The organism is Planotetraspora phitsanulokensis (assembly GCF_016863295.1).
Lineage (GTDB): Bacteria > Actinomycetota > Actinomycetes > Streptosporangiales > Streptosporangiaceae > Planotetraspora > Planotetraspora phitsanulokensis.
Map to the genome: position 1 here is coordinate 1 of NZ_BOOP01000028.1, position 57,671 is coordinate 57,671.

General features: G+C 70.8%; 49 protein-coding genes (1 of these 49 running past the window's edge). 24 read left to right on the forward strand and 25 right to left on the reverse strand.

Annotation, left to right across the window (positions count from 1 at the left end; genetic code table 11):
• Positions 1-309: hypothetical protein (locus tag Pph01_RS28065; protein WP_204076170.1), on the forward strand; the 309-nt coding region annotated here is incomplete at its 5' end.
• A 427-nt stretch (positions 310-736) separates the two neighbouring features.
• Here Pph01_RS28065 and Pph01_RS28070 read toward each other — a convergent pair.
• On the reverse strand, positions 737-4,468 hold the full coding sequence (locus Pph01_RS28070) for a DUF4153 domain-containing protein (RefSeq protein ID WP_204076171.1): 3,732 nt from the start codon (positions 4,466-4,468) through the stop codon (positions 737-739).
• A gap of 25 nt (positions 4,469-4,493) precedes the next feature.
• On the reverse strand, positions 4,494-5,183 hold the full coding sequence (locus Pph01_RS28075) for a response regulator transcription factor (RefSeq protein ID WP_204076172.1): 690 nt from the start codon (positions 5,181-5,183) through the stop codon (positions 4,494-4,496).
• A gap of 143 nt (positions 5,184-5,326) precedes the next feature.
• Between Pph01_RS28075 and Pph01_RS28080 the strand changes: the two genes are divergently transcribed.
• The gene (locus Pph01_RS28080; protein ID WP_239117065.1) at positions 5,327-5,920 is read left to right on the forward strand and encodes a hemerythrin domain-containing protein; all 594 of its coding nucleotides are present in this window, start codon (positions 5,327-5,329) and stop codon (positions 5,918-5,920) included.
• Here the strand turns inward: Pph01_RS28080 and Pph01_RS28085 are convergent.
• A complete protein-coding gene (locus Pph01_RS28085; protein ID WP_204076173.1) occupies positions 5,856-6,863 on the reverse strand; it encodes a winged helix-turn-helix transcriptional regulator in 1,008 nt (335 codons plus the stop codon). The genes Pph01_RS28080 and Pph01_RS28085 overlap by 65 nt on opposite strands.
• 316 nt (positions 6,864-7,179) lie before the next feature.
• On the opposite strand from Pph01_RS28085, the gene Pph01_RS28090 reads away from it, so the two are divergent.
• Entirely contained in the window at positions 7,180-7,392 is a 213-nt protein-coding gene (locus Pph01_RS28090) for a tail-anchor membrane protein (RefSeq protein WP_204076327.1), read from the forward strand.
• 123 nt (positions 7,393-7,515) lie between these two features.
• Here the strand turns inward: Pph01_RS28090 and Pph01_RS28095 are convergent, their stop codons facing one another.
• Both Pph01_RS28095 and Pph01_RS28100 read right to left on the reverse strand, forming a co-directional pair.
• Complete coding sequence (locus tag Pph01_RS28095; RefSeq protein WP_239117066.1) at positions 7,516-7,836, reverse strand: DUF3817 domain-containing protein; 321 nt, start codon at positions 7,834-7,836, stop codon at positions 7,516-7,518.
• A 79-nt stretch (positions 7,837-7,915) separates the two neighbouring features.
• Complete coding sequence (locus Pph01_RS28100) at positions 7,916-8,704, reverse strand: SURF1 family protein (RefSeq protein WP_204076174.1); 789 nt, start codon at positions 8,702-8,704, stop codon at positions 7,916-7,918.
• Positions 8,705-8,900: 196 nt separating this feature from the next.
• On the opposite strand from Pph01_RS28100, the gene Pph01_RS28105 reads away from it, so the two are divergent.
• Both Pph01_RS28105 and Pph01_RS28110 read left to right on the forward strand, forming a co-directional pair.
• Positions 8,901-9,071: a hypothetical protein gene (locus Pph01_RS28105; RefSeq protein ID WP_204076175.1), complete on the forward strand. Its 171-nt coding sequence runs from the start codon at positions 8,901-8,903 to the stop codon at positions 9,069-9,071.
• 142 nt (positions 9,072-9,213) lie between these two features.
• Positions 9,214-10,686 (forward strand): flavin-containing monooxygenase, encoded by a 1,473-nt coding sequence (locus Pph01_RS28110; protein ID WP_204076176.1) that lies wholly within the window; start codon positions 9,214-9,216, stop codon positions 10,684-10,686.
• Here Pph01_RS28110 and ggt read toward each other — a convergent pair.
• A complete protein-coding gene (gene ggt / locus Pph01_RS28115; protein ID WP_204076177.1) occupies positions 10,658-12,475 on the reverse strand; it encodes a gamma-glutamyltransferase in 1,818 nt (605 codons plus the stop codon). The genes Pph01_RS28110 and ggt overlap by 29 nt on opposite strands.
• Positions 12,476-12,642: 167 nt before the next feature.
• On the opposite strand from ggt, the gene Pph01_RS28120 reads away from it, so the two are divergent.
• The 4 genes from Pph01_RS28120 to Pph01_RS28135 all read left to right on the forward strand — a co-directional run bounded on the left by Pph01_RS28120 (position 12,643) and on the right by Pph01_RS28135 (position 16,271).
• The gene (locus Pph01_RS28120; protein ID WP_204076178.1) at positions 12,643-13,797 is read left to right on the forward strand and encodes a sensor histidine kinase; all 1,155 of its coding nucleotides are present in this window, start codon (positions 12,643-12,645) and stop codon (positions 13,795-13,797) included.
• Positions 13,794-14,456 (forward strand): response regulator transcription factor, encoded by a 663-nt coding sequence (locus Pph01_RS28125; RefSeq protein WP_204076179.1) that lies wholly within the window; start codon positions 13,794-13,796, stop codon positions 14,454-14,456. The genes Pph01_RS28120 and Pph01_RS28125 overlap by 4 nt, the downstream gene beginning before the upstream one ends.
• 90 nt (positions 14,457-14,546) lie before the next feature.
• Entirely contained in the window at positions 14,547-14,747 is a 201-nt protein-coding gene (locus Pph01_RS28130) for a hypothetical protein (RefSeq protein ID WP_203885118.1), read from the forward strand.
• A 114-nt stretch (positions 14,748-14,861) separates the two neighbouring features.
• Complete coding sequence (locus tag Pph01_RS28135) at positions 14,862-16,271, forward strand: tetratricopeptide repeat protein (protein ID WP_204076180.1); 1,410 nt, start codon at positions 14,862-14,864, stop codon at positions 16,269-16,271.
• Between the two features lie 137 nt (positions 16,272-16,408).
• Here Pph01_RS28135 and ald read toward each other — a convergent pair whose 3' ends face one another.
• Both ald and Pph01_RS28145 read right to left on the reverse strand, forming a co-directional pair.
• Positions 16,409-17,524: an alanine dehydrogenase gene (gene ald, locus Pph01_RS28140; RefSeq protein ID WP_204076181.1), complete on the reverse strand. Its 1,116-nt coding sequence runs from the start codon at positions 17,522-17,524 to the stop codon at positions 16,409-16,411.
• Positions 17,525-17,589: 65 nt separating this feature from the next.
• Positions 17,590-18,972 carry an aspartate aminotransferase family protein gene (locus Pph01_RS28145; protein WP_204076182.1) on the reverse strand — a complete coding sequence of 461 codons (1,383 nt, stop codon included), beginning with the start codon at positions 18,970-18,972 and terminating at the stop codon, positions 17,590-17,592.
• Between the two features lie 254 nt (positions 18,973-19,226).
• Between Pph01_RS28145 and Pph01_RS28150 the strand changes: the two genes are divergently transcribed.
• From Pph01_RS28150 to Pph01_RS28175, 6 genes are all read left to right on the forward strand, one after another.
• Positions 19,227-20,567: a M20/M25/M40 family metallo-hydrolase gene (locus tag Pph01_RS28150; RefSeq protein WP_204076183.1), complete on the forward strand. Its 1,341-nt coding sequence runs from the start codon at positions 19,227-19,229 to the stop codon at positions 20,565-20,567.
• Positions 20,568-20,766: 199 nt separating this feature from the next.
• Positions 20,767-21,525: an ABC transporter ATP-binding protein gene (locus Pph01_RS28155; RefSeq protein WP_204076184.1), complete on the forward strand. Its 759-nt coding sequence runs from the start codon at positions 20,767-20,769 to the stop codon at positions 21,523-21,525.
• Positions 21,522-23,666 (forward strand): YhgE/Pip domain-containing protein, encoded by a 2,145-nt coding sequence (locus tag Pph01_RS28160; protein WP_239117067.1) that lies wholly within the window; start codon positions 21,522-21,524, stop codon positions 23,664-23,666. Before Pph01_RS28155 ends, Pph01_RS28160 begins: the two co-directional genes overlap by 4 nt.
• On the forward strand, positions 23,663-24,376 hold the full coding sequence (locus Pph01_RS28165; RefSeq protein ID WP_204076185.1) for a TetR/AcrR family transcriptional regulator: 714 nt from the start codon (positions 23,663-23,665) through the stop codon (positions 24,374-24,376). Before Pph01_RS28160 ends, Pph01_RS28165 begins: the two co-directional genes overlap by 4 nt.
• Before the next feature lie 104 nt (positions 24,377-24,480).
• Entirely contained in the window at positions 24,481-26,310 is a 1,830-nt protein-coding gene (locus Pph01_RS28170) for a substrate-binding and VWA domain-containing protein (RefSeq protein ID WP_204076186.1), read from the forward strand.
• Positions 26,311-26,325: 15 nt separating this feature from the next.
• Positions 26,326-27,081, forward strand: a complete 756-nt coding sequence (locus tag Pph01_RS28175; protein WP_204076187.1) for a hypothetical protein — start codon at positions 26,326-26,328, stop codon at positions 27,079-27,081.
• A gap of 10 nt (positions 27,082-27,091) precedes the next feature.
• On the opposite strand, the gene Pph01_RS28180 is transcribed toward Pph01_RS28175, so the two are convergent.
• Positions 27,092-28,036: a threonine ammonia-lyase gene (locus Pph01_RS28180; RefSeq protein WP_239117068.1), complete on the reverse strand. Its 945-nt coding sequence runs from the start codon at positions 28,034-28,036 to the stop codon at positions 27,092-27,094.
• Between the two features lie 85 nt (positions 28,037-28,121).
• Here Pph01_RS28180 and Pph01_RS28185 point away from each other — a divergent pair, with 85 nt between their 5' ends.
• Positions 28,122-28,994, forward strand: coding sequence for a LysR family transcriptional regulator (locus Pph01_RS28185; protein ID WP_204076189.1), 873 nt, complete (start codon positions 28,122-28,124; stop codon positions 28,992-28,994).
• A 45-nt stretch (positions 28,995-29,039) separates the two neighbouring features.
• Complete coding sequence (locus Pph01_RS28190; protein ID WP_204076190.1) at positions 29,040-29,672, forward strand: LysE family translocator; 633 nt, start codon at positions 29,040-29,042, stop codon at positions 29,670-29,672.
• A 78-nt stretch (positions 29,673-29,750) separates the two neighbouring features.
• Here the strand turns inward: Pph01_RS28190 and Pph01_RS28195 are convergent, their stop codons facing one another.
• The 5 genes from Pph01_RS28195 to Pph01_RS28215 form a co-directional block, all read right to left on the reverse strand.
• Entirely contained in the window at positions 29,751-31,343 is a 1,593-nt protein-coding gene (locus Pph01_RS28195; RefSeq protein WP_204076191.1) for an acyl-CoA synthetase, read from the reverse strand.
• 33 nt (positions 31,344-31,376) lie between these two features.
• The gene (locus Pph01_RS28200) at positions 31,377-32,525 is read right to left on the reverse strand and encodes a thiolase family protein (RefSeq protein ID WP_204076192.1); all 1,149 of its coding nucleotides are present in this window, start codon (positions 32,523-32,525) and stop codon (positions 31,377-31,379) included.
• A 162-nt stretch (positions 32,526-32,687) separates the two neighbouring features.
• Entirely contained in the window at positions 32,688-33,707 is a 1,020-nt protein-coding gene (locus Pph01_RS28205) for a thiolase family protein (protein WP_204076193.1), read from the reverse strand.
• Positions 33,708-33,720: 13 nt separating this feature from the next.
• Entirely contained in the window at positions 33,721-34,623 is a 903-nt protein-coding gene (locus Pph01_RS28210; protein WP_373315690.1) for a Zn-ribbon domain-containing OB-fold protein, read from the reverse strand.
• Complete coding sequence (locus Pph01_RS28215; protein WP_204076194.1) at positions 34,613-36,193, reverse strand: acyl-CoA synthetase; 1,581 nt, start codon at positions 36,191-36,193, stop codon at positions 34,613-34,615. The genes Pph01_RS28210 and Pph01_RS28215 overlap by 11 nt, the downstream gene beginning before the upstream one ends.
• 185 nt (positions 36,194-36,378) lie before the next feature.
• Between Pph01_RS28215 and Pph01_RS28220 the strand changes: the two genes are divergently transcribed.
• Positions 36,379-37,194: a crotonase/enoyl-CoA hydratase family protein gene (locus Pph01_RS28220; RefSeq protein ID WP_204076195.1), complete on the forward strand. Its 816-nt coding sequence runs from the start codon at positions 36,379-36,381 to the stop codon at positions 37,192-37,194.
• 25 nt (positions 37,195-37,219) lie between these two features.
• On the opposite strand, the gene Pph01_RS28225 is transcribed toward Pph01_RS28220, so the two are convergent.
• The 4 genes from Pph01_RS28225 to Pph01_RS28240 form a co-directional block, all read right to left on the reverse strand.
• Positions 37,220-38,431, reverse strand: coding sequence for a damage-control phosphatase ARMT1 family protein (locus tag Pph01_RS28225; protein WP_204076196.1), 1,212 nt, complete (start codon positions 38,429-38,431; stop codon positions 37,220-37,222).
• Between the two features lie 131 nt (positions 38,432-38,562).
• On the reverse strand, positions 38,563-40,392 hold the full coding sequence (locus Pph01_RS28230) for a hypothetical protein (RefSeq protein WP_204076197.1): 1,830 nt from the start codon (positions 40,390-40,392) through the stop codon (positions 38,563-38,565).
• 9 nt (positions 40,393-40,401) lie between these two features.
• Positions 40,402-42,231: a hypothetical protein gene (locus Pph01_RS28235; RefSeq protein ID WP_204076198.1), complete on the reverse strand. Its 1,830-nt coding sequence runs from the start codon at positions 42,229-42,231 to the stop codon at positions 40,402-40,404.
• 109 nt (positions 42,232-42,340) lie between these two features.
• Positions 42,341-43,453 (reverse strand): NAD(P)H-dependent flavin oxidoreductase, encoded by a 1,113-nt coding sequence (locus Pph01_RS28240; RefSeq protein ID WP_204076199.1) that lies wholly within the window; start codon positions 43,451-43,453, stop codon positions 42,341-42,343.
• A gap of 260 nt (positions 43,454-43,713) precedes the next feature.
• On the opposite strand from Pph01_RS28240, the gene Pph01_RS28245 reads away from it, so the two are divergent.
• The 3 genes from Pph01_RS28245 (at position 43,714) to Pph01_RS28255 (ending at position 47,579) form a co-directional block, all read left to right on the forward strand.
• Positions 43,714-44,673, forward strand: a complete 960-nt coding sequence (locus Pph01_RS28245) for a LysR family transcriptional regulator (protein WP_204076200.1) — start codon at positions 43,714-43,716, stop codon at positions 44,671-44,673.
• A gap of 87 nt (positions 44,674-44,760) precedes the next feature.
• Positions 44,761-46,257, forward strand: coding sequence for a S1 family peptidase (locus Pph01_RS28250; RefSeq protein WP_204076201.1), 1,497 nt, complete (start codon positions 44,761-44,763; stop codon positions 46,255-46,257).
• A gap of 167 nt (positions 46,258-46,424) precedes the next feature.
• Complete coding sequence (locus tag Pph01_RS28255) at positions 46,425-47,579, forward strand: S1 family peptidase (RefSeq protein ID WP_239117070.1); 1,155 nt, start codon at positions 46,425-46,427, stop codon at positions 47,577-47,579.
• A gap of 35 nt (positions 47,580-47,614) precedes the next feature.
• Here the strand turns inward: Pph01_RS28255 and dprE2 are convergent, their stop codons facing one another.
• The 4 genes from dprE2 to pgfA (Pph01_RS28275) are packed head-to-tail and all read right to left on the reverse strand — an operon-like array spanning position 47,615 to position 51,675.
• The gene (dprE2, locus tag Pph01_RS28260) at positions 47,615-48,364 is read right to left on the reverse strand and encodes a decaprenylphospho-beta-D-erythro-pentofuranosid-2-ulose 2-reductase (protein ID WP_204076202.1); all 750 of its coding nucleotides are present in this window, start codon (positions 48,362-48,364) and stop codon (positions 47,615-47,617) included.
• A gap of 10 nt (positions 48,365-48,374) precedes the next feature.
• Positions 48,375-49,724 (reverse strand): decaprenylphosphoryl-beta-D-ribose oxidase, encoded by a 1,350-nt coding sequence (gene dprE1, locus Pph01_RS28265; protein ID WP_204076203.1) that lies wholly within the window; start codon positions 49,722-49,724, stop codon positions 48,375-48,377.
• 10 nt (positions 49,725-49,734) lie between these two features.
• Positions 49,735-50,664: a decaprenyl-phosphate phosphoribosyltransferase gene (locus Pph01_RS28270; RefSeq protein ID WP_204076204.1), complete on the reverse strand. Its 930-nt coding sequence runs from the start codon at positions 50,662-50,664 to the stop codon at positions 49,735-49,737.
• Positions 50,665-50,715: 51 nt separating this feature from the next.
• Positions 50,716-51,675 (reverse strand): cell envelope lipid trafficking protein PgfA, encoded by a 960-nt coding sequence (gene pgfA / locus Pph01_RS28275; protein WP_204076205.1) that lies wholly within the window; start codon positions 51,673-51,675, stop codon positions 50,716-50,718.
• A 132-nt stretch (positions 51,676-51,807) separates the two neighbouring features.
• On the opposite strand from pgfA (Pph01_RS28275), the gene Pph01_RS28280 reads away from it, so the two are divergent.
• Entirely contained in the window at positions 51,808-53,091 is a 1,284-nt protein-coding gene (locus tag Pph01_RS28280) for an acyltransferase family protein (protein WP_239117071.1), read from the forward strand.
• Here Pph01_RS28280 and Pph01_RS28285 read toward each other — a convergent pair.
• Positions 53,088-53,792, reverse strand: a complete 705-nt coding sequence (locus Pph01_RS28285) for an SDR family oxidoreductase (protein WP_204076206.1) — start codon at positions 53,790-53,792, stop codon at positions 53,088-53,090. The genes Pph01_RS28280 and Pph01_RS28285 overlap by 4 nt on opposite strands.
• A 79-nt stretch (positions 53,793-53,871) precedes the next feature.
• On the opposite strand from Pph01_RS28285, the gene Pph01_RS28290 reads away from it, so the two are divergent.
• Positions 53,872-54,468 (forward strand): TetR/AcrR family transcriptional regulator, encoded by a 597-nt coding sequence (locus tag Pph01_RS28290; protein ID WP_204076207.1) that lies wholly within the window; start codon positions 53,872-53,874, stop codon positions 54,466-54,468.
• 7 nt (positions 54,469-54,475) lie between these two features.
• Here Pph01_RS28290 and Pph01_RS28295 read toward each other — a convergent pair whose 3' ends face one another.
• Complete coding sequence (locus Pph01_RS28295) at positions 54,476-56,320, reverse strand: hypothetical protein (protein WP_204076208.1); 1,845 nt, start codon at positions 56,318-56,320, stop codon at positions 54,476-54,478.
• A gap of 62 nt (positions 56,321-56,382) precedes the next feature.
• Here Pph01_RS28295 and Pph01_RS28300 point away from each other — a divergent pair, with 62 nt between their 5' ends.
• Positions 56,383-57,123: a class I SAM-dependent methyltransferase gene (locus Pph01_RS28300; RefSeq protein WP_204076209.1), complete on the forward strand. Its 741-nt coding sequence runs from the start codon at positions 56,383-56,385 to the stop codon at positions 57,121-57,123.
• Here Pph01_RS28300 and pgfA (Pph01_RS28305) read toward each other — a convergent pair.
• Positions 57,064-57,671, reverse strand: partial view of a cell envelope lipid trafficking protein PgfA gene (gene pgfA / locus Pph01_RS28305; RefSeq protein WP_204076210.1) — the 3' portion only. The gene runs 412 nt beyond the window's last position; 608 of the gene's 1,020 nt are visible here — the last part of the coding sequence; its start codon lies off the right edge, out of view; the stop codon is at positions 57,064-57,066. The genes Pph01_RS28300 and pgfA (Pph01_RS28305) overlap by 60 nt on opposite strands.

Here is a 57,671-nt window from a genome sequence, read left to right on the forward strand (position 1 = left end):
GCATCCCCACCGCCATCGGAACCCGCCTGGGCGTCAGCGTGGCCCGGAGCGTCCGACCCGGAGGAGGCCTCACGTGATGACTCGGCGTCCGAGGGTGACTCCCCCGACCCGGCGAAACGCAACACGGAAAACGGCAAACGGGCGGAGGCCCGGCGAGGGGTTCCCGATCCGGAAGGCGACATCCCTGAAGCGCCCGACGACTCCGAGCGCGCACTAGAGGAATCCTGGCGCGGAGAATTCAGGGGAGAAAACGGCACAGAGTCGTTCCGCGAAGAATCCGGCCGAGAAAACGACGAAGAATCCAGCTGATGGGAATCGAGCCCGAACAAGTCGAGGGCCGCGGTGCCATCGGACGGCCGTGACCCGCCCCTGGCCACCACCTCGGCCCACCACTCCGGGCCGCAGGGCCGCTGCACTGCCACACCCATACACCTCCTCGAACTGGTGTATGAATCATGGCATGCGGACCCGTCGATTCGCCATTATTTTCGAATCAGAATCTCACAGAATTGCGTCATAACATATCCGGACATTCGATCCATCTGTTTAGCGGTTTCCAACAAAGAAACCCAGGTGCCCCGCACTAGCCAATACAAATATCAATAAAAAGCCGGACATATAATCCGCGTCCCCACTGCCGGGCGACAACCGGAACGGCGCCTGCAGAGCTCAGCGAACTCCGGCAGGCGCCGTCCCTCAAGCTCCCTGAAGCCCGGCTCGCATGCGGACACGCGCCTCAGGAAGGCGCCAGCCGGGACACCCCTTCCGGACACGAGACGGCCGCCAGGGGCCGTTTGGCGAGCACGTCACGAGCCTGCGCCCTGGCCAGGTTCCACCCGTTCCAGGCGTCCGGCTCAGCCAGGTGGTTGACGGACACCACATCGCGAAGCACGCAGCTGCGAGTGGGCTCGGGCAAACGATCCAGAGTCGGTACGGCTTCCGCCCCCAGGTCACCCAGATAATCGTGGTCCAGCCGGTAGACGCCCCGGACCGTCAACTGGGTCTCGGCGACCCGGACGTCGGGATTCCAGACCGCGAACGCGAGCAAGCAGATCCCGGTGACCATGACGAGCGTGCGAGGCAACCACCGCAATCCCCGGTTCGAGAGCCATACGGCCCCCGCGACCAGAACCAGGACGAACACGGCGGCCAGCCACCAGATCGTCGCCCCGACCGAGGCGCGCAAGCGGGACCAGCCGTACGCGCCGGTGTAAAGACCGAGGCGGTGCAAGGCGGAGGCGAGGATGACAAGCGTGAACGCGCACAGCAGGCCCAGCAGCACAGCAAGCAGTCGCTGGTCCTTGCGGGCCTTCGGCCCGAACAGGCCCACCGCCGCCACGACGATCCCGAGCACGAAGACGCTGACGGTCACGAGCTCGAAGAAGCCCGATCTGGCGTACTCGGCATAGGTCAGCCCGGCCGTGGACAACACCCTGCGGTTGCCGCCGAACAACACGGTGATCTGTACCGCGACGAAGGACGCGAACAGCAGGTTGAGGCCCACGAGCGGGATGACCCAGACCGCACGGCTGACCGATATCCGCAGGTCGGGACCGTCGGTCTCGGCGGCCGGCCGGAGAGCCACGAGTACGGCCGCCGCCGCGCCCACCGCGAACACGAAGAACAGGAAGATCCGTGCCGGCAGACTCGACGCCCAGTCGGGGGCCTGGAGCACCTCGTCTGCGAACTTGGAGAAGACCGCGTCGGCGGAGACGAACAGCAGTCCGAAGACCAGAAGCAGCACGATCGTGATTCCGACGCTCGCCAGGAGCGGAACCACCCTCCTGTGCCTGACCAGCCGCTTCATCGGCGCTTCCAGGAACCAGGGCAGCGGAAAGACCGCGAGAACGACTGACAACCCCCCTCGCAGGGCACTGAGCCAGCCGGCTCCCGCGCCGGAGATTCCGAGTGCCGCGATGCAGAACGCCGCCAGCAGCAACGGCCAGACGAGCCAGTCCGCGTCGCGGAACAGTGCGACCGACACCAACGCGTACGCCATGATCCCGAATGCCACGGTCCACGGCGTGATGCGCTCACGATTCGTGCCGAGCAGCGCCGGGAACACGCCCGCTCCGAACGCGACCGCTGTGATCACCAGGCCCGACCCCGTCGCCGCGTACGGCAGGGCCAGAGCGGCTACGAGTCCGACGGCACCGGCTGCCAGGAGCAGCCACCGCGGCGCGTCAGGCAACGCCGGCCGCGGGAACAGCGGGGGTGGCACGTAAGCGGGCGGCGGCGCGTTACGAGCGCCACCCGGTGACGGCGGACCATAGCCGGGCGGCGGCGCGTTACGAACGCCACCCGGTGACTGCGGCCCTCCGCCAGGCGGCGGAACTTCACGTATGCCCGCCGGCGGACCGTATCCAGGAGGTGGTGGCCCGTGGTGGACTCCCCCGTACTGGTGCGGCCCGTAATGGGGCGGCGGGTAGGGCGCGCCTCCATACGGAGGCGGACCGTACGCGGCCGGCGTCGGGTGCGGGCCCTGTGCCGCCGCGGCCAGATCCGCGGACCTGTCGCCAACCGGCGCGGGTTCTCTCAGGTCAAGGCCCTTCGCCTTGGCATCCCCGCGCTGGGGACTTCCCGCCGCGGCGGCCCCACGCTCGACGCCTCCCGCCGTGGCGCCCCCACGCTGGGGACCTCCCGCCGCGGCATCCCCACGCTCGACGTTTCCTGCCTTGGAATCCGTCGTTCTAGGACCGGCCGACGCATCCGTCTGCTCGGCTGCTTCCGATCCGGCGTTCCTCTGCTCAGGACCGGCCGACGCATCCGACCGCTCGACTCTTTCCGGCTCGGCGCCCCTCGGCTCGGCGCCCCTCGGCTCGGCGCCCCTCGGCTCAGCGTCCTGCGGCTCAGCGCCACCCGACGGATCCGACCGCTCGATTCCCTCCGGCTCGGATACGCGCTCCGGCCCGGATCCGCCACCGGCGCCGATCGGCGCCGGAGCGGAGTCGGCCGCGTTCGCCTCCTTGCCCGCGGTGTCCCCTGCGACTTCCGCCGTACCCTTCTCCCCGCCCTGGACCTCGTCCGTCGATGCCCCCGGTATCCCATCCCTCATGTCTCCCCTTGCCCTTCCCGCGCGCCCGGTGGCTCCGGTCGCGTCCCGTCCCGCCGCCCCCGTCTCGGCAGTCGTCTGAAGCTCCCCCGTGAGCGCCCGTACCGTCAGACCGGTCTGCGCGACGGCCGCGACCGCGCGACCGCCGACGGGTGCTTGTGCCGGCCCCTCTGTCGGCGCAAGCGTCGGCCCAGGCCCGTGAACAGGTCCCGACACCGGTCCTGGCACAGGTCCCGGCACCGGTCTCGACACGGGTCCTGGCACAGGTCCCGGCACCTGTCTCGACACGGGTCCCCGGACAGATCCAGGTGCAGGGCCCGTCGATCCCTTCGTCCTGTTCGTGTCACCCGATTCCTGCACCCCCGAAGGCACGCCGACGAACCTCCCGGGAAGCGCGACGACCATGCGGCAACCCCAGCCGCCGCCCTGCCCGTCAGCTGCCGGATCCGCTGCCGAATCACCCGATTCCGGCTCGGCCGCGCGGATCGAACCCCCGTGAAGCTCGACGATCTCCCTGGTGATCGCGAGGCCCAGCCCCGCGCCTCCCGCGTCGGCCGCGCGTCCGGCGTCCAGCCGTGAGAACCGTTCGAAGATCCGCGTACGCTCCGCGTCCGGGATGCCCGGTCCCCGGTCGATGACGCTGATCTCCAGATCGGTCCCGGACGACCGCGCTTCGAGCCGTACCGTCTCGCCGGCTGGGCTGTGCCGTACGGCGTTGTCCAGCAGGTTCGCCAGAACCTGGGCGAGCAGCGCGGGGTCGGCGAGGACGGCAGTCCCGTGCGGCACGTCGCTGTCGACCCGCACCCCCTCCCGCGCGAGGGCGGCCTCGTTGGCGGCCTGCCGGCACAACGACGCGAGGTCGAGCACCTCGGCCTCCATCGGACGGGCTCCGGAGTCGAGCCGGGAGAGATCGAGCAACTGGGCGACCAGGCGCCCGAGACGCTGGGTCTGGGCCAGCGCCGTACCGAGCGTGTCGATGTCGGGCTCGGACACCCCGTCGACGACGTTCTCCAGGACGGCCTGCAACCCGGTGATCGGTGTCCGCAACTCGTGGCTGACGTTGGCCACCAGTTCGCGTCGCTGCCGGTCCACCTCGCCGAGGTCGGCGGCCATCGCGTTGAACGCCCTGGCGAGCTCTCCCACCTCGTCCCTCGACGTCGCCGACACCCGCATGCCGTACCTGCCCTTGGCGACCGTCTGCGCGGCGGCGGCCATCTCCCGCAGCGGCTTGGTCATCCCCATTGCGAGCAGCTGCACCATGATCAGCGCGAGCACGGCGGCGATCGCGATGCGCACCTCGCGCGACAGCCCGGCGTTGATCCCGACCTCGTTGACCACGAAGGCCGTCACCACGGCGAGCACGATCACGATGCCGAGCTTCACCTTGATCCGGCCGAGGAAATCGAGGGGCCGCATGCCCCACCTCCATCTCAGCGGGCGATCACGGACGCACGAGGGCGTAGCCGACGCCATGGACGGTACGGACGACGTCGGGGCCGAGCTTCCTCCGCAGCGCACGGACGTGGCTGTCCACGGTCCGCGTCGCGGCCCCCTCTGCGAACCCCCAGATGTCGGACAGCAGGCGCTCACGCTCGAACACCTGGCCCGGACGCTCGGCGAGCCGTCTGAGCAGGTCGAACTCGGTCCTGGTCAGCTGCGCCTCCTCGCCCCTGACGAAGACCCGCCGTTCGGCCGTGTCGATCTCCACCTCGCCCACCCGGATCACGGCGTCCTCATGGGCGAGCTGGCTGGCGCGCTCGACCCTGCGCAGCAGGGCGTCGATCCTGGCCACCAGCTCCCGCATGCTGAACGGCTTGGTCATGTAGTCGTCCGCGCCCACGCCGAGGCCGACGAGCACGTCGGTCTCCTCACCGAGCGCGGTCAGCATGAGGACCGGCACCGGGCGGGCCGCCTGCATCCGGCGGCAGACCTCGAGCCCGTTCAGTCCGGGCAGCAGCCGGTCGAGGACCACGACGTCGGGTTCCGCCTGGGCGTAGGCCGCGAGCGCCTCCTCCCCGTCGCCCGCGACGCGCACGTCGAAGCCCTCCGCGACCAGCCGGATCTGTACGGCTCTCGCGATCGTCTCGTCGTCCTCGACCACGAGGACGCGACGTTGTTGGGGGGTGGCCATGGCGACAGCGTAGGCCGACCCTGTGCACGGACTCCCTAGGGAAATGTGAAGATCCTGTGCAATCACCCCCACCCACCTCCGACAAAACGGATGGTTTCGGTCTCTAGTTACGGGTAGTCCGAATATGACCTGAAGGGGGCAGGATGGACCGTCAGACCAAACCCGAGCTGATGCACGAGAACGATGTCATCGACTTGCTGATCCACCAGCACGGGCTCATCAGGAATCTGTTCGACGAGGTCGCCCGGACCCAGGGAAGGGAACGCCAGGAGGCGTTCAGCCGTCTCGTCCGGCTGTTGGCCGTCCACGAGACCGCCGAGGAGGAGATCGTTCATCCATATGCGCGGCGGAAGCTGATCGGCGGGGACACGATCGTTGACAACCGTCTCCAGGAGGAGGAAGAGGCCAAGGAGATGCTCAGCCGCCTCGACGACATGGACGTGACGAAGCCGGAGTTCTCCCAGGAGCTGGAACGGCTCCGCGCGGCCGTCTTCGCCCACGCCGCCGCCGAGGAGCGCTACGAGTTCTCCGAGCTCAAGGCCGCGACCACGGAGGCCGAGCGCCGGGCGATGGCGGTGGGCGTCAAGGCCGCCGAGGCCGTCGCCCCCACCCACCCGCATCCCGGCACCGAGTCGGCGATGAAGAATCTGATGCTCGGCGGACCTGTCGCGATCATGGATCGTGCGCGCGACGTGATCCGCAAGGCGATGGGAAAGCCCGAGTCGGGCCAGAGCTGACCAATACGGCCGGCGAGCCGGCGGACCTCGCGTCCGTCCCGACCGGGGGCGGCGGGAATCGGACGTCGTGCCTGTGCAGGGGGCGGCCGCACACCGCACAGGCGAGGACGGGTGTGAGCGCGGCGCCACAGGGCCTGTGGGTGATGGTGAGCCCGGAGCCCGGCGGCGCCGCGAACTCCCCCTGTGCCCAGTGGACCAGGAACGCGACGACCTCGAAGAATGCCAGCCCCTTCTCAGTGAGCCGGTAGTCACCGTCCGCCTGACGCAGGACTCCCAGTTCGACGAACCGGCGGAGCCGGTCGGTCAGCACCGACGGCGCCGCCCCCAGTTCGGACTGGAACGCCACGAAGCGCCGCGTGCCCAGGAGTGCCGCCGCCAGGACCATCGTGCTCCAGCGGTCGCCGAGGATCTCCATCGAGTCGGGACGGTAGCCGAGCGCGTCGAGATCGGCGTCCGGCCGGGCCGTCCTGCGGCGGCGGCGCGGGAGTCCGATGCCGACGAAGGTGGCATGCGGCCCCCGGACCGTCTGGGTGTCCCGGGCGCTCATCGGCTCGCCGCACGCGCCGCACACGAGGTACGGCCTGGCCTCCCCGCCGCAGGACTCGTGGATCAGCGTGGGGCAGTCCCGGCGGGCCCATTCGCGTTCCCAGGAGTGGATCGCGACGATCAGCGGCCACACCCCGGACCCCCGGGCGGTGAGCCGGTATTCGTGCCGCGTGCGACCGTCCCGGTGGGCGACCGGCGTCAGCATGCCCGAGCCGACCAGGTCCTTCAGCCGGGAGGCGAGGACGGATTCGGAGATGGGCAGCGTGTCGCGCCAGCCCGCGAACGTCCTCACCTCGCGTACCAGGGCCCGCTGCAGGATCAGGAGCACCCACCGGTCGCCCAGAATCGCGAGAGCCTGCCCGATCACGCTCAGCCGGTGATTCGGGTCCTCTTCCATGGTTCGGGATCCTCTTTCCGGCCGGCGTTCTCCGTTCGACTCTCCGGTCGCCTGAGCGTCGCATCCGCGTTCGCCTCCGCGTGTGCCTCTGCGTTCGGCCCTGCGTGCGGCTCTGCGTTCGGCGGCCTTGACGCCCAGCCTGCCCCAGAGCGGGCCTTCGCGCGCAGATCCGCCGGGGCGGACTCTCCGGGAACAGACCCTGCGGCGACGGGACCCTGCGGGGGCGGGCCCGTCCGACGGCTGGAACTAGGACGCGGTCCCGGACGTTCTTGTTGCGACGCACTCCGGCAGCCGGGGGCTGCTGGACGCTCCGACAATGAAAGGCCCCACGATGTCGCCACTCGGCAAGTACTACGTAGGCGCGGCGATCGTGTCCGTGCTCGCCCTCTTCGTGCTTCCGCTGCCGTCGATCCTGGCCTGGCTGATCACGATCGTCGCCCTGGGCGCGCCGGTCGCGGCCTACTTCATGCTCGACGAATCGCAGCGCGCCCGGCTGCGGAGGGCCCGCCGCCGCGGCATCGGCCGCTGACCGGGCGAGAAACCGGCACTGACACCGGCACTGACACCGGCACCGGCGTCACGCGGCCGGCGCCCAGGAAGCACGGAAAACAACGCGCCCGCGGTCTCACGACCGCGGGCGAACAGTGATGCGTCAGGCCGTGGCGGCAGCAATCGTCTGGCGGACGCGCTCGGTGACGCTGCGCTCCAGGACGAACGACAGGAACGGGATCGTCCCCGCGAGCAACACGAGCAGCAGGTAGCCGATGGGCCACCGGACCTTGAGCCCGAGGTTGAGGGCGCCCACCAGATAGATCATGTAAAGGAACCCGTGGATCGGGCCGACGACGGCCACCATCGCACCGTCGTCGAAGCCGTATTTCACGACCATGCCGGCACAGAGCAAGAGCAGCATCACGCCGACGACGTACGCCATGACGCGATAGAACTTGAGCGCGGATTCCACGTCGATCATTACCTCTGCTGGGAAACGGTCCTCACACGATATCCGTGTCCCCCGCCGCTCCGTCCGGCGGTGTCACCCGGAGCGGCGGCTACGAGCCCTCGGCGACCGGAGCGGCGGACCTCCGGCCCTCCGTCCGCTCGTTCCGTACGGCGTCCCGCACGAAGTGGAACCACATGAAGACGGCGAACACCGCGAAGATCCACCACTGGGCCGCGTAGGCCAGGTTCCGCCACGAGAAGCCGATCCCCTCGGTCGGGGGCGGCACCGCCACCGCGCTCACGCCGGCGGGCGGGGCCGGGGAGGTCGCGACGACGAACCCGTCCCGCAGATGGGCGTCCGACCAGACGTTGACGAGCTCGGCCGTCGAGACCGTCGCCACCTGCCCGTCGGGGAGCGGGCCGCTCCGCTCCACCGCGTCGGTCTGCTCGGAGGGACGCAGCCGGCCTGTCACCGTCACCGGGCCCGGCGGCACGGCCGCCGCGGAATCGCCGGCCGACGGCACCCAGCCGCGGACGATCGGGATGGTCGTGCCGTCCGTCAGCCGCAACGGCGTCAGCAGCCAGAATCCCGCGCCTCTCGCGGCCCTGCCGCCGACGGCTTCCACGTCGGGGTGACGATCGGCGACGAGGAGCTGGCCGTGCGCGTCGAACGTCCCCGTGGCCGTCACCCGGCGGCTCGCGACCTCCCCGGTGACGTGCCTGCCCACGGTGGCGAGCTCCGTGACCGTCACCGGCGCGGGGTCGGGGGCGAGCTTGGGCTCGCCCGACGACTCGAAGACCCCGAGCTGCCATCGCCCCAGCAAGGTGAAGGAGATCAGCACCCCGATCACCAGCAGGTGCAGGGCCACCAGCCGGGGGGCGAACAGGGTACGGAGCATGACTCACACGCTATCCGCCGATGCGGCCGCCCTCGCACATGGAGGCCCCGCACCTCCCCGCCGGGCTCGTCGACCGTGCGCACGGAGGCCCCTTGCTTCCCCGCCGGGCCCGGCGATCGTCCGTCTCGGCCACATGCGAACGCAAATCCGACAATTCAGCATCCCGGGCGCCTCAAGTGTCGCTAGAGTTTCCGCCATGTCAGAACCTCAGATGGACCCGGCCGGGAACACACAGGCTTTCCGGGCCTTCGCGAACGATCAGGACCCCGAGGCGGCCCAGAAGGAGCCCTCGCGCCTGCCGATGTTGATCGCCGTGGGCGTGGCGGTCGTCGTGGTGCTCGCCGTGGTGATCTACTTCGTTAGCTGACATCCCTTGACTTGCCGCCGACGACCGCGCCCGTCGGCGGCTTGTTCGCGTTCGGCTGGATCTGGACCCGCCGGCCGCCGGTGACTAGTTTGGACGGTGAGTCGATCAACTGGACTCAGCCGCCCGCCGCCGGGGAGACCACATGCCGCATCCGGCCATCACGATCATCGGCTCGGGTTTCGCGGGCCTGTGCATGGCGATCAAGCTCAAAGAGGCCGGCTGGCACGACTTCGTGATCCTGGAGAAGGCGGACGACCTCGGCGGGACCTGGCGGGAGAACACCTACCCCGGGTGCGCCTGCGACGTCCCCTCGCCGCTCTACTCCTTCTCCTTCGCGCTCAACTCCGGCTGGTCGCGGCTGTTCTCCCCGCGCGAGGAGATCTGGGACTACCTCCGGGCCTGCGTCGACAGGTACGGCCTCGCCCCCCACCTGCGTTTCGGCAAGGCCGTCCGCATGCTGGAGTTCGACGACGACCGGCGGACATGGCGGGTTTCGACGGCCGACGGGGAGTCCTTCGAGACCAACGCCGTCGTGTCGGGCATCGGCGCCCTGCACATCCCGAGGCTCCCCGAGATCGCAGGACGCGAGCGGTTCGCCGGCCCGGCCTTCCACTCGAGCGAATGGGACCACTCCGTCGATCTGACCGGCAAGCGGGTGGCCGTCATCGGCACGGGGGCCTCGGCGATCCAGTTCGTTCCCGTCGTCGCGGAGCAGGCCGCCCGGCTCCACGTGTTCCAGCGCACGCCCCCGTGGGTCCAGCCCAAGCCCGACCTCGTCGTCTCCGACCGCATGCGGCGGGCGCTGCGCGTCCCCGGAGCGGCGAGAGCCGTACGGAACTCGATCTACTGGCTGCTCGAGACCCGCGCCCTGGGGTTCACGGTCGATCCCGCGCTGATGAAGGTCCAGCAGCGGGTGGCCGAGCGGCACCTGGCCCGCCAGGTGACCGATCCGGTGCTGCGCGCCAAGCTGACCCCCGACTACACGATCGGCTGCAAGCGCATCCTGCTGTCCAGCGACTACTATCCCGCCCTGACCAGGGACAACGTGGAGCTCGTCACAGACGGCGTCAAGGAGATCAAAGAGCGGTCGATCGTCGACGCCGCGGGCGTCGAGCGCGAGGTGGACGTGATCGTCTACGGCACCGGCTTCAAGGTCGTGGACGCCTTCGACGACCAGCGGATCGTCGGCAGGAACGGCCTGAAGATCCAGGACGCCTGGCGTAACGGGGTGGAGGCCTACCTCGGCGTCAGCACGGCCGGCTTCCCCAACCTGTTCTTCCTCCTGGGCCCCAACACCGGGCTCGGCCACACCTCGGTCGTGTTCATGATCGAGGCGCAGGTCCGGTACGTCATGGACTGCCTGCGCCTACTCTCCCGGACCGGAGCGCGGGCTCTGGACGTCCGGGAGGAGGCGCAGCGGGCCTACAACGAACGGCTCCAGCAGCGGCTCGACCGCCTCGTCTGGCACAGGGGCGGCTGCACGAGCTGGTATCTGGACGAGCACGGCAAGAACCGGGCGACCTGGCCGGGCTTCACCTTCGAGTACTGGGCGAGGACCCGGAAGGTGAAGCCCGAGGTCTACGAGCTCATCGGCCCTTCCCCGGCGAAGGACTGAGCACCAGCGCGCTGCCTCCTCCGCGCCTCGCCGGCTCGGCGACCGCCTGAATCTTGCCGTGGCCGAGGAACTCCAGTCCGGTCGCCGCACCGATCTCCCCCACCGGCGGGCCGGGGACCAGGGAGAACGTGTGGCCGAGCGCCGTGAGCTGCGGGCCGTACCGGTCGATGAAGGCCTGCTCGGCCTGCGTGGTCGGGGTGTTGCGCTGCGAGGCCCTCGGCGCGGCGATCGCCTGCGGCAGGGTCATCCCGAAGTCGAGCCGGTTGACGAGGATCTGCAGCACGGTCGTGATGATCGTCGCGCCGCCGGGCGAGCCCACGGCCAGCAGCGGCCTGTCGTCCTTCAGCACGATCGTGGGGGCCATCGACGAACGCGGCCGCTTGCCGGGCGCCGGGAGGTTCGGGTCGCCGGGCGCGGGGCCGAAGGTGAAGTCGGTCATCTCGTTGTTCAGCAGGATGCCGCGGCCCGGCACCACGATCCCGGCGCCGCCGGTCTGCTCGATCGTGATGTTGTAGGCGGCCACGTTCCCCCAGCGGTCGGCCGTGACGAGGTGGGTCGTCTCCGGCCCTTCGGCCTTGTCCGGAGCGGCGGCCGGACCCGCGGGCGCGGTGCCGGAGCAGCCCGAGTAGGAGCCGTCGGGCGAGCCGGGCAGGGCGGGGTTCGGCATGGCCGTCGTGCCGATGAGGCAGGCCCGCTCCTTGGCGAAGCCGTTGGACAACAGGCCGTCGAGCGGCACGTCCACGTACGCGGGGTCGCCCACGTAGGCGTTGCGGTCGGCGAAGGACAGGCGTGAGGCCTCGAGGTACTCGTGCAGCCCCACCCGGTGGCCGATGCTCGGGACCGCCTCGAGGATGTTCAGCGCCTCCGCGACGGTCGAGCCGCCGGACGAGGGGGGCGCCATGCCGTACACGTCGAGCCCCCGGTAGGAGATCTTCGTGGGCCGCCGTTCGAGCGCGCGGTACGCCGTGAGGTCGGACAACTCCATCAGCCCCTGCCTGACGACGCGCGTCGAGCCGGGGGTGACGGGCGGCTTCTTGACCGTCGCGACGATCTCCGCGCCGAGGCCTCCGCCGTACACCCAGGACGGGCCGCGCTTGGCCAGCTCGGTGTAGGTCCTGGCGAGGTCGGGGTTGCGGAAGACGGATCCGACCGGCGGCGGCTGGCCCCCGGGCAGGTAGAGGGCGGCCGTGGACGTGAAGTCGGCGAACCGCGCCGCGTTCTGCGCGGTCTGGTCGTAGAACGTCTGGTCGACGACGAAACCGTCCCTGGCCGTCTCGATCGCCGGGCGCAGCGCCTGGCCCAGGGACAGCGTGCCGAACCGGCGCAGCGCGAGATCCCACTGCGCGACGCTTCCGGGCACGCCGACGGAAAGTCCGCTGGTGACGGCGTCGGCGAAGGGGATGCCCTCGAAGACCGTGGAGGTCATCGCCTTCGGCGCGGTCTCTCTGCCGTCGATGGTGGTGACGCGCCTGGTCCGCGCGTCGTAGTAGACGATGAAGCCGCCTCCCGCGAGCCCGGCCGAGTACGGCTCGGTCACTCCCAGCGTCGCGGCCCCTGCGACGGCGGCGTCCATGGCGTTGCCGCCCTGCCTGAGCACGCCGAGCGCGGCCTTGCTGGCGTCCAGGTCGACGGTGGACACGGCTCCGCCGTACCCCTCGGCGACCGGCTTCTTGACGTCCCATGAGGTGGTCGTCCTCGGGGGAGGACGTTCCCCTTCGGCCTGGGCGGGCGGCGCCACCAGGCTGATCAGCACGGCCAGCCCCAGCGACGCGACGACTGCGCTCCTCATGTGCGACCTCCACGACGTGGGCGATCACTCCAGCATGACTGACGACGTCAGATACCGGATGGAAATGTCCGCATCCGGACGTGGGCCGCGACTACTCCTCCCGTCGTACGAGGCGGTGCCGCACCGGGAGGATGTGCTGGTCAACCGGATGGCCTAGCGTGCGTGGTGTGCGTTCCGAGTCCCCGTGGCCCCGATGGGCCGATCTCGTCCTGGCCGCCGTCGTCGGCGTGGTCCAGGTCGCCGGGACGATGGGCGCCCAGCACGTGCAGCTCTCGATCGCCGACCTGGGCCGCGTGCCGCTGGACTGGCGGGGATACGCGCTGCTGCTCGCCGGTCCCCTGGTGATCGCCGCCCGACGCCGCATACCCGTCGCCGCGTTGGTGATCGCGCTCGTCGCGACCTGCGTCTACCTCCTTTTCGACTTCTCCTACGGGCCGGTCTTCCTCAGTCTGGTCATCACCCTGTTCACCGCGGTGACGTCCGGCCACCGGCGGGCCGCGTGGCTGGGGGCGGGCGCCTTCTTCCTTTTCATTGTGGTGTACGCCGGCTGGCTCATCCCGAACCCCCGCGGCTGGTTCCACGACACGGCGTTCGCCGCGTTCCTGCTGCTCACGATGACCGGCTCGGAGTTCGTCCGGATCCGGCGGGAGCGCCTCGCCGAGCGCGAACGCGTGGCGCGGGAGGAGTCGAGGCGTCAGGCCAGCGAGGAGCGGCTGACCATGGCCCAGGAACTCCACGACGTGCTCGCGCACAACATCTCGCTGATCCACGTGCAGGCGGCCACCGCCCTGCACCTGCTCGACGACCATCCCGAGCAGGCGCGCACCGCGCTCACCACGATCAAGCAGGCGTCCAAGGACGTCCTCACCGAGATGCGTGGCGTGCTGAGCCTGCTCCGTGAGGGCGCTCCCCGATCCCCCACCGCCGGGATGGACCGGGTGCACGAGCTCGCCGAGCGCAGCGGCCTGCCGGTCGAGGTGGAGGTCAGCGGATCGGTCAGGCGGCTTCCCGCGGGAACCGACCGGGCCGGGTACCGGATCGTCCAGGAGTCGTTGACCAACGTCTCCCGGCACGCCCCCGGCGCCGGCGTGACCATCCGCCTCTCGTACGACCCCCGGGCGTTCCACATCGTCGTGGAGGACGACGGGGCTGGGGCGGCTCCGGCCATCTCCGGCCTCGGCAGCGGGAACGGCATCCCCGGCATGCGTGAGCGGGCCGCGGCGCTCGGCGGATCGCTGACCGCCGGACCGCTGCCCGGCGGAGGTTTCCGTGTGGAGGCCGTCCTTCCCCTGCCCGACGACCCGGCGATGGAGTCCATGTGATCAAAGTGCTGCTGGCGGACGACCAGGCCCTCGTGCGGGCCGGCTTCCGCGCCCTGCTGAACGCGCAGGAGGGCATGACCGTCGTCGGCGAGGCCCCCGACGGGGCGGAGGCCGTACGGCTGGCCCGGGAGTTGCGGCCCGACGTCGTGCTGATGGACATCCGAATGCCGGGCATGGACGGCCTCGCCGCGACCCGCCGCATCGGCGAGGACGCCGACCTCGACGCCACGAAGATCATCATGTTGACCACGTTCGAGCTGGACGAGTACGTCTTCGAGGCCCTTCGCGGCGGGGCGAGCGGCTTCCTGGTCAAGGACACCGAGCCCGCCGAGCTGATCCAGGCCGTCCGGGTGGTCGCGTCGGGCGACGCGCTGCTGTCCCCCGGCGTCACCCGCAGGCTCATCGCGGAGTACGCCTCCAAGGCGAAGGAACCGGGCGTCGGCGGCAACCTCGACGTTCTCACCGATCGGGAGCGGGAGGTCCTGTCGCTGGTCGGCACCGGCATGACCAACGACGAGGTCGCCGCCGCCCTGTACATGTCCCCCGCCACGGCCAAGACCCACGTCTCCCGGGCGATGACGAAGCTTCACGCCCGGGACCGGGCCCAACTGGTCGTCATCGCCTACGAGTCCGGCCTGGTCAAGCCCGGCTGGCTCTGATGCACGGGCGCCGGGTGAGCGAAGTGTTACTGGTCGCCCCCGGACCGCCACGTTACGTTGCGGGAAACGCCCCGGTTCGAGGAGGACCACGTGAAGTCCATCGCGCGATTCTGCGGCAACTGCAGCTGTGGCTGCCCCGAGCTTTTCGTAGATCTCTCGGCGCCGGCCGAGCGGCAGGTCGTGATCACCGACGACTTCGGGCAGCGGGTCGAGATGAGCCTCGACCAGTTCGGCTCGATCGTGGAGGCCGCGAAATCAGGGACTCTCGACGATCTGGCCCTCGTCCACTGAGGACCGTCCACGCCCCCTCGCCCGCGGGAGACGTCCATCGGGCGCGCGGGGCGTTGACAAAGGACTTCCTAATTACGCTCCGTAGTTGCAACATCACGTGCCACCCTGACTCCCATGACATTACTGGGAGCCATGAAGGCGGCGGTCCCGTGGCCTGACGTCCCGGTCCCGCGCAGCCCGGAGCCCGCGGATCCGTTCGAGGCGAAGCTGCTCTCGACGGCCCGGGCGGGTGACCCGGACGCCGCGCACCGTCTCGGCCGCCTCTACGCCGAGCGCGGCGACCGGTCCGCCGCCCGGTACTGGTGGGAGCGGTCCGCCCGGATGGGCAACGTCGACAGCACCTTCAACCTCGGCCTGTGGCACCAGCGGCACGGCACGACCGAAGAGGCGCTGGCCTGGTTCGAGCTGGCCGCCGCGACCGGTGACGCCGAGGCCGCGATCTATCTGGCCACGCTGCTCCTGGAGCGCCGCGGCGACGTCGCGGGCGCCCGGACCTGGTTCGAGCGGGCCGCGGCGGACGGCTCGTGTGTGGCGGCCCGGCGGCTGGCGCTGCTCTGCGAGGACATGGGCGACGCCATCGGCTCGCGCGACTGGCACCGCCGGGCGGCGACGGAGGGCGAGCTGGAGTCGGCCTACGACCTGGGCTTCCTCGGTTATTCGGCGGGCGACGAGGGCGAGGCGCGCCACTGGTGGGAGTACGCGGGACGGGCCGGCCACGCCGACGCGGCCTACCACCTCGGCCTGCTCCTCCACGCGGCGCGCGATCCCGAGGCCGCCGCGACGCTCTACCAGCTCGCCGCCTGGCAGAACCACCCCCGGGCGGCCTTCGCGCTCGGCGGGCTGGCCCTGGCCAAGCGCGATCTCCGTACGGCACGGGCCTGGTTCGAACGGGCCGCGCACGCCGGTCGCGTCGACGGCCAGCGGATGGCCGGGTTCGTGTGCGTCGAACTGGACGACCGTCCGGCAGCCGCTCACTGGTTCGCGCAGGCGGCCGCCGCCGGCGACGCGGAGGCCGCCTACGACTACGGCCTCCTGCTGATCGCCGAGCACGACGACCTGGACGGCGGACGGCACTGGCTGGCCCAGGCCGCGGCCGCCGGCCACCACAGGGCGGCGGCGGAGCTGCGAACTCTCCAGGCCATGACCGGCGGGCCCGAGCAGCCTGAGGACGTGCCGCACGACGCGCCCTCGTGCTGGGACCACCCGACGGACCCCGAACTGGCGGCCCGGGCCGAGCTCGCGGTGGCCGCCGGCCGCCGCAGGGGCGACGCGGTGGCCGATGCCGCGGATCTGATCGAGATCCTCGGCACGTGGGATCTGATCACGCGCGGCCTGGCCGAACGGCACGATCCGGTCAGGTGGCTGACCGAGACGAGTGGCCTGCACGCTCCCGCCGTCGAGCATCTCTGCTCGGTGCGGGCGACCCTGCTGAAGCCGGGCACGGCTCCGTGGCCGGCTCCCGCCGAGGTCGAGCACGTCCTGGCGACGGCGCGCGACCTGCGCAGGCGCCTCGGCCTGCGCTAGGTCGCGTCTTACCAGGTCGTATGCCTTGAGCGGCTCTTACCAGGTCGAGTGGCCTGAGCGTCCGAGCCGCTCAGGCCGGGGCCCCTGCCGCTCGGACGCCGCTCTTGCGGCGGGCCCGGCTCAGGCGGCGGCCCGGCTCAGGCGGCGAGGACGTCGGCCACCGGGGTGAACGCGCTGCCGTGCGCGACGGCCACCGGCTCGTTCGTGAGCACACCCGCGTGGGTGTTGAGCCCGAGCTGGAGTGCGGCGTCCGCACGCAGCGCCTCCCGCCAGCCCCGGTCCGCCAGCTTGACGGCGTAGGGCAGCGTCGCGTTGGTCAGCGCGAACGTGGAGGTGTTGGCCACCGAGCCCGGCATGTTGGCCACGCAGTAGAAGATCGAGTTGTGCACCGTGAAGGTGGGGTCGGCGTGCGTGGTCGGCCGCGAGTCCTCGAAGCAGCCGCCCTGGTCGATCGCGATGTCGACGAGCACCGAACCCGGCTTCATGCGCGAGACCAGCTCGTTGGAGACCAGTGTCGGAGCCTTGGCGCCCGGGATGAGGACCGCGCCGATGACCAGGTCGGCTTCGAGCACGGCCTGCTCGAGGGCGTACGCGGTGGAGACGAGCGTCTTCAGCCGGCCCTGGTAGATCGCGTCGATGAAGCGCAGCCGGTCGATGTTGACGTCGAGGATCGTCACGTCGGCGCCCATGCCGACGGCGATCTGCGCCGCGTTGAGCCCGGAGACGCCGCCGCCGATGACGACGACCTTGGCCGGGGCGACTCCGGGGACCCCGCCCGGCAGGACGCCGCGGCCGCCGTTGAAGCGCATCAGGTTGTACGCGCCGACCTGGGGAGCCAGGCGACCGGCGACCTCCGACATCGGGGCGAGGAGGGGCAGGGTGTTGCCCACCTGCACGGTCTCGTAGGCGATCGCGGTGGTCCCGGCCGACAGCAGCGCGTCGGTGCAGGGCCGCGAGGCGGCCAGGTGGAGGTAGGTGAACAGCACGAGGTCCGAACGGAGCCTGCCGTACTCCTCGGCGATGGGCTCCTTGACCTTGAGCACCATCTCGGACTCACCCCAGACCGCGTCGGCCGTGTCGAGGATCTTGGCACCGACCGCGAGGTACTCCTCGTCCGTGATGTGCGATCCCAGACCCGCGCCACGCTGGACGTGGACGTCGTGTCCGTGACGGACGAGTTCGTGCACGCCCGCCGGAGTGGCGGCGACACGGTACTCGTGGTTCTTGACCTCGGCAGGGACGCCGATCTTCATGGGATGAATCCTTTCAGGCTGACTCGGTACGGCCAGGCGCCGCCTGGCCGTACCGAGTTTGTCGGTCAGAGACGGGCCCAGGCCTCGGTGAGGACGGACCGGAGGATCGACTCGATCTCGTCGAACTCCTTGGGGCCGCAGATGAGCGGCGGAGCGAGCTGCACCACGGGGTCACCGCGGTCGTCGGCCCGGCAGTACAGGCCCGCTTCGAACAGGGCCTTGGACAAGAATCCGCGCAGCAGCCGTTCGCACTCCTCGTCGTTGAAGGTCTGCTTGGTCGACTTGTCCTTGACGAGCTCGATTCCGTAGAAGTATCCCGCCCCACGGACGTCGCCGACGATCGGCAGGTCGAGGAGCTTCTCGAGCGTGGAGCGGAAGACCGGCTCGTTGGCCGTGACGTGGCCGAGCAGGTCCTCACGCTCGAAGATGTCGAGGTTGGCCAGCGCCACGGCGGAGGCCACCGGGTGCCCGCCGAACGTGTAGCCGTGCGCGAACGTCTCGTCGCCGTGCCGGAACGGCTCGAACAGCCGCTCGGACGCGATCATCGCACCGATGGGCGCGTATCCGCTGGTCAGACCCTTGGCGCAGGTGATGATGTCGGGCACGTAGTCGAACTTGTAGCCGCCGAACATCGTGCCGAGGCGGCCGAAGGCGCAGATGACCTCGTCGGAGACGAGCAGCACGTCGTTCTCGTCGCAGATCTCGCGCAGCCGCTGGAAGTATCCGGGGGGCGGCGGGAAACACCCTCCGGCGTTCTGCACCGGCTCGACGAAGACGGCGGCGACGGTGTCCGGGCCCTCCATCTCGATGGCCTTGCCGACCTGGTCGGCGGCCCAGCGGCCGAACGCCTCGGGGTCCTTGTCGAAGCCGGGGAAGCCGGAGATCTCGTCGGCCCGGTAGAGGTTGGTGTTGGGGACCTTCAGCGCGCCGGGGACCAGCGGCTCGAAGACCTGCTTGAGGCTGGGGATGCCGGTGAGGGAAAGGGCGCCGTGCGGGGTTCCGTGGTAGGCGATCGAACGGCTGATCACCTTGGTCTTGAGGGGCTTGCCCTGGGTTTTGAAGTACTGCTTGGCGAGCTTCCAGGCCGACTCGACGGCCTCGCCTCCGCCGGTCGTGAAGAAGACCCGGTTCAGGTCGCCTGGGGTGAGCTCTGCGAGTCTGGCCGCCAACTCGGCGGCCTTGGGATGGGCGTACGACCAGAGCGGGAAGAAGGCCAGCTCCTTGGCCTGCTTGGCGGCCGCCTCGGCGAGCTCGGCGCGGCCGTGGCCCACCTGTACGACGAACAGCCCGGCGAGACCGTCGAGGTACCGCTTGCCGTGGATGTCATAGACGTAGGCGCCCTCGCCCTTCACGATCATCGGCACTTCCGCGCCGTCATGGGAACTGTGCCGGGTGAAATGCATCCACAGGTTGTCTTGTGCGGCTTTGAGAACGTCCGGGCGCGTCATCGCAACCTTCCCTCAGGCGATAGGTGCTGTGCACAGTGTGCATGTCGTTATCGCATTTTGCCAAGTGATTACGTGGTTGCAGTATCCGAGAAGTTCGGAATCCGTGATATCGACATGTAACCACAACGAAATCCGTGAGCCTTGATTCTGCGATCCCGCCGCCCGCGCGGCGGCCGCCGACCAGCGGATGTGGTCCAATGGGCAGACCCAACGGCCCAGCAGGCCCTAAATCACTACATTCTGGAGAAATCGCCGTGACCCCTGCGGAGATCGAAACAGCCGTCGAGGCGGGAATGCCGCAGGCGATCGAGGACCTCACGAAGCTCGTGTCGATCCCGTCCGTCGCGTTCCCCGGGCATCCGGAGGCACCGGTGCACGAGGCCGCGGCGGCCGTAGCGGACCTGCTGCGCTCGGTCGGCCTCCCCCACGTCGAACTGATTCCCGTCGAGGGCAGCTTCCCCGCCGTCTACGCCACGGCCCCCGCGCCGGCCGGCGCCCCGACCGTGCTGCTCTACGCGCACTACGACGTGCAGCCCTCCGGCGACGTCGCCCTGTGGCGTACCCCGCCGTTCGAGCCGACGCTGATCGGCGGCGCGATGTACGGCAGAGGCGCGGCCGACGACAAGGGCGGCCTGATCGCCCACATCGCGGCACTGCGCGTCTTCCAGGGCGACTTCCCCGTCGGCCTGAAGGTCATCGTCGAGGGCCAGGAGGAATACGCCGGCGAACGGCTCGAGTCGCTCGTGGAGGCCCGTCCCGAACTGGTGGACGCCGACGCAATGGTCATCGGCGACGTCGGCAACCCGAAGGTGGGCGACCCCGCGCTGACGACCATGCTGCGCGGCATGGCCGCCTTCACGGTCGAGGTGCGCTCGCTCGGCGACGCCGTACACAGCGGATCGTTCGGCGGCGCGGCCCCGGACGCCCTGTCCGCGCTGATGCGCATGCTGACCGCCATGCACGACGACGCCGGCGACGTCCGGGTGCCGGGCCTGGAGCGGGGGACCTTCCCCGGCGAGAGCTCCTCCGAGAAGGAGTTCCGTGCGACTGCGGGCGTTCTCGACGGCGTCTCCCTGGTCGGCTCCGGATCGATCGCCGACCGGGTCTGGGCGTCGTACTCCATCACCGTGACCGGGCTCGACGTGCCCAGCGTGTCCGGGGCGATCAACGCGGTCCAGGCGGTGGCCCGGGCCCGCGTCACGATCCGCATCCCTCCGTCGGGTGACGCCGCGACGGCGCTGAAGACCGTGACCGCCTTCCTCGCGGAGGTCGCGCCCTGGGGCGTCCAGGTGTCGTTCGACGACCTGGTCACCGGTTCCGGCTTCCGCGCCCCCGAGGGGGGTCCGGCGCGGGCGGCGATCGAGAAGGCGATGGAGCACGCCTTCGGCCGCGCTCCGCGCGAGGTCGGGCAGGGCGGGTCGATCCCGCTGGTCGCGAAGCTGGCCGCCCTCCACCCGCAGGCGGAGATCCTGCTCTACGGGGTCGAGGACGAGGACGCCTCCATCCACGCGCCGAACGAGCGCGTGATCCTCGACGAACTCCGCCGCATCATCACCGCCGAAGCCCTCTTCCTGTCCACCTACCTCCACCCGTGATCATGCACAGGTTCGGAACAAGGGTGCCTCACCTGCGGCAACGCTGAGTGTGATCATGCACAACCTCGGCCGGAGGGCGTCCCACCTGCGACGCCCCATAGGGGTGGGGTTGTGCACATCACACTGACGGGCTGACGTTTCGGGACGGGCTGAGGAGTAGGCTCGTTTTTGTACCGACTGGTCAGTTCAAAGGATTGCGATGACAGTCCAGGACGCCGCGAAGACCGCGGCCTTCATGGGAGCCGACGCACGCGCCGACAGGCTCTCCCTCAACGGGCCGCACGGCTGGGTCTATCGCGACGTGTCGCTCAGAGCCGCCCCCGGGACGCTCACCGTGATCGAAGGGGAGGCCGGCAGCGGCCGCACGAGCCTGCTGCTCACGCTGGCGGGACGGATGAGGCCGACCGAGGGCATGCTCACGGTGGACGGCCTCACCTCACGGCACAAGATCCAGCGGATCGCGGCGCTGGGCCTCCTCACCGAGGTCAACGCGTTCGACGACGCCCTGTCCGTACGGGAGCACCTCAACGAGAGGCTCCGCTTCCGGCGCCGCAGGAACACCGACGTCGTCAGAGCGGCGTTCGCCCGCGCGGGCCTGGACCCGGGCGCCCTTCCCGACGGCGACCGGACGCTGGTCAGGCGCCTCATGCGGGACCAGACGGTACGCCTCGGGATCGCCCTCGCCCTGCTCGACGAGCCTCGCCTTCTCGTGGTCGACGACACCGACTCCGGCCTGCCCGAGGACAGGCGCAGGGCACTGTGGCGGACTCTTCGCGAGCTCGCCGACGCCGGGCTCACGGTCATCGCGACCTGCACCGACACGCGCATGGCCGGTTGGGTCGCCGACGCCGTCGTCACGCTCACACCCGCCGCCGACACATCCGCCATCGACACAGCCGTCACCGCCACATTCGCGGCCGGCGCCTCCGTGCCCGGCGCGCTCCAGGGGGAACAGTGAATCTCGGACGGCTCGAACTGCGGCGTTTCATGCGGTCGCGGCTCACGAGGATCGCCCTGGTGGGCGTGGTGACGCTGCCCCTCCTCTACGCGGGCCTCTACCTGTGGTCGTTCTGGGACCCGCAGGGCAACCTCAAGCACCTCCCGGTGGCCCTGGTCGTCGAGGATCAGCCCGCCACCGCCGACGGCGAGACGATCGACGCGGGCCGCGAACTGGCCGCCGAACTGAAGGAGCGCGACGTCTTCGCCTGGCATGACGTCGACGCCACTGGGGCGGCCCAGGGCGTCGAGGACGGCACCTACTACCTCTCCCTCACCATCCCCAAGGACTTCAGCGCCGACCTGGCCTCGCCGTCCGGCGACGGGGACCCGACCCCGGCGAGACTCGGGGTCCGCGTGGACACCGGGCGCAGCTACATCGTCCGTTCGATCTCCGACGCCGTGTTCGAGGAGGTCAAGCAGGCGGCCGGCCAGAGCGCCGTCCACGGCTATCTCGACCAGATCTTCCTGTCCTTCGGCGACCTGCACGACCAGACCGCCGAGGCCGCCGACGGGGCCGGGCGGCTCCACGACGGGACGGCCTCCGCCAGAGACGGCGCGGCCACCCTGCGCAGCGGACTCGGGGACGCCCAGGACGCCGCGGGCGGCCTCTCAGCCGGAGCCGCGACGCTCCACCGCGGTTCCCGGACCCTGGCCGGGGGCCTGGACGACGCCGCCGGCGGCGCACGCGACCTGACCTCCGGACTCGCCACGGCCGACAAAGGCGCGGCCGATCTCCGCAAGGGGGTGTCGGCCCTCGACAAGGGGTCCGCCACGCTCGCCAAGGGGAACAAGCAGGCCTACGACCAGGTGCACGCCCTGTCCCCCACCGTCAACGAGGCCGCCGACACCTTCGCCCCCGTCCTGACGGCGAACGGCGAGCGGGTTCGGGGCGCGGCCCTTCGCCTCGCCGACGACGCGGACCGGCTGGCCGACAAGGCGGACGCCTCCGAGTCGCAGGAGCTGCGGGACCTCGCGGCCGAGGCGCGGGCCGTCGCGGACGGCGCCCGCCAGGTCGCGGACGCCGCGCCCGAGCTCGGGACCCGGCTCGATCACGCGCGGGACGAGTTCAACGACCTCGACCACGGCCTGAAGCGGCTCTCGGACGGCGCGGCGAGCCTGCACCGGGGCACGGGCGAGGCGCTCGACGGCGCCACGTCGCTGGCCGGCGGACTCGGGACCCTGCACGACGGAGCCCGCGACTTGTCGGCGGGGCTCGGCAGGCTCGACGCCGGCGCGGGTTCGCTCGACGCGGGTCTCGGCACCCTGGCCTCCGGAGCCGACCGGCTCGACGGCGGCATCGACCAGCTGTACGGCGGGGCGGGAAGGCTCGACACCGGCCTGGTCAAGCTGACCGACGGCGCGAGCGACCTGGCCACAGGTCTGAGCGACGGCGCGGCCAAAATCCCGGATTACGGGACGGCCGACCGCGGCAGCCGTACGGGCATGATGAGCGATCCCGTCCGGCTGGACACCGAGGTCGACAACGGGGTGCCCAACTACGGCACGGGCTTCGCGCCGTTCTTCGTGCCGCTGGCCCTGTGGGTGGGCGCGATGATCACCTACATGGTCCTGCGCCCGATGAACCCGCGCCTGGTCGCGGGATCGGCTCCCGCGTGGCGTACGGCTCTCGCGGGCTGGCTGCCGGGGCTCGCGCTCGGGGCTCTGCAGGTCGCGGTGCTGCTGGCCGTCCTCCGGCTCGGCCTCGGACTGTCGGCCGAACACTGGGCCGGGGTCGCCGCGTTCCTCGTGCTGACGGCCGCGGCCTTCCTCGCGATCGTCCAGGCGGTGAACGCGCTCCTCGGCCCGCCCGGGCGGGTCGCCGTGCTCGCGCTGCTGATGCTGCAGCTCACCTCGGCCGCCGGCACCTACCCCATCGAGACCTCGCCGGGCTTCTTCCAGGCCGTCTCCCCGTGGCTGCCGATGAGCTGGGTGGTCGCCGGAATGCGGCGGCTGATCAGTGGCGGCGACCTGACCGTGGTGTGGCAGGGTGGCGGCGTGCTCACCGCCTTCGTCGTCCTCGGCCTGACGGTCACCGTGCTGGCCGTCCGGAAGGGCCGCACCTGGACCGTGCAGCGTCTCAAGCCGGAGCTGGCGCTGTGACCGGCGCGGCCAGGCCGGCGCCCGCCGAGCCGGGAGGGCGACGCGGCGAGACGCGGCAGAAGATCTATCGCGCGGCCGTGGAGCTCATCGCCGAGCAGGGGTTCACCGCGACGACCGTCGACGCCATCGCCGACAGGGCCGGAGTCGCCAAGGGCACCGTGTTCTACAACTTCGGCAGTAAGGAAGGCCTGTTCGCCGAGCTGCTCGGCCACGGCGTCCAGCGGCTCGCCGACACACTGGCCGAGGCGGCCCGCCCCGAGACGGCGCGCTTCGAAGCGACGCGTTCCGAAGCGACGCGTCCTGAAACGACACGTGCCGAACCCGCGCGGGCCGGCCGGGCGGGCGCGCTCGAAGCGCTCGACGCCGTGGTGCTCGCGCAACTGCGGTTCTTCGACGAGTACGGCCCGTTCGCGCGTGTGCTGGTCGCCGAGATGTGGCGCGAAGCCTGGCAGGAGGTCGTGATCCGGCTTCGCGCGGGCGCGTTGGGCGTCTACCAGGGCGTCCTCGACGACGCGGTCGCCGCGGGAGAGCTCAGGAGCGGACTCGACACCGGCACCGCCGCGACCGCGATCTTCGGCATGGTCCTGACTGTGGCGATCGAGCGACGGGCGCTGCATCCCGAATCACCGTTGGAGGACGTGCACGCGACCCTCACCGAGCTGATCCACGGACGGATCTCCGGCCCGGGTACGGCGCCGCCGAACGGATGATCGCGCGTTAGCCGGACGAGATCATCGGAAACTAACGTGGATCGCGAAACGTCGGGAAAGATGTCGGCGATTCCGTCTGCAACGCCGACCTCTCGGGAGGAAGCGTGTACCCCCCAGCGCAGCGGCGTCGCCGCGGCTTCGCCCCGTTCATCATCGCGATCGTCGTGGCGGGCGCCCTCATCGTCGGCCTGCGGGCGCTCTTCGGCGGCACGGACGCCGGCGGCTCGGGAGGCTCATCGAGCTCGGAAGGCTCGGGCACAGGACAGTCGGCCTGCGGCGACGACGGTGTGAAGCTGAACATCGTGGCCTCGAGCGAGAAGGCGGCGGTCCTGCGCACGATCGCCGACGCCTACAACGGCCGCGAGGCCGCCGGGCGCTGCGCCGAAGTGGTCGTGACCACCAAGGCGTCCGGCGACGCGATGCAGGCGCTCGCACGCGGCTGGGACACCCGCAGGGACGGCCCGAAGCCGGACGTGTGGACCCCCGCGAGCGCGGGTTGGGTCAGCCTGCTCCAGCAACGGATGCCCGCCGCGGCGGACAGGGCCGCTCCCGTCCCCGCACAGAACCCCACCATCGCCGCGTCTCCCCTGGTCATCGCCATGCCCAAGCCGATGGCCCAGGCGCTCGGATGGCCGTCGAAGAAGATCGGCTGGACGCAGATCCTCGATCTGGCCAACGACCCGAAGGGCTGGGCGAAGTACGGGCATCCCGAATGGGGTCCCTTCCGCCTCGGCAAGACGAACCCGAACTACTCCACATCCGGGCTGAACGCCACGATCGGCGCCTACTTCGCCGCCACGGGGCTGTCGGGGGACCTGACGAAACAGGATGTGGCGAACGCGAAGACCCGGAAGTTCATCAGCGGAATGGAACGGTCGATCGTCCACTACGGCGACATCTCGCTCACCTTCCTGTCGAATCTCCAGCACGCGGACGACGCCGGCACAGCCATGTCGTACATCTCGGCCGTGACCATCGAAGAGAAGTCGGTCTGGGACTACAACCAGGGCAACCCGTCGGGCGACCCGAAGACCCTCGGGCAGCACGCCAAGCCGAAGGTCCCGCTCGTGGCGATCTATCCCGCGGAGGGCACGCTCTTCTCCGACCATCCGTACGCCGAGCTGACCGGGCTCGACCCCGCCAAGAAGGCCGCGGCCGACGACTTCCTCAAGTACCTGCGGTCGGAGGGCCAGCGCGAGTTCGCGAAGTACGCCTTCCGGTCGTTCGACGGCAAGGCCGGCGACCTGATCACCGCGGAGAACGGGCTCAACCCCAAGGAGCCCGCCACCACGCTGAGCGTCCCGGCTCCCGCCGTGCTCGACGAGATCCTCAAGAGCTGGGGCGAGCTGCGCAAGCCGGCCAACGTCCTGATGGTCATCGACACGTCCGGCTCCATGGGCGCGGACGTCCCCGGCACCGGTAAGAGCAAGCTCGACCTGGCCAAGCAGGCCGCGATCAACGCGTTGTCGCAGTTCGGGCCGAACGACAAGGTCGGCCTGTGGATGTTCTCCCTCAACCAGGACGGCGCCAAGGACTACCGGGCGCTGGTCCCGGTGAAGAAGCTCGCCAAGGGCGAACTGACGGACCGCATCCGCGACCTGATCCCCAACGGGGGCACGGGCCTGTACGACACCGCGCTGGCGTCCTACCAGGACGTGATGAGCCGCAGGGGCGACGACACGATCAACGCGGTCGTCCTGCTCACCGACGGCAAGAACGAGGACAACAACTCGATCACCCTCGACGACCTCCTCCCCGACCTGCGCACGGAGGCGGGGCAGGACACCGTCCGCCTGTTCACGATCGCGTACGGCGCGGACGCCGACCTGGACGTCCTCAAGCAGATCTCGCAGACCACCGACGCCGCCGCCTACGACTCACGTGAACCGGGAAGCATCGATCAGGTGTTCACGGCCGTGATCTCCAACTTCTGAGCCCGGGAGCCCCCCTTGTCCCGCTTCAGTGAGGAACTGCGCGACCCCTGGGGACTGCTCATGGGCGCCACCGCGGGCGGCGCGGCGTGGGCCGTCAACGTGCACCCGGCCGGGGCCGTCGTCGTGGGCGTGGCCGTGTGGCTGGTCAAGTCGTTCGCGTCGGCGTGGCAGGCGACCGGAGGCGAGAGCCGTACCGGGCCGGTGGAACCGCCGGTCACGAAGGGCAGCCCGGAGGAGGCGTGGTTACGGCGCGCGGAACGTGCGGCGGACGGCTTCGGCGACCTGGCGGCCTCCATGCGGGGCCGGATCCTGCTCGACCGGATCGCGTCCATGCGCCCCCAGGTGGACGACACGGTCGCGACGTTGCGCCGGCTGGCCGGGCAGGCGTCCGTCACCGGCGCGGCGCTCGCCCGCTTCGACCCCGCCTTCCTGCGGGAGGAGCTGGCACGGCTCGAGCGGGCCCGCGCGTCCGCGCCGGCCGACGTGGTGGGCGACCTGGACCGGTCGATCGCGTCGCTGAAGTCGCAGCGGCAGGTCCACGACCGGTTGTCGGCGACCCGGGCGCAGGTGCTGGCCAGGCTCGAGTCCGGTGCGATCGACCTCGAGGGCCTGGTCGCGCGGGCGGTCGAGGTGTCGGCGATGACCGCCACCTCCACGGCCGACAGCGGGACCCGCGACCTGGACGACCTCGTATCCGAACTGGAGCTGACCCGGCAGAGCCTGCACGAGGTCGAGGAGGCCGCCCGCCAGGATCTCGGCCAGACCCCCTGATCTCCCCGGCTCAGGCGGCCAGCAGCCGCTCGAGCTCGGCCGGCCCGGCGTTCGCCCCCGTGCAGACCACGGCCACCTCACGACCGGCGAACTCCTCGCGTACGGCGAGCAGCCCGGCGAGCGCCGCCGCTCCCGCGCCCTCGGCCAGCGTGTGGGCCTCCGCGAGGAGCATCCGCTGGGCGCGCCGGATGTCGTCGTCGCCGACCAGCAGGAAGTCGGCCAGCCCCTCCCGCATGACGGCCTGGGTCGTCGCGAAGGCGGAACCGGTCGCCAGGCCGTCCACGACGGTCTCGCACGGCCGGGTGACGAGCTCCTTCGACGCCCAGGAGTCGTGGGCTGCCGGCGCCGAGGCCGACTGCACGGCGATCACCCGGCAGCGGGGGGCGAGCGCCCCTGCCACGAGGCACGCGGCGGCCGCGCCCGTGCCGCTGCCGACGGGGACGAAGACGGCGTCCAGGCCGGGCCGCGCCGCCAGCATCTCGAGGTAGAGCGTGGCCACTCCCGCGATGATGTCCGGCTCGTCGGCCGGGCTGATCAGGCGTCTGCCCTGGTCGTCGGCCATCGCGCGAGCGTGGTCCGCCGCCTCGACCATGGTGGCGCCCGCGACGGTCACCGTCGCCCCGAGCGCCTCGACGGCCGCGACCTTGGCCGGATTGGGGTTCTCCGGCATCACGATCGAGCACGCGACGCCGTACAGCCGGGCGGCGTAGGCCACCGACTGCGCGTGGTTGCCGGTGGAGTAGGCGACAACTCCTCGCCGCCGATCGGGCATCCGGGCCAGCAGGTTGATCCCCCCGCGTACCTTGAAGGCGCCCGTCGGCTGCACGTTCTCATGTTTGACGTGGACGCGCGCCCCCACGATCGCGTCGAGGACGGGATAGGACCACATGGGCGTCTCGGGCAGGTGTCCGGCGATCAGCCGCCGGGCCTCCAGCACGTCGCGAAGCTCTGTCACGGACTCCAGCGTGGCGCTCCTCCATGGCATAGGTCCAACTGAAGTCTTCTCATCGACCGATAGAAGACATTGATAAGTTGCGCGCATGCTCGACGTCGTGAGGCTGCGGGTCCTGCTCGCCGTGTCGAGGACCGGCTCGGTGACCGCGGCGGCCCGGGAACTCAACTACACGCAGCCCTCGGTCAGCCACCACCTCTCCCGGCTGGAGGCGGAGACCGGGGCGAAGCTCGTCCAGCGGGCAGGCCGCGGCATCCGGCTCACCGAGGCGGGCCGGATGCTGGCGGAACGCGCGGCCGAGATCCTCGGCCGGATCGACTCCGCCTCGGCCGAGTTGGCGGCCCATGTCGGGCTCCGCGCCGGCCGGGTGCGACTGGCCGCCTTCCCCTCCGCGCTCGGGACCCTCGTCCCCGAGGCGGCTGTACGGCTCGCGCACGATCACCCGGGGCTGGACCTGCGCCTGACCGAGGCGGAACCGCCCGAGGCGCTGCGCATGTTGCGCGCCGGGGACGTGGACGTTGCGGTGGTCTTCCAGTACGGCCCGGCGGGCGTTTCCTCCGAGGGCTCGGGCGGTCTTCGGATGACGCCGCTTCTCGACGAGCCGAGCCTCCTCGTCACCCCCGGCGGATCGCCGTCCGCGACTCTGCCGGACCACGCGGAGTCCCGCTGGATCGCGGGCTGCGACCGATGCCGCGCCCACCTGCTCGATCTGTGCTCCGACTCCGGATTCGAGCCGAGCATCTCGTTCACCACGGACGACTACGTGGCGGTTCAGGCCATGGTGGCCGCGGGCCTGGGAGTGGCCGTCCTGCCGCGACTGGCCCTGTCTGCGCATCGGCATCCCGGCGTCCAGGTGACCGAGATCCCCGGGTCGACGCGGCGGGTGTTCGCGGCGACGTACGGCGAACCGCCCGATCCCCCGGCGACCGCGGCGCTGCTCGCCGCCCTCGCGGGCGGCTGAAAATCGGGATGCCCCGGCGGGCGGTTACTTCGTACCATCACGAACATGCCACCCATGACGACGCTCGCCCTGTTCGCGGCCGCGACCCTCGCACTGCTCCTGGTGCCGGGCCCCGCAGTGGTCTACATCGTGACCCGCAGCGTCGCCCAAGGCCGCGCGGCGGGGCTGGTGTCCGTGCTCGGAGTGCACGCCGGCTCGGTGGTGCACGTGACCGCGGCGGCGCTCGGGATCAGCGCCCTGCTCGCGGCGTCGGCGACGGCGTTCGCGATCGTGAAGTACCTGGGTGCGGCCTATCTGGTCTACCTGGGGGTCCGCAAGCTGATCAAACGGTCCGCCGAGGAGGAGCCCTTCGAGATGCGGCGGGCGTCCCGGTCCCGGCTGTTCGGTGAGGGGTTCGTCGTCAACGTGCTCAACCCGAAGACGGCGATCTTCTTTCTGGCCTTCCTGCCGCAGTTCGCCGACCCGTCGCGGGGACCCGTGGCGCCGCAGATCGTGGTGCTGGGGCTCATCTGGATCGTGCTCGGGATGGTCAGCGACGGCGGGTACGCCCTGCTGTCGTCGGCCCTGGCCGGGAGGCTGCGCGGGTCGGCCCGGGCCCGGCGGCGCCTGGACGTCGGCAGCGGCGTGGTCTACCTGGGCCTCGGAGCCGTCGCCGCCCTCACCTCCGACTCGGTGTGATCATGCACAAGCTCAGCATGCCCAGGCATGCTGAGCCCGGGCGGCTCGGCACGCCCAGGCCTCACCACTTGTGCATGATCACCCCTCGTGTTGGGCGGACTCGGCCACCTGCTTGGCCCATCGGTAGTCGGCCTTGCCGGCCGGCGACCGGAGCACTTCCTCCACGAAGGCATAGGTACGGGGAACCTTGTACCCCGACAACAACCCCCGGCAGTGGACGTCCAGTTCCTCCCACGTGGGAGCCGTTCCCTCGTACGGCTGGACCACGGCGGCCACCCGGGACCCCCATCGGTCGTCCGGAATCCCGGTGACGACGGCGTCGAACACCGACGGGTGCCCCTTCAACACCGCCTCGACCTCCTCGGGGAAGACCTTCTCCCCGCCGGTGTTGATGCACTGCGAGCCACGGCCGAATATCTGGATCGTCCCGTCTTCCTCCACCATGGCCAGGTCGCCCGTCAGCAGCCACTTGGTGCCGTCGCCGTCCGTCACGAACGTGCGCTCGGTCTTGTCCGGGTCGTTGTAGTACCCGAAGGCGATGCGCCCCGACCTCGCGACCATGCCCATCACGCCCGAACCCGGCTCGACGGGCCTGAGCTTCTCGTCCAGTACGGCGATGCCCGCATGGGCGTTGGGCTGGTACTTGAGCCCGGCCTCCGGCGACGAGCCGGCGACCCCCGACGCCGTGTAGCCCGACTCCGTCGAGCCGAAGCTGTCCATGATCATCGTGTTCGGGAGCAGCTCCTGCAGCCGCGCCCGTACGGTGCCGCTGAGGATCGCCCCGGTCGAGCTGACGACGACGAGCGACGACAGGTCGTACGCCCCGGTGGCGATCTCCTCGGCCAGCGGGCGCGCCATCGCGTCGCCGGTGATGTTGATGCTCAGGACCTTCTCGCGTTCGATCGCCCGCAACACCGCGACCGGGTCGAACTTGCGGACGTAGACCATGGTGGAGCCCATGCACCAGCACAGGAACGTCCCCATCTGCGCCGCGCCGTGCATCAGCGGCGGCGCGGCCATCATGACGATCGGGCTGGCGTTGCGCGCCTGCTCGATGACCGCCTCCGGCGTCTCCAGCGGCGCGCCGTACGGGTTGCCGGCGCCGAACGCCATGAACAGGTCCTCGACCCGCCACATCACGCCCTTGGGCATGCCGGTGGTCCCGCCGGTGTAGATGATGTAGACGTCCTCGCCGGTCCGCGGTTCGAACCCCCTCGTCGCGGGTTGCCCTGCCAGCGCCTCGCCGTACGGCACGGCTCCCGGGACGGCGGAGTCGCCGCCGACGGCGACGAGGTGGCGCAGCGCCGGCGCTTCGAGTGAGGCGGCGGCGACCCTCCCGTCGAACTCGACGTCGAACAGCAGCGCCACGATGTCGGAGTCGCGGTAGAGGTAGACGAGCTCCGCCTCGACGTAGCGGTAGTTCACGTTGACGGGCACGGCCCGGATCTTCAGCGCCGCCAGCAGGGCGGTGATGTACTCCAGCCCGTTGTAGAGCTGGATCCCGACATGCTGCCCGCGCCGTACGCCCTGGGCGGCCAGGTGGTGGGCGAGCCGGTTGGCCTGCGCGTCGAGTTCGGCATATGTCATACGGGCGTCGCCGCAGACGACGGCCACCCTGTCCCCGATCGTGTCCGCGAACCCTTCGAAAAGGTCGGCGTGGTTGAACTCCATACGAGTGACCTCTCTCCCGGGAGGGCTGACCGATCAGGGTTTCTGCGCTCCGACGATCCACATGGCGAAGAATTGCGCCCCTCCGCCGTAGGCGTGGCCGAGGGCCGTGCGGGCGCCGTCGACCTGATGTTCACCGGCCATGCCTCTCACCTGCAGCGCCGCCTCCGCGAACCGGATCAGGCCGGAGGCGCCGATGGGGTTGGAGGACAGCACTCCGCCCGAGGCGTTCCACGGGATGTCGCCGTCGAACGCCGTGCAGCCGGCCTCGGTGAGCTTCCATCCCTCGCCTTCGGCGGCGAAGCCGAGGTTCTCCAGCCACATCGGCTCGTACCAGGAGAAGGGCACGTACACCTCGGCGACGTCGATCTCCCTGCGCGGATCGGTGATGCCGGCCTGGCGGTAGACGTCGGCCGCGCAGTCCTTGCCGGCCTGCGGACTCACCGTGTCGCGATCGGCCCGCGCCATCGGCTCGGACCGCATGGCGGTGCCGTGCACCCAGGCGGGCGTCCCGGTCACCTTGTCCTCGGAGGCGAGCACCATCGCGCAGGCGCCGTCCGACGACGGGCAGGTCTCGAGGTAGCGGATCGGCTCCCACAACATCGGCGTCGACTCGACCATCTGCCGGTTGATGCCGGGGATCTTCAGATGGGCGTAGGGGTTCTTCAGGGCGTTCTGCCGGTCCTTGACCGCGACCAGCGTGCCGATGTGGTCGGGCGCGCCCGACCTGCGCATGTACTCGCGGATGTGCGGCGCGAAGTACCCGCCCGCGCCGACGACGAGCGAGGCGTTGAACGGCAGGTGCGTGGACAGCGCCCAGGTCGCGTTCGACTCCGACTGCTTCTCGAAGGCGACCACGAGCACGCGGTCGTGCACTCCGCCCTGGATCAGCGACGCGCCGACCAGCGCCGTCGACCCGCCGACCGACCCCGCCGTGTGGACGCGCGTCATCGGCTTGCCCGCCGCGCCCAGCGCGTCCGCGAGGTACGCCTCGGGCATCATCACGCCCTCGAACAGGTCGGGGGCCTTGCCGATCACGACGGCGTCGATGTCCTTGAACGTCAGGCCCGCGTCTTCGAGCGCGCGGAGGGCGGCCTCCCTGACCAGACCGGCGATGGAGACGTCCCGCCGCTTGGTCTGGTAGCGCGTCTGGCCGACGCCGATCACGGCACAACGGTTACCCACGGCAGCACCTCGATTGCATGATCACGATCGACGACTTCCCGGCTCAGGGCGTGAATTCACGAACTTGTGCATGATCACGCCAGGGGTTTTCGCAGGTGGGCGGCCCTGATCACGAACCTGTGCATGATCACGGCCAAGGGCGGGGGGCGGGGGCATGAGCGGTCACGCCTCCAGGACGGTGACGAGGTTGTGCTGGAGGCAGGGGCCCGACGTGGCGTGGGCGACGGTGCGGCCGGCGCCGCCGTCGAGGATCCGCGACGCTGCCTCGCCGATGCGGATCAGCCCCGTCGCCATGACGGGGTTGGCCGCGAGCGCCCCGCCCGAGGGGTTGACCACCGTCTCCGCCGGCAACTCGAGCGCCTGGCGGAGGATGAGCTCCTCGTGGCTGAACTGAGCGTGCAGCTCCGCGACGTCGACCGGCCCCTTGCCGACCCCCGCCGCCCGGCCGGCGGCCTCCGCGGACGGCGACCGCGTGAGGTCACGCATGCCGAGGTAGTGGGGCTCGATCCGGTGGGCGATGCCGGTGATCCAGGCGGGGCGCTCCGCCAGCTCCCGGGCGAGGTCGCCCGCGGCCAGCACGATCGCGGCGGCGCCGTCGGTGATCGGCGCCACGTCGTACGGCCTGAGCGGCGCGACCTCGAACTCCTCCCCGGCGGGGTCGCCGAGGTCGAGCGCGTGGGGATTGTTCCGGCCGTCCGCGCGGCTGCGCCGTACGATCTCGTCGAGCTCGGCCCGGCCCGCACCGTACGCGCTCGCCTGCAGGGCGGCGAAGGAGACCTGGTCGAGACCGAGCGGCGCCAGATAGTACGGGTCGAGCTGTAGGGTCATGATCTCCCGGAGGTCGCCCATGGACGACTTGCCGAAGCCGTAGACCAGCGCCGAGTCCACGTCTCCGTGCTGGAGCCGCACCCAGGCCTCGTACAGGGCCCACGCGGCGTCCATCTCGACGTGGCTCTCCGAGATCGGCGGCCAGGCTCCGATGGAGTCCAGCGCGGAGACGAAGGAGAACGGCGCACCGGCCAGGTAGTCGCAGCTCCCGGAGCAGGTGAACCCGAACCTCGACAGGCCGGTACGTTCCTTGACCTCCTGGATCACCGGGTGGATCAGCTCGAAGTCGGTCAGTCCCTCGTCGTGGTCGGTGTGCTGGGTCTGGGCGAAGGCGATGACCGCCACCTCACGCATACGGCTCCTCCCCTCACAGCTCGACGTCCGGCTCGCCCGTGGGGGCGAACCATCGGATGTTGGCCATCGACATCGTGCGTTCCTCCGGCGGCGCCCAGACGGCCCTGACGCGCATCCCCTGACGCACCTCGTGGGCCGGCACGTCGCCCATCAGCGCGATCATCGGGACGTCCGCCCCGTCGAGCAGGATGTAGGCCGACACGAACGGCACCTCGGGCGCCCGCGGGTCGGGGAGGTTGTTGATCGCGAAGGTCGTCACGGTGCCGGTGTCGGGCAGCTCGACCTCTTCGGAGATCGCCGAGCCGCACTCGGGGCACGACGTCCGGAAGGGCATGTAGACCTTGACGCAGCGGGTGCAGCGCCCGCCCAGGAAGACGCCATCGCGGACGCCCTCCAGGAACCGGGCGAGCGACCGGCCAGGCCGGACGCGGTACTCCATGCGGATGGGCGCGACCATCGCCGTGACTTCCGGAACGAAGCACGAAATATCGGTTATGTGGCCGATGCGGTCCGCCTCCGGCTTCCATCGGGGACGGACGCGCAGCCCCGGATGCATCGCCTTCGCCCCGTCGGCGCCGACCGCGTGGACGAGCGCCGTGTCCGCGCCGTCCAGCTTGATCAGCGCCCACGCGAACGGCCGGTCCAGCGGGTGGCCCTTACGCGGCGCGTCGACCCAGGCCCAGCTCATCACGGTTCCGGCCGGGCCGACCTCGACGAAGTCGCCGGTCACCGGCTCCCCCGTCTCCGGCTCGTACTCCAGCGGCGGCACGAGCACCCGGCCCTCGGCGGTGCGCACCCCGACGACGCGGCCGTCGCGCAGCTCCGTGAGGAAGCGCCCGATCACCGGCCCCGTCGTCCGCGTGTATCCACCGGGGAACTCGAGCGCGTGCTCGGCGACCAGCGGTTCAGATGGCACGGTCACGGCCCTCCCAGTACGGGTCACGGAGTTTGCGCTTGAGGAGCTTGCCGTTCGGTTCGCGCGGCATGTCCTCGATGAAGTCGACGGTCTTCGGCCACTTCATCCGCGACAGCCGGCCTTCGAGCGAGCCGAGGATCTCCGCGGCCAGCTCGGGTCCGGGGTCGTTGCCGGGCATGGGCTCGACGACCGCCTTGATCTGCTCACCCCACTCGTCGTCGGGGATGCCGAAGACGGCGACGTCGGCGACCTTGGGATGGACCATCAGCTCGTTCTCGATCTCGGCCGGATAGATGTTGGTCCCACCCGAGATGATCATGTCGGCCTTGCGGTCGCACAGGAACAGGTAGCCCTCTTCGTTGAGATAACCGATGTCCCCGACAGTGAAGTAGTCAGTGTCTCCACCGACCCCCCTTCGGGCACCCGCCCCCGCCGCGAGCCTGTTCGCGGCGGTCTTCTCGGGATCGCCCTTGTACTCGAAGGCCATCCCCATCTTCATGTAGATCGTGCCGGGGGTCCCCACGGGAACGGGTTCATGGTCGTCGTCCACGATGAGCAGCTCGCTGATCGGCCAGGCCGTGCCGACCGTGCCCGGGTGCTTCTTCCAGCCGTCCGGGGTGGCGAGGGTGCCGCCGCCCTCCGTGGCCGCGTAGTACTCGTAGACGCAGTCGCCCCACCACTCGAACATCGCCCACTTGACCGGGACGGGACAGGGGGCGGCCGCGTGGATCATCCACCTGAGCGAGGACAGGTCGTACCGCGACTTGACCTCGTCGGGCAGCGCGAGCAGGCGCTTGAAGTGCGTCGGGACCATGTGCGAGTTGGTCACGCCGTGCTTCTCGCACAGCCGCAGCGTCTCCTCTGCGTCCCACTTGTCCATGTAGACCAGCGTGTGGCCCATGTGCAGGGCCGTGCCGCCGAACTGCGTCACGGCGGTGTGGTAGTTCGGCGAGGTGACCAGGTGGGCGTTGGGACGGCCGGGCGTCACGCCGAACAACGTCAGCAACCCCGTCATGAGCTCCGCGGCGTCGTCCGGATCCAGCCCGGTCAGGCCCCGCCTGACGCCCTTGGGACGGCCCGTCGTACCCGACGTGTAGTGCATCGTGGCGCCGGCCGTACGGTCCTCGGGAGCCGAGTCCGGCTGGCCCTCGGTCAGCTCCGCGACCGGCCGGAAGCCGTCGATCGTCCCGAACGAGAACCGGCGCTCGGGCTCGATCTCCTCGGCGGCCCTGACGGCCTCGGCGGCGTACCGCTCGTGGGCGAAGAAGGCCTTGGCCTCGCTGTCGGCCAGGATGTAGGCGATCTCGGGACCCGTCAGGTGCCAGTTGACCGGCGTGTAGTACCAGCCCACCTGCAACGCCGCCAGGTAGAGCGTGAGCCCGTCCACCCCGTTGGGCATGAGGCCGCAGATGCCGTCCCCGGCCTTCAGCCCGAGCGCGCGCAGACCGTGGACCAAGCGGTTGGCCCGCGACAGCACCTCGCCGGCCGTGTACTCGGCGCCGTCGGGATCGATCGCGGCGATCCACCCAGGATCCGCCTGCGCAAGCCTCCAGAAACCCAGCGAGCCCATCGGAACTCCCTTGTCCGGTGCGTACTGACTTCCCCCGGATCGCCGCAGTGAAGCACGTTCTCGTTCTATCGACAAGCCCTGGCATTACTGGGGGGTTACGAACAAGAATCTGTTCTAGTTCGTAGACGCACACTAACCCGGGCCGCCCCTGCCGAGCAATCGCTTGATCAATTTGGAGAGTCTCCATGGAGCTCCTGTCAATCAGCACGCCGCACTGCCGCGTCGAGCGCGACGGACATGTCGTCGTCGTCACGATGGACCGCCCTGAGGCCAGGAACGCCCTCTCCATGGACATGCTGGTCGGCCTCGCCGACGCGTGGGCCTACATCTCCGCCGAGCCGGACGTGCGCGTGGGCATCCTGACGGGTGCGAACGGCACGTTCTGCGCGGGCGCCGACCTCAAGGCCATGGGCACGCCGTCCAGCGACCCGCGCGTCCTCCAGCGTGCCCAGGAGATCCCCGACGTCCACTGGAAGGGCCTGTTGCGCGGCAGCGGGGCCCTGCCCACCAAACCGATCATCTGCGCGGTGGAGGGCTACGCGGTGGCCGGCGGCACGGAGCTGCTCGTCGGCACGGACCTGCGGATCGTGGCCGAGTCGGCGACACTCGGCCTGTTCGAGGCCCGCCGGGCGCTGTTCCCGATGGGAGGAAGCGCCGTACGGCTGCCGCGTCAGATCCCGTACGCGTTCGCGATGGACGTGCTGCTGACCGGGCGGGCGATCACCGCGCAGGAGGCGCTGTCGATGGGCCTGGTCAACCGGGTCGTGCCGGACGGTGAGGCGCTCGCCGCCGCCCGTGAGACGGCCGACCAGGTCGCGGCGTGCGGTCCGCTGGCCGTGCAGGCGATCCTGCGCACCTACCGCGAGACCCTCGGCATGGCGGAGGAGGAGGCGCTCAAGGTGTCGGACGCCATCGGCTGGCCGGTCATCGGCTCGCAGGACGCCAAGGAGGGGTCGCTCGCGTTCCGCGAGAAGCGCCCGGCCGTCTACCGAGGCGAGTAGGCGACACGTCCCACCCCGGATCGGGTCAGGCCCGGCCCTGGATCAGCGCCCGGGTACCCGTCGTACGCCACCGTTCCCCCGTCGCGTCGAGCGCGGCCGTCACGTCCGGTGCGACGCCGACGAGGACGTCCGACTTGAGCGTGCGCAACGCGACCACGGGCCCGGGGAAGTACGCGGTGACCTCGGCGAACGGGATGTCCGACGGCCACAGCCTGTCGCCGACGAGCCTGCGGTAGTTGAGGTCGCCCTTGGTGAGGGTCAGCGACGCGTCGGCGAAGTCGTCCCGCAGGCTGTCCGGCATGTCGCTGTAGGGCAGCGGAGCGCACGCGAAGGGGTGGGTGCGCAGCACGAGGCGCCCCGACCTCAGGGCCTGCCGGAGACGCACCCCGGCCTTGCCCGCCTCGCCCGGCGCTCCGGCCAGGCGCCGAAGGCCGGCAAGGACGTCCGCGGGCGTGGCGTCGGACACGAAGTACGGCTGCGGCTTGACGTGCAGCACGACCTCGGTGGCCAGCCGCCGGGCGAGGAGATGGTCGATCAGGGCCAGGTCGGGCAGCAACTCGCGGCCGGCGTTGTCCGCGACGAAGACGATCCGGCCGGGAGGGCCGTCGTGCACCAGAGACCACAGGAGCGCGCTGTCGTCGGCGACGAGGTCGGCCGACTTGTCGTCTCCGAGCTCACCGGTGATCTGGAAGGTGAGGTCGGCGCGGTTCCCCCACAGGGAGGCGAGGAGCAGCGCCGTCTCCTTCTCGGCCTGGGACGCCGAGGCGACCGTGTCCAGGCTCGCGAGTTCCTCGTCGACGACCGAGCCCGCGAGTTCGGCCTGCTTGAACGGCTCGAACGGGTCGACGCCCCGCCACGGCCCGTCCGCGAAGTACCCCGTGGCCTCGAGCACCCTGCGGTAGAAGAAGCTCTCCGCCCAGAGGAAGGGCGCGTCCGTCCATCGTCCGCGAAGGTAGGCGCGTCCCCAGGTCAGCCAGGCCGCGAAGTCGTGGGCCGAGGCCTCGAGAGGCTGCATCGTGTCGGAGATGGCCTCCTCGAGCAGCCGGTCGAGCGCCTCGAGCCGATCAGGCGAGTACGGCAGGGCATCCCTGACCTGCCTGATGAGGGCCGGATGCCGGTCGCGGAAGACGCCCAGCGCGTAGGCTCCCGGCACGTTGCCGAGGATCGGCGGGGCGCTCACGGCCGTCCCCCGCCGCTCGTGCTCCGCGTCGCCGGCCGCCGGCGTCCTGTCGCCCATCTCTCCACAGCCCCCCAGTCCGGCGCCCAATGGTCAGCTTGCATTCCATCATCACCGGACCGGCGGACCCGGCACCGCCCTCACCGGCGCCGTCCCCCTCCAGCCTCATCGGCGCCGCGAGGCCGGGGAGGTCACGACGGCACCGGCGCCGGGTCGCCGACGGCGACGGCCTTCACGCAGATGCCTCCGTTGACGGAGAGCGGCAGCGATCGGACGGCGGAGCGCACGGGGAAGTACACGACACCGTCCCCTCTCTTCATCGGCAGCGTCACCAGCCGCCCGTCCACCGTCGCGGTCGCCTCCGTGTCGCCCAGCGCGGCGTAGCCGATGCCCGCGACGGTCACCGGCCCGCCGTCCGTGCTCAGCGGAAGGTCGACCACGTCGCCGGTCGCGGGGAAGCACGGCAGGCCCGCGGGAGGACCGAGCAGGCCGCCCTTGATCGTCATCTTGACCAGCCGGCCCTTGTCGTCGAAGACGCGGGGCTCTGTGGACGGTCGCGGTGCGCGCATGCTCTCGACGGCCCACTCCGGGGCCACGGGTGCGAGCACGCGGGAGGTCAGGTCGGTGAGGCCGGTCGCCGGGATCGGCATCTCCAGCGGCACGTCGCTGGGGAAGATGACCGTGCCTGCGGGCGCCGCTGCGAGGGCGCGGGCCGCGTTGCCGATGTACGCCCGCTGCTCGGTGGTGTCGATCAGCCCGCCGAAGGAGCTGATCGACAGGATCGACAGCGCGGCCATCACGCCCCCGAGCACTCCGGCCGCCGCCTTGACGGCCGGCCCGGACGGCGGCCTGATCAGGTAAGTCCGGCGACCGTTCTCGGCCAGGTCGCGGACGGGGAGGAAGGCGAGGGCCAGACACACGGCGACCACCGGCGCGGCGTCCGAGACGTACCGCATCTCCCGGCCGGACCACTCGGTGGCACGGCCCAGCCAGGTGAACAGGGTGTCGGCCACCAGGAGCCACGTCAGCAGGACGAGCCAGGCCCGCCACGCGCCCCGGCGGAAGACCATGCTCGTCACGAAGGCCAGCGTCCAGACGATTCCGGCGACGACCACGAGCGCGACCGGTGGCGACGCGTTGGCGAAGTGGCCGGCGCCCGGCTGCCAGGCGGCGGGGCCGCCGATCGCGCCCGTGAAGAACGTCGCACCGATCAGCCGCCCGGCGTACGGCAGCAGGCCGATGCCGCGTTCGACGCCCACGGCCACGTACGAGCTGGCCGTGGCACCCGAGACGAGGTAGACCGTGCCGTACCCGGCGAGCAGCAGGCCGTGCAGAACAAGAAGCAGGCGCCGCCGCAGGAGCAGCCGGAGCGCGTCGCGGACGCCGCGGACCCCGGAGACGAGGATCGGGGCGGCGACCACCGTCACCACCACGAGCAGCAGCGGGATGACGGCCGCCTTGACGAAGAAGAACAGGCCGAAGGCCGTCCAGGCCACCGCTCGCAGACCCGGCCCGAGAGTTCCCTCGCGAAGGTGGCGGACGTGGGCGTACAGCGCGCCCGCCACGGCGAGCTGGAGGGGGACGCTGAGCACGGCCGCCGAGTACCAGGCGACCGCGGGCACCGTCAGCGGCGAGAACAGGTAGAAGGCGAGCGGCGCCAGGATCGCCGGCCTGTCGCCGAACAGCAGGCGCAAGGTGCGCAGGACGTAGACGTACGCCCCGACCTGCAGGAGGAGCACCACGGACCAGGTCAGGACCCAGTTGTATCCGGCGGCCCAGGTGAGGATCCAGGTGAGGAGCAGGCCTCCCGGCATGTGCTGGCCGTACACCGGCTGGGTCAGGTAGGACCAGCCGGGCGGTCCCTCCGTGGCGAGGGCGACGAAGCGGAAGTCGTCGACGCTGTACCAGGTGGCGCGCAGCGCGACCACCTGGCAGACGACGGACAGGGGGATCATCGCCCAGGCCGCGGCGGCGATCCTCTTCCCGTGCCGCCACGCCGGCAGCGCGATCCTCGGTGACACTGGGGAGCCTCAGCCTTCCGTGGCCGGCACGGCGACGCCGACGACGCCGCCCGTAACGCAGATGTTCTGCGTCGTGGTGATCTGCATTTCCGTGCTTTTCGCGCGCGTCATGAAATACATGTTGTGGTTGCCGGCGGGAAGCGTCAGGTCGACCCTCGTCGTCCCCATCAGCACGGTCGCCGGGCCGCCGGCCGCGTCGAGGTAGGAGAACCCGGCGAGGGCGTAGTCGCCCTTGGTGGCGATCGGGATCGTCATGGTGCCGCCCATGCGCGGGAAGCACCGCGCACCTCCAGGCGGCCGCGCCTGGCCGGCGAAGGGCCGCATGGCCGTCAGGTTCCCGTCGGAGTCCAGGACCTTGGGGTCGACCGACGGCTGCGGGTCGCGCATCATCGCGCGGACGTCTGGAGGCGCGAGCGGGCCGAGCACGTGCGCGCTGAGGTTGGCCTCCCCGAACCCGTAGAACAGCACGTCGTCGGGCAGCGCGTGCGGATACAGCTGGGTGCCCGGCGGGAGGGTCGCGAGAGTGCGCTGGGCGGTCGCCAGGTAGGTCCGGTCACGATCGGCCCTCGCCTCGAAGCCCGACGTGAAGCGCTCGACGGATACGACCGACAGGAGCAGGCAGGCGCCCGCGAACACGCCTCCGGCGGCCGCCGCCCTGCCCGCGGGGAACGCCCGTCTGTACGGCTCCCGCTCATCCCGAACCGGGAGCGTGGCGAGCGCGAGGCACAGCGCGAGCGCGAGCGCGGCGTCGGCGAGGTACCGCGGTTCGAGGGCCTGCGAGGCGTAATGCCCGCGTCCCAGCACGACCGGCACGAAGTCGACGACGAGCAGGTAGGCGATCAGGCCCGCCCACGCCCAGCCCGCGGCTCTGCGGCAGCGCAGGGTCACCACGATGAGCGCGGCGAAGACCAGCCACGACGACACCAGCAGCAGACCCGGAGGGACGGCCCAGCCGCCGTACCAGTCGATCGGACCGCCCAGAGCGAGCGTGGGGAACACCTTGCCGAGCAGGGTCCCGGCGAAGGCGGCCGTCTCCGAGAAGGAGGGGAACCCGACGGGCTGGTCCGACGTGTCGAGCCCGAGCGCGAAGAACACGGCGCAGGCGGCGAGCACCGCGGCGTAGACCAGCCAGGCCCTCAGGTGGCGGACCACGGCCGTCCGCACGCCGCCGAAGTATCCCGCCGTCACCACGAGGGCCAGCAGGGGGAAGGCGCCCGCGGCCTTGAGGAAGAACGACCCCAGGGCCATGAGGAACCAGAAGGCCGCGGCCGCGACGTGGCGCATGCGCCCGCTGCGCAGGTAGAGGACGTGCGAGGTCAGGGCGAGCGCGAGCGTGAGCTGGAGGGGGACGGCCTCGAGTCCGGCCGCCCACCACAGCAGCGCGGGCACCGTGAGCGGCGTGAAGAGGTACAGCCCGAACGGGACCAGGATCGCGGGACGCGACCCGAACAGCACCCGCAGCAGCCGGTAGACCGCGAACGACGCGGCGACCTGCAGGACCAGCAGCGCCGACGCGGCGAGGACCCAGTTGTAGACGTCCGCGCGGGAGACGGCCCAGACGACGGCGAACCCGACGGGGAGCAGCTTCGGGCCGTACAACGACGTGAGGTAGTCCCAGTCGAAGGGGTGCTCCATGGCCCTGACGATGTAGGCGTAGTCGTCGCCCCAGAAGAAGCTCCGGCCGAGCAGCACGCCCTTCCACACCAGCTGGACCGTGACGAGCACCGCCGCGACCAGGCTGAGCCCGTGACGCCGTAGGAAGCCCGCGCCCATCCAGGAGGGGAGCGCGAGCTCCACGACGACCTCTCCCCCACCCGCGGCCTGCTTCGAGGTCGCCACGTGACTCCCGCCCGTTTCACCGAATAATCGTCCAAAGACGATTTAGTCGACTCCTGTGCTCACGGGCGAGCACACGGGGATAACGTTTGGCCTCGCACGCCGCGGACGGTCAGTCGGCCGTGATGCGGTCGAGGCGCTCCATCGCCTCGATGTACTCCTCGACCATCTCGAAGACGACCTGCCGGGCCGTCTTGACCTGGTTCATCGCACCGATGATCTGCCCCGCGGGGAAGGTGGCGAGCTCCGCCGCGTCGGAGTTGCCGATCCGGCGCAACGCGGGCGAGACCAGCATGTACTGCAGCGGCATCGGCAGCGTCCCGGGAGAGTCGGCGGACTCCCAGGCGTCGGTCCACTCGTTCTTGAGCAGCCGCGCGGGCTTGCCGGTCCAACTGCGCGACCGGACGGTGTCACGCGAGGTGGCCTCCAGGATGCGCTTCTTGGCCATCTCCGGAGTGTCTGCCTCCTCCACGGTGAGCCAGATGGACCCGGTCCACACGCCGTCGGCTCCGAGCGCCATCCCCGCGGCCATCTGACGGCCGCCGCCGATGCCTCCCGCGGCCAGGACGGGCACGTCGACCGCGTCGACGACCTGGGGGATCAGCACCATCGTGGAGATCTCCCCGGTGTGCCCGCCCGCCTCGGTGCCCTGCGCCACGATGACGTCCACGCCCACCTCGACCTGCTTGATCGCGTGACGCGGAGTGGAGGCGAGCGCGGCCACCTTGACGCCCTTCGAGTGGGCGAGCTCGACCACGTCGGCCGGCGGCGGGCCGAGGGCGTTGGCCAGCAGCGCGATGGGGTGCTTCAGCGCCACCTCGACCTGCGGACGCGCGGTCGCGTCCGTCCAGCCGAGCAGCACCTTCCCGGGATCGGACCCGGTCAGGGTCGGCACGTTGTGCTTGGCGAGCAGGTCCTCGACGAAGGCCCGGTGCTCGGGTGTGATCATTCCCTGTAGCCGGGCGACCAGGTCGGCCGGAGAGTCGAGGCCGAGGTCGGAGCCGGCGTAGGACGCCGGCATGACCACGTCCACGCCGTACGGCCGGCCGCCGACGTGCTCGTCGATCCAGGCGAGCTCCACCTCGAGCTCTTCCGGCGTGTAGGCGAGGGCGCCGAGCACTCCCATGCCGCCGGCGCGGCTGACCGCGGCGACGACGTCCCGGCAATGACTGAAAGCGAAGATCGGCAACTCGATGCCGAACATGTCGGTGACACGGGTCCGCATGCCTCGACTGTACGACCGGATGCCACGAAACTGCAACGCGTTCTACAACGCCGATTTTCATCGGTCCTACCACCCGGTAACCACACGGGATCACCATGATGATCAGCTGACAAGAACACGTTTCAAACAACGCTCCGGACCTGCGGATCGACTCCGCGGACAATCGTCCCGACTCAATGGCGAAATCCCCGACGAATAAGAGTCAGATTTCATGACATAACAGCATTGCGGGCATACCACTGCGGTCGTAGTTTCCCGGTATGGATCTGGAGCTCCGCCACCTCAAGATCGTGCGAGCGGTCGCCGAGTCCGGCAGCGTCACCAAGGCCGCCACCCGGCTCGGCCTGGCCCAGCCGTCCCTGACCGCACAGCTCAAACGGATCGAGCGCACGCTCGGCGGTCCCCTTTTCGAGCGTGACCGCAACGGCGCGCGGCCGACGCCCCTCGGCGAGATGGTGCTCTCGCGCGCGCGGGTCCTGCTGCCCGCCGTGCGCGAGCTCCAGGAGGACGCGGTGCGGTTCGCCAACACGTCCGAGGACATCCCCGGGTACCGCATCGGAGCCACTCACGGGCCGATTCTCGGGGGGCTCGTCGAACGTCTGACCTCCGCTTATCCCACGACCCCCGTGACCACGCGCACCTCGTGGTCGGCGCGGGAGCTGACCTCGCTCGTCACCTCGGGCAGACTCGACTTCGCACTGGTCGGGACCTGCGGCGACAGCCCGCCGCCACAGGCCGAGGCGATGAGCTGGAGCACGGTCGCCGCCGATCCGGTCTTCGTCCTCCTGGCGGAGAACCATCCGCTCGCGGGAGAAGACGAGCTGGAGTTGTCCCAGCTCGCCGGCGAGTGCTGGGCCGTCGCGCCGGGAGACGGGTGTTTCGCCGACTGCTTCGCCGGCGCCTGCACGCGGGCGGGCTTCGTCCCCCTGTCCATCTACGAGACCGACGTCGCCACGTGCCTGCACCTGGTGGGCGTGGGAAAGACCGTCGCCCTCTGCCAGGCGACCTTCCAGCTGACGGCCGGTCTCGTGATGATGCCGCTGGTCGGCGCGCCGCTGCGCTGGCGTCATCTGCTCGGCTGGCACGACGACTCCGTCGCCTCGCGGGTCTCGTCCTCCGTCGTCCACCACGCGCGCGCCGCGCACGCCGACACCGTACGGCGAAGCCGTCGTTACGCCGACTGGCTCATCGCCCATCCCCGATTCAGGGCCGTTCCATAATTCGGCGGTAGGGGCCATCTGATAGATCCACACGCGGCAGCGGCTCGGTTACTTTGGCGGCACCCCCCACCACCCGAGGAGAGCCAAATGCCCCGCAGACGCACGGTCACCGCCGTATGCGCTCTGGTCATCGGCGCCATCACCGTGATGGCGTCTCCCGCGGCCGCCGCGCCCAACCCCGGCGCCGCTCCCGGATTCTCCGTCTCCGCCGTCAAACCTCCGCCCGGCATGGTCGAGGCCATGACGCGCGACCTCGACCTCAGCACCGACCAGGCCGAGGTCCGCCTGGTCAACGAGTCCCGGGCCGGTGCGGCCGAGTCCCAGCTCCGCAAGGACCTCAGCGACTCGTTCGCCGGCTCGTGGGTCGCGGGCGACACCTCCTCGACGCTCGTGGTCGCCACCACGGACGCGTCCAAGGCGGCCTCCATCACCGCGTCGGGCGTCCAGGCCAGGACGGTCGACTACAACCTCGCCACGCTGAACGCCGCCAAGCAGGCGCTGGACCTCAAGGCCGCGTCCGCGCCAAGGACCGCGCCCGTCTGGTACGTCGACGTCCGCAGCAACCGCGTCGTCGTCCTGACCTCGCAGCCCGCCCAGGCCGAGGCCTTCGTCGCCGCCAGCGGCGTGGACAGGGCTCTCGTGAGCGTCCAGTTGTCCAACGAGCAGCCCCGCACGTACTACAACGTCCGCGGCGGCGACGCGTACTACATCAACGGCTCCTCGCGTTGCTCCGTCGGCTTCGCCATCACCCGCGGAACCACCAACGGTTTCGTGAGCGCCGGGCACTGCGGCCGGGCGGGCAACTCGACGACCGGCTACAACCAGGTCGCGCAGGGCACCTTCCAGGGCTCCTCCTTCCCCGGGAACGACTACTCCTGGGTCGCCGTCAACAGCAACTGGACTCCCGTCCCCTACGTCAACAACGGCAGCGGCGGCAACGTCACCGTCAGCGGCTCGACCGTCGCCGTCGTCGGCGCCTCGATCTGCCGCTCCGGCTCCACCACCGGCTGGCACTGCGGCACCGTCCAGCAGCTCAACACCAGCGTGACCTACTCCCAGGGCACCGTCTCCGGAGTCACCCGCACCAACGTCTGCGCCGAACCCGGCGACTCCGGCGGCTCCTTCATCTCCGGCAGCCAGGCCCAGGGCGTCACCTCCGGCGGCTCGGGCAACTGCACCAGCGGCGGCACGACCTACTTCCAGCCCGTCAACGAGATCCTGTCGACCTACGGCCTCACCCTCGTGACGTCCGGGGGCGGCGGTGGCGGCGGCACGTGCACCGGCTACCAGAGCACCTACACCGGCAGCCTGAGCAGCGGCGCGAGCGCCTACCAGCCGAACGGCACGTACTACACGACGACCGTCACCGGCACCCACCGCGGCTGCCTCGACGGTCCGACCGGTGTCGACTTCGACCTCTACCTGCAGAAGTGGAACGGCAGCACGTGGGTCGACGTCGCGCAGGGCACCTCGTCCGGCCCTGACGAGACAGTCACCTACACCGGCACCGCCGGCCAGTACCGCTACCGCGTCCACGCCTACAGCGGATCCGGCTCCTACTCCCTGGGCGTCACCAGGCCGTAGCGGCGGACCCCCGGAACCGGCCGTGATCAGCCGGCCGTGAACCACAACACGCGACAGGCGCCGCCGTACACGTGTACGGCGGCGCCTCCGTGTCCCGCGGATCATCCGCAGGTAGATTCGGCACCGCTCCCCCCGGACCGTGAACGGCGACGAGACGAGGAGAGAGCATGCTCCGCAGGCGTACGGCGACCGGGGGATCCGCCCTGGTGATCGGCATCATGGCCATCTGCGCCCTGATCACCGCACCCGCCGTCGCCGACCCCGAGCCCGAGACGGCGGACGCGCTCGCCTCGCAGGCGTTGCTCGACGCGATCCAGCACGACCTCGGCCTCAGCGCGGACCAGGCCAGGACCCGGCTCCGCAACGAGGCGCGTGCGAGCGCGTCCGAGGCGGTCCTGCGAAACAGGCTCGGCGACAGCTACGGAGGCGCGTGGGTCACCGGGCCGGCGTCCGAGACGTTCGTCGTGGCGACGACGGACGCCTCGGAGAGCACGGCCATCACCGAGTCGGGCGCGACGCCTCAGGTCGTCAAGCACAGCGTCGCGGAGTTGACCGCGAGCAAGGAGGCGCTGGACCGGCACTCCTCCACCGCCCCCCTCAGCACCCCCGTCTGGTACGTCGACGTCCGCGGCAACCGCGTCGTCGTCCTGACGTCCCAGCCCTCGGAGGCCGACGCCTTCGTCGCCAGGAGCGGCGCCGACATCTCGCTCGCCGACGTGGAGCGGTCGGATGAACGACCGCGGACCTATCTGGACGTGCGCGGCGGGGACGCGTACTACATCAACGGCTCCTCACGCTGCTCCGTCGGCTTCGCCATCACCCGCGGAACCACCAACGGTTTCGTGAGCGCCGGCCACTGCGCCGACGCGGGCAACGCGACGACCGGCTACAACCAGGCCGCGCAGGGCACCTTCCAGGGCTCGTCCTTCCCCGGGAACGACTACTCCTGGGTCGCCGTCAACAGCGACTGGACTCCCGTCCCCTACGTCGGCAGCGGCGGCGGCAACGTCACGGTCAGGGGCTCGGCCGTCGCCGTCGTCGGCGCCTCCGTCTGCCGTTCCGGCTCCACCACCGGCTGGCACTGCGGCACCGTCGAGCAGCGGGACGCGAGCGTGGCCTACTCCCAGGGCACCGTCTCCGGAGTCATCCGCACCAACGTCTGCGCCGAGCCCGGCGACTCCGGCGGCTCCTTCATCTCCGGCAGCCAGGCCCAGGGCGTCACCTCCGGCGGCTCGGGCGACTGCACCAGCGGCGGCACGACCTACTTCCAGCCCGTCAACGAGATCCTGTCGGCCTACGGCCTCACCCTCGTGACCGGCTAACACGGCGGTCCGACCCCGGCGAACCGGCACTCGGGTCAGCGCGGCAGGCGCCGCCACACCGCCTGGGGCAGCACGCGCATGACCGCGAACACCGGACGCAGCCTGCCGGGCACCCAAACCGTGCGCCGCCCGGACCGCAGCCCGTCGATGACCGCGTCGGCGACGGCGTCCACCGTCACCGACATCGGAGCCGGGGTCATGCCCTCGGTCATGCGCCCGACGACGAAGCCGGGCCGGACGACCACCACCCGGGCGCCGGAGCCGTGGAGCGAGTCGGCGAGGCCCTGGGCGAAACCGTCCAGGCCGGCCTTGGCCGAGCCGTACACGAAGTTGGCCTTGCGGACGCGCACGCCCGCAACGGACGACAACACGACGAGCGTGCCGTGGCCCTGCTCCCGCAGCCGCCGGGCCGCGGCGAGGCCGATCGACACGTGCCCGCCGAAGTTGACCGCGACGTCGCGCGCGGCGGCGACGGGGTCCACGTCGTAGACGGACTGGCGGCCGAGCACCCCGAAGGCCGGGATCACGACGTCGAGGTCGCCCAGCTCCGCGACGGCGTGCTCGATCAGCGCGGCGTGCGTCTCGGGCCGGGCGGCGTCGAAGTCGGCCAGATGAACGTCCGCGCCCAGCTTCCGCAGCTCCTCCGCCGGTGCGGTGCCACCCCGCGCGGCCAGCATGACGCGGCGCGCACCGGCTCTGACCAGGCGCTCGACGATCGCGAGGCCGATCTCGCTGCGGCCGCCGAGGAGCAGGACGGTGTCGACGGAACCCAGGGCGTTCTTCATTGTCTCCCCCTCACAGGCACAACCTTCTCGCGAGGTCGGAGCGGAACACGCCATCCGGGTCGGCGCCGTCGCGGATCGCCCGCCACTCGTCCAGACGAGGGTAGGTCGAGGCCACCATGGCGGCCGGCATCCGGGAGTCCTTGGCCAGGTACAGCCTGCCTCCGGCGGCGGCCACCCACTCGTCGAACAGGGTCAGCATCCCGGCCAGCCCTCGTTGTCCCACCGGGATGTCGAGCGCGAGCGTCCAGCCCGGCATGGGGAAGGACAACATCCCCGGCGTCCCCTGTCCGAACCTCTTGAGCACGGTGAGGAAGGACACCACGCCCTCGTTCGAGAGGCGCTCCACCACGCGGCGCAGCGTCCCCTCCGCTCCGAACGGCACGACGAACTGGTACTGCACGAATCCGCGGGAGCCGTACATGCGGTTCCAGTGGGCCACGCCGTCCAGCGGGTGGAAGAACGGCGCGATCCCCTGGACGAGCCCACGTTTGGCGGCGGGCGCCTTGCCGTACCAGGCGGCGTTGAACGCGCCGACCGTCGCCCGGTTGAGCAGGCCCGGCGGCACCCACGGCGGCGCGGACAGGCGGGGCCGCGGCGCGAACGCGAGGGGATCGCGCCGCATGCGGACGGGAAGGTCGTCCCTGGCGGCGTGGTCGCCGCGTGTCAGCACGCTGCGGCCCATGCGGCCTCCCCGGGCGAGCAGGTCGATCCAGGCGACCGTGTAGCGGTACCGGTCGTCGGTCGCGGTCATGACCTCGAGGGTCTCGTCGAGGTCGCGGGTGCGCTCGACGTCGACCCGCATGCGCGAGGTCTCCACCGGAACGCACGCGAAGGTCGCCTCCACGACGACGCCGGTCAGCCCCATGCCGCCGACCGTGGCCCAGAACAGCTCGTCGGCGGGGGTGAGCACCCGCAACGATCCGTCCGCGGCGAGCAGGCTGAGCGACCGCACGTGAGCGCCGAACGAGGAGTCGACGTGGTGGTTCTTGCCGTGGACGTCCGCGGCCACGGCTCCGCCCACGGTGACGTGGCGCGTGCCCGGCGTCACCGGCACGAACCAGCCACGCGGGACGAGCTCGGTCATCAGGTCGTGCAGGCTCATGCCCGCGGACGCCGTCACCAGCCCGGTCGCGGGGTCGTGGGCCCACGACGGGGCGAGGGCCGTGCAGTCGAGCACCAGCCCTCCCGAGTTCTGGGCGGCGTCGCCGTACGACCGGCCGAGACCTCGCGCGACGACCCCGCGTCCGGTCGCCGTCCGCAGGAGTTCGGCCGCCTCCTCCACCGATTGCGGGCGCGACAACCGGGCGGGCGTCGGGGCCGTACGTCCCCACCCCGTCAGGAGCGTCGTGTCGAGCGTCATGTCGGGGAGCTCACGTCAGGTAGACCCCGACGGCCAGAGACAGCAGCAACAGCCCGATGAAGACCTGCAGCGGACGGTCCCGCAGGGCGAGTTCCTCCGGTTCCTCCCCCACACCCCGGTCCACGAGCAGGGCGTGCCGCAGCACGACGAGGACGAACGGGACGATGCTGACGGCATAGGGCGCACGGGCGAGGCCCTCGTGCTCCTGCAGGGCCCACAGGCAGTAGGTGACGATCATCGCGCCCGACGCCATGACCCGGACGTGCCCCAGGTAGGCGACCGTGTACGTCACCAAGGTGGCCCGGGTGCCGTTGCCGCCCTGGGCGCGCAGCTCCGCCTCCCTCTTGCCCGCCACGAGCAGGAGGGACCCGAGCGAGATGACGACGAGGAACCAGCTCGTCACCGGCACGGCCACCGCGACCGCACCCGCGTAGGCCCGGATCACGTGGCAGCCGGCGACGGCGACCAGGTCCACCACCGGCTGCCGCTTGAGCCAGAACGTGTAGGAGGACGTCAGCGCGATGTAGGCGGCCACCACGGCGGCCAGCCGCCAGCCGCCGGCCCAGCCGGTGAGGAGACCGGCGGCGATGAGGACCGCGCCGACCAGACGCGCGAGCCGTACGGACACCACGCCGGAGGCGATCGGCCGCGACCGCTTGCGCGGGTGCCGCCGGTCGGCCTCAACGTCGGCGGAGTCGTTGAACAGGTACGTGCCGCTCGCCGTCAGGCAGAACGCCGCGAACGCGACGAGCGAGCCGCGCATCCCCGCGCCCGTGGTGAGCACGCCCGCGGCCGCCGGAGCGGCGAAGACGAGCGCGTTCTTGAGCCACTGGCGGGGACGGCAGGCGCGGAACAGCCCCGCCGCCACCGAGCGCGCGGAGCCCGCGCTCGCCGGTGAATCGTCCACCGGCGAGCGGAGAGCCGTGCCTTCGGGGCTCATCGCCGCCGTCCCGCTCGCGTCACGGCCGGCGTCGGTCCGCGCGTCCGTGTCTCACTCCGTGTCGGCCGCGGACGCCGTCGCCGGCACGTCCTTGGACGCCGCGGAGGAGGGAGCGCGCAGGAGCACGAATCCCGCGATGCCGAGGATGAGGCCGACGATGAGCGACAACAGCGGGAGGGTCGTCTTGATGAGCGCGATCTGGTCCATGCTGTCCCTGGCGGTCTTGACCAGTTCGGCGGTGGTCTGCGGGGTGAAGGCCGCAGTGGCGATCAGCGCGGGCATCCGCTCGACCCCGTCGGCCGTCTTGAGCACCTCGTGACGCTGCTGCTCCTGCCTGACCGGCGCGCCCGTCGTGGGCTCCACCCAGAAGGTGACGACGCCGTCGTAGACGCGGTCGACCTGGACGTCGCCCGGGTCGGTCATGCCCAGCACCGACGCGGGCGCGGTGAGCGTCTGGACGACAGTGGGATCGATCTTCTGCTGGAACTTGTAGACCTTGAGCCCGTCGACGGTGTCCTCGCCCACGAAGGCCGCGTCCCAGGCCTTGCGGGTGGAGGTGTCGAAGACCTTGTAGGTCTTCTTCTCCACGCCGAAGGGGAACAGGAAGATCTGGCCCTGCAGCTGGACCGGCTGCTTGTCCACGCTCACGCCGCAGCAGTTGACCCCGGCGCCGTTGTACGCGTTGAACGCGCTGCGGAACTCCGACAGCGAGATCGACGGCCTGCCGTTGGTCACATCGTTCACGGCGGTGAACTGGTCCCAGACGACGCGGTCGTCCTTCGACTCCGCCACGTCGCCCCGAGTCGTGACGGTGATGTCGAGGTTGCCGGTGAGGACCTTCAGGTCCTGCTGGCTGAAGTACTGCGCGTTGTCCGCGGAGAGCTTCGAGACGGAGTACTGGTCGGACGGAGCCTTGATGACCTTGCCCGCCACCTGGAATCTCAACAGCGGGGCCAGAACGACAAGGAACGCCCCGACGGCTAGCAGAACAACTCCGGTGGCGCGGCGCATTCGCTCCTCCTGGGGCATCCCGCACTGGGGGGTGAGAGACTGTGAAATTGTGGGTGTTATGTACTGAAACAGGTTTCTATTCCGCGTTATGTTAGTCGCGCACGTGACCCACGTCACCAGGGATGCGGAAAAGTGACCGAAACAGGTTCTAGCGAGATGCCGGCGGACTCCCCGCGAACGGAGAATTCCCGTCTCGTCTCCCCCGGCCTGTCGGCCACCGGCGGGCGTCAGGCGTCCCTGGACGGGCTGCGTGCCGTCGCCGCGTTCGGCGTGCTCCTGTTCCACGTGTCGATCGAGACCGGGACCGCGCTCCGCGAGGGGTTCCTCGGCGGCATCCTCGCCCGCGGCGAGGTAGGAGTGCCGATCTTCTTCACTCTCTCCGGCCTGCTGCTGTACCGGCCGTGGGCGCGGGCGGTGCTGGCGGACTCGCCCGATCCCGACACCAAGGTCTACCTGTGGAAGCGCCTGCTCCGGATCATGCCGGCGTACTGGCTGGTCGTCGTCGTGGCCCTGCTGCTGTGGGCGGACGGCCACCGCGGCGACCTGTGGACGTGGACCGAGATGTTGCTCCTGCTGCACAACTACGACATCGACCACTGGTGGTACGGCCTGGGGCCGCAGGGCCTCGGCCAGATGTGGAGCCTCTCGGTCGAGGTCGCGTTCTACCTCACGCTCCCCATCATGGCCGCGGCCCTGCGCGCCTACGCGACGCGAGGCGGCGCGCCGGTGGCCGTCCGGGCGAAGCGACTGCTCATCGGTCTCGCCGCATTCGGCGCCGTGTCCTACGTCTACACGGTCTTCGAGTTCCACCCCGACTACCGGCCGTGGATGAACATCTGGCTGCCGCGCTCGTGGACGTTCTTCGTCCCCGGCATGATGCTCGCCGTCGTCGCCGCGTGGGCGCGCACCGGCGCCGAGTCACCGCGGCGCTTCAGCCGCGCCGTCCACTCGTCCACGGGTTCGTTGTGGCTGGTCGCGGCCTTGGCCTACGTGATCGCGGCCACGCCGGTGACCGGCGCCCGGTTCGTCGGCATCGACGGCATGTGGGCCGGCCTGGTGGAACAGGTCCTCTACACGACGGTGGCGTTCTGCCTGATCGCCCCCGCCGCCCTGCAACCGGAACGCGGCGGGCTCGCCGGGTCAGTGCTGGGCGGCCGCGTGATGAGTTATCTGGGCCGGGTGTCCTACAGCGTCTTCCTGTGGCAGTTCGTCGTGCTCTACCTGTGGCGGGACTTCACCGGCCAGAAGACGTGGACGGGCGACCTCGTCCTCAACTTCGTCCCGGTGGCCGGGCTCACCCTCCTGCTGGCGCACCTGACCTACCGCTACGTCGAGGAGCCCGCCCGCCGGCTGATCCACTACGTGACACCCCGTCCGGATCCGGCGACGGACGCCGCCCTTCAGCCGGCCCCCTAAAAGACCTCCACTCCGTAGGTCCCCTCCAGCGGCCCGGACAGCGAGGCCCGGACCGAGCGGCTCACCTCGTCGGCCAGCACCTCCTGGCTCCCCTCGAGCAGTGCACGCATGGTCTGCTCCGCGACGTCCTCCGGCGCGATCTTCGGGGCCGTCGTCCACGCGCTGAGATCGGTGTCGACGTAGCCGGAATGCACCCCGACCACCAGCGTCCCCTGCTCGGCCAGCCCGACGCGCAGTGCGTTGGTCAGCGACCACTGGGCCGACTTGGCCGCCGCGTATCCGGGCGCCAGAGGCATCGCGCGCCACGAGACCAGAGAGAGCATGTTCACCAGGGCCCCGCCCCCGTTGCGGGCGAGCACCGGCGCGAACGCCCGGGAGACCGCCCAGGTACCGAGGTAGTTGACCTCCATCTCGTGCCGCGCGCCGTCGAACGATCCGTCGAGCAGTCCCGTGCCGCCGGCGACGCCCGCGTTGTTGATCACAATCGTGACGTCACCGGCGAGCTCCGCCGCTGCCGCCACCTGGTCCTGGTCGGTGACGTCGAGCCGCACCGGGATCAGGCCGGCGTCCTTCACGGCCTCCGGGTCCCGCGATCCGGCGTAGACCTTCGCCGCGCCGTGCTCGAGCAGGGCCAACGCGAAGGCCCGCCCGATTCCGCGGTTGGCACCGGTGACCAGAGCCGCCGCTCCCTTGATCTGCATGGTCGTTCTCCCGTTCATTCCATCGGTAGACCGATCGGTCGATTCACTATAGATAGACCGAGTGGTCTATAGTCAAGTCGTGGACACGACGAAGACCCAGAAGGCCGCCCGGGGCGAGGGCCCGCGCGAGCGTCTGCTGCGCGCCGCCGGCACGCTGACCTACCGCGAAGGGACACACGTCGGGATCGACGCCATCCTCACCTCGGCCGACGTCGCCCGCCGATCGCTCTACCAGCACTTCGGCGGCAAGGACGGCCTCGTCGCGGAGGTGCTCAGGGAGACCTCCGAGCGCACCGAGCAGGGATACGCCGACGCCCTGGCCTCCGGTGGAGACGATCCGCGCACCCGGCTGCGGGCACTGTTCGCGCACCTCGAGAAGCTGCCGGACGCGCCCGGATACCGAGGCTGCCCCTTCGTCAACGCCGACCTTTCGCTCGCCGATCCGGCGCATCCGGCGCATGACGTGATCCGCGCCCACAAGCGGCGCCTGCGCGCGCTGATTGAGGCCGAGCTGCGCGCCGCCGGGCACCCCGACCCGGTCACGGCGGGCGTCCAACTGGTGCTGCTGATAGACGGCGCCGCCGTCACCGCGGCCTCCCGGCCCGACGAACGGCCGGCCGCCGCCGCCAGCGCGCTGGCCGAACTCGTGATCTCCCAGACGGCCCCGGCGAGCTAGATCTCCGTCAGGGGCCGGGAACGACCGCGCCGAACGCCACGGCCTTCAGGCAGAGGCCGTCGGGCACGGTGACGCGCATGCCCTGCCCGACACCGGGGTGGGGGAAGTACACCGGCCGCTCCTGCGCGGTCGCCGGCAGATCCATGCGAGTGGACGCCGAGCCGAGCGACACCTCGACCGTGACCGGACGTTCGCTGGTGTACCTCAACCACCCGACCGCCTCGGGACCGCCCAGCGACTCGACGGGAAACGAGACGGCCCCGTCCTTCAACGGATAGCACGAGCCTTCTTCGGCTCCGTCGAGATAGCCGTAGATCCCCTTCACGGGGACGAGCCTGCCCGTGTCGTCGATGACGTACGGCTTGTCCGTCGGCGCGGGATCACGCATTCTCCGCCGCAGTCCCTCGTCGGCGAGAGGGGTGAGGACGCGTGAGGTGAGCCGCCGCTCGCCGTTCCACGGCAGCACCGCGTAGTCCGGGACCGGCCGCGTATAGATCTGCGCTCCCGCGGGGACCGCCGCGAGCGAGGCCCGCGCGGTGTCCAGATAGGCGCGGATCCGGTCGCCCACCACGAGCGTCCCGCCGTACGACGTGATGGACGCGATCGACATGCCCACCACGGCGAACGTCGCGAGCGCCGCCACCAGGGGCATGACGTCGGGGTACGGCCGGCGCATCGCCCGCTCCTCTCCCCGGACCGGCAGGAAGGCCAGCGCGAGGCAGATCGCCGCGATGAGGGCCGCGTCGGCCACATAACGGGTCTCGGCGCCCACCAGGTCGGTGTACCGGCCACGGGCGAGCACGGTCGGCGCCGCGTCGGCCACGAGGACGAAGGCCGCCGCGATCAGCCAGGCCCGCCAGGCGTGCCTGCGATACACGCAGGTGAGCGCGATCACGACGGCGATCGTGAGCCATGACCCGACCACGAAGGGGGACGAGGGATCGGAGAGCCCGCCGGTCCCGGCCAGACCTCCCCAGTTGAGCGGGCCTCCGACGACGCCGGTGGGGAACGTCTTGCCGAGCATCCATCCGAGCAGCCCGGCCGTGACGTCCCCCTTGGGCGCTCCCGCACCCTCGTCGCCGGCCGTCCCCTGCTGCGCGAGATAGAGCACGGCGTAGGCCGCCAGGACCCCCGCGTAGGTCAGCCAGATCCGGGTGTGCGTCCGCACCTCCCGCACCGTCGACCGCACCCAGCCCCCTTCGGAGCCGAGGTAGGCCGTGACGACGGCGAACGTCACGAACGGCAGGAAGACACCCTTGGTCGAGAACGCCATGCCGAACAGGGCCCAGTACAGCCCACGCCAGGCGTGGCGCGTGTCCCCGGTCTGCGCGAACCGCACATGGGCGGCCAGCGAGAAGACGATCGCCACCTGCAGGGGGACGGCGTTCAGCGCCGCCGACCACCAGCTCAGCGCCGGCACGGTGAGGGGCGCGAAGACGTAGACGGCCAGTGGGATCAGGATCCCCGTTCGCCCGCCGAAGAGACGGCGCAGCAGCACCAGCATCCCGGCCGACGCCGCGGCCTGCAGGGCCAGCATCACCGTGCAGACCAGGAACCAGTTATAGGCGGCCGCCCGCGACACCACCCAGACCAGCAGGAGGGCGCCCGGCATGAGGTGCCCCTTGTGCACCCGCATGAGGTAGTCCCACGTGAGGCCGTGCTCGTGGGCGTCGCCGACGAACAGGAAGTCGTCCTCGATGAAGTAGGACCGGGAAAGGACGTGGGCCTTGAAGACCAGCGACACGGCGATCAGGGCGAGGGCCGCCAGCGTCACCCGGTCGGGCCGCGGGGCGGCGAGGCGGATCCGGATCGTTCCCGGCCGGCGCACGTGCTCGATCTCGGTCTCCGTCACGGTCGTCCCTCCACCGCTTCGCGGATGCAACGTGTTCTATATACCGTGTTAGGCTCCGCCGGATGGAGACCCCCGAGGCGTTCCGCGCGGACCTCGCGCGGTCGGTCCGCCTGCTCGGCGCCTTCCGCCTGGAGCAGAGCGATCCGAGCTTCTTCTACGGCCTGCTGGCCAGGGACACGGTGGCCCAGCTGTCCGCCTACACCGATCTGAACGGCGCGCTGGTGGCCGACATCGGCGGCGGGCCGGGCTACTTCGCCGAGGCGCTGCGCGCCGCCGGAGCCCGCACGGTCTGCGTGGACTGCGACGCGGGCGAGATGCGCGCGCGTGACGGCGTCATGCCCGAAGGCGCACTCCTGGGCAGCGCGCTGGAGATCCCGCTGCGTACCGGGTCCGTCGACGTGAGCTTCTCCTCCAACGTGCTGGAGCACGTGCCCGACCCCCTGACCATGGCCGACGAGCTCGTCAGGGTGACCCGGCCGGGCGGGCTCGTCTATCTGTCGTACACGTCGTGGCTGTCGCCCTGGGGCGGCCACGAGACCTCGCCCTGGCACTACTTCGGCGGCCACCGTGCGGCCCGTCGCTACGAACGCCGGTACGGCAGGCCGCCCAAGAACGTCTACGGCGAGAGCATGTACGCCGTGTCGGTGGCGCGGATGCTGAAATGGGCGCGACGCCAGGCGAGCGCCGAGGTGCTCGACACGATCCCCCGCTACCACCCTCGCTGGGCCCGGCATGTGACGCTCCTACCGGGGATCCGCGAGATCGTCACGTGGAACCTGCTGCTCGTCCTGCGCAGGCGCTGAGCGGGGCCGCCGCCGAGACGCCCAGATCCCCGCGCCGATGAGCAGCAGCCCGAAGCCGGCCGCGCCGATCGGCAGGATGGTGCGCAGCCATCTGCTCCACGTGGCGTAGGCCGCGGCCTCGGCCTCGTTGAGGGCGATCTCGTTCGCGGGCGTCCGCAGGTCGGCGGCCAGCACGACCAGCCGTTCCACCCCGTCGGCCGTGCGGAAGGCCTCCCGCCGGTTCTCCTCGGACTTGACGGGCACGCCGCTCACCGGCTCGACCCAGACCGTCCGCTCCGTCTGCGCCCACCTGGTCACGGTGAAGCTCCGGTCGCCCCGCAGGCCCAGCGTCGTGCCCGGGATGCGGATCGCGACGTCCTCGACCTTCGTCGCCGGCACGTGTTGCCTGTACCGGTAGGTCGTGACGCCGTCAACGGACTCCACCCCGTCGAACACCATCGGCAGCGTCCGCTTCATCTGGGGGTCGAAGTACGCGTAGTCCTGTTTCCGCGCGTCGAACGGCCAGCGGAACGCCAGGCCCGACTGGCGGGCCGCGGGATCGTCGTCGA

Coding starts and splice junctions, on each gene's coding strand:
- Pph01_RS28185 (WP_204076189.1), top strand. CDS start 28,122: ATGCTCGACGTCGTGAGGCTGCGGGTCCTGCTCGCCGTGTCGAGGACC.
- Pph01_RS28070 (WP_204076171.1), bottom strand. CDS start 4,468: ATGCGGCCCCTCGATTTCCTCGGCCGGATCAAGGTGAAGCTCGGCATC.
- Pph01_RS28080 (WP_239117065.1), top strand. CDS start 5,327: ATGGACCGTCAGACCAAACCCGAGCTGATGCACGAGAACGATGTCATC.
- pgfA (WP_204076205.1), bottom strand. CDS start 51,675: ATGCGCCGCGCCACCGGAGTTGTTCTGCTAGCCGTCGGGGCGTTCCTT.
- Pph01_RS28085 (WP_204076173.1), bottom strand. CDS start 6,863: ATGGAAGAGGACCCGAATCACCGGCTGAGCGTGATCGGGCAGGCTCTC.
- Pph01_RS28110 (WP_204076176.1), top strand. CDS start 9,214: ATGCCGCATCCGGCCATCACGATCATCGGCTCGGGTTTCGCGGGCCTG.
- dprE2 (WP_204076202.1), bottom strand. CDS start 48,364: ATGAAGAACGCCCTGGGTTCCGTCGACACCGTCCTGCTCCTCGGCGGC.
- Pph01_RS28240 (WP_204076199.1), bottom strand. CDS start 43,453: ATGCGGACCCGTGTCACCGACATGTTCGGCATCGAGTTGCCGATCTTC.
- dprE1 (WP_204076203.1), bottom strand. CDS start 49,724: ATGACGCTCGACACGACGCTCCTGACGGGGTGGGGACGTACGGCCCCG.
- Pph01_RS28195 (WP_204076191.1), bottom strand. CDS start 31,343: ATGGAGTTCAACCACGCCGACCTTTTCGAAGGGTTCGCGGACACGATC.
- Pph01_RS28215 (WP_204076194.1), bottom strand. CDS start 36,193: ATGGGCTCGCTGGGTTTCTGGAGGCTTGCGCAGGCGGATCCTGGGTGG.
- Pph01_RS28225 (WP_204076196.1), bottom strand. CDS start 38,431: ATGGGCGACAGGACGCCGGCGGCCGGCGACGCGGAGCACGAGCGGCGG.
- ald (WP_204076181.1), bottom strand. CDS start 17,524: ATGAAGATCGGCGTCCCTGCCGAGGTCAAGAACCACGAGTACCGTGTC.
- Pph01_RS28205 (WP_204076193.1), bottom strand. CDS start 33,707: ATGCGTGAGGTGGCGGTCATCGCCTTCGCCCAGACCCAGCACACCGAC.
- Pph01_RS28145 (WP_204076182.1), bottom strand. CDS start 18,972: ATGACGCGCCCGGACGTTCTCAAAGCCGCACAAGACAACCTGTGGATG.
- Pph01_RS28155 (WP_204076184.1), top strand. CDS start 20,767: ATGACAGTCCAGGACGCCGCGAAGACCGCGGCCTTCATGGGAGCCGAC.
- Pph01_RS28075 (WP_204076172.1), bottom strand. CDS start 5,183: ATGGCCACCCCCCAACAACGTCGCGTCCTCGTGGTCGAGGACGACGAG.
- Pph01_RS28255 (WP_239117070.1), top strand. CDS start 46,425: ATGCTCCGCAGGCGTACGGCGACCGGGGGATCCGCCCTGGTGATCGGC.
- ggt (WP_204076177.1), bottom strand. CDS start 12,475: ATGAGGAGCGCAGTCGTCGCGTCGCTGGGGCTGGCCGTGCTGATCAGC.
- Pph01_RS28100 (WP_204076174.1), bottom strand. CDS start 8,704: ATGCTCCGTACCCTGTTCGCCCCCCGGCTGGTGGCCCTGCACCTGCTG.
- Pph01_RS28135 (WP_204076180.1), top strand. CDS start 14,862: ATGACATTACTGGGAGCCATGAAGGCGGCGGTCCCGTGGCCTGACGTC.
- Pph01_RS28095 (WP_239117066.1), bottom strand. CDS start 7,836: ATGATCGACGTGGAATCCGCGCTCAAGTTCTATCGCGTCATGGCGTAC.
- Pph01_RS28300 (WP_204076209.1), top strand. CDS start 56,383: ATGGAGACCCCCGAGGCGTTCCGCGCGGACCTCGCGCGGTCGGTCCGC.
- Pph01_RS28245 (WP_204076200.1), top strand. CDS start 43,714: ATGGATCTGGAGCTCCGCCACCTCAAGATCGTGCGAGCGGTCGCCGAG.
- Pph01_RS28250 (WP_204076201.1), top strand. CDS start 44,761: ATGCCCCGCAGACGCACGGTCACCGCCGTATGCGCTCTGGTCATCGGC.
- Pph01_RS28285 (WP_204076206.1), bottom strand. CDS start 53,792: ATGCAGATCAAGGGAGCGGCGGCTCTGGTCACCGGTGCCAACCGCGGA.
- Pph01_RS28105 (WP_204076175.1), top strand. CDS start 8,901: ATGTCAGAACCTCAGATGGACCCGGCCGGGAACACACAGGCTTTCCGG.
- Pph01_RS28270 (WP_204076204.1), bottom strand. CDS start 50,664: ATGAGCCCCGAAGGCACGGCTCTCCGCTCGCCGGTGGACGATTCACCG.
- Pph01_RS28090 (WP_204076327.1), top strand. CDS start 7,180: ATGAAAGGCCCCACGATGTCGCCACTCGGCAAGTACTACGTAGGCGCG.
- Pph01_RS28220 (WP_204076195.1), top strand. CDS start 36,379: ATGGAGCTCCTGTCAATCAGCACGCCGCACTGCCGCGTCGAGCGCGAC.
- Pph01_RS28190 (WP_204076190.1), top strand. CDS start 29,040: ATGCCACCCATGACGACGCTCGCCCTGTTCGCGGCCGCGACCCTCGCA.